56 protein-coding genes and 1 other RNA gene (2 of these 57 only partly in view) are annotated in these 56,852 nt (G+C 58.3%); 35 read left to right on the top strand and 22 right to left on the bottom strand.

The features are described 5' to 3' along the window. The 5 genes from M0G74_RS01540 to M0G74_RS01520 form a co-directional block, all read left to right on the top strand. Positions 1-311, top strand: partial view of a DUF6064 family protein gene (locus tag M0G74_RS01540; protein WP_248213629.1) — the end only. Its footprint begins 409 nt before the window's first position; only the last 311 of its 720 coding nucleotides appear in the window; its start codon lies beyond the left edge, outside the window; its stop codon occupies positions 309-311. Between the two features lie 129 nt (positions 312-440). Continuing rightward, positions 441-1,439 carry an LLM class flavin-dependent oxidoreductase gene (locus M0G74_RS01535; protein WP_248213628.1) on the top strand — a complete coding sequence of 333 codons (999 nt, stop codon included), beginning with the start codon at positions 441-443 and terminating at the stop codon, positions 1,437-1,439. Positions 1,440-1,468: 29 nt separating this feature from the next. After that, positions 1,469-1,957, top strand: a complete 489-nt coding sequence (locus tag M0G74_RS01530) for a GNAT family N-acetyltransferase (RefSeq protein WP_248215280.1) — start codon at positions 1,469-1,471, stop codon at positions 1,955-1,957. 172 nt (positions 1,958-2,129) lie between these two features. Next, the gene (locus M0G74_RS01525) at positions 2,130-3,113 is read left to right on the top strand and encodes a hypothetical protein (protein ID WP_248213627.1); all 984 of its coding nucleotides are present in this window, start codon (positions 2,130-2,132) and stop codon (positions 3,111-3,113) included. Positions 3,114-3,267: 154 nt separating this feature from the next. After that, positions 3,268-4,656, top strand: a complete 1,389-nt coding sequence (locus M0G74_RS01520; RefSeq protein ID WP_248213626.1) for a glutamine synthetase family protein — start codon at positions 3,268-3,270, stop codon at positions 4,654-4,656. A gap of 97 nt (positions 4,657-4,753) precedes the next feature. On the opposite strand, the gene M0G74_RS01515 is transcribed toward M0G74_RS01520, so the two are convergent. Then, entirely contained in the window at positions 4,754-6,022 is a 1,269-nt protein-coding gene (locus M0G74_RS01515) for a 6-phosphofructokinase (RefSeq protein ID WP_248213625.1), read from the bottom strand. Positions 6,023-6,369: 347 nt separating this feature from the next. On the opposite strand from M0G74_RS01515, the gene mpl reads away from it, so the two are divergent. The 5 genes from mpl (at position 6,370) to M0G74_RS01490 (ending at position 12,324) form a co-directional block, all read left to right on the top strand. After that, positions 6,370-7,752, top strand: coding sequence for a UDP-N-acetylmuramate:L-alanyl-gamma-D-glutamyl-meso-diaminopimelate ligase (mpl, locus tag M0G74_RS01510; RefSeq protein ID WP_248213624.1), 1,383 nt, complete (start codon positions 6,370-6,372; stop codon positions 7,750-7,752). Between the two features lie 67 nt (positions 7,753-7,819). Further along, positions 7,820-8,440: a flavin prenyltransferase UbiX gene (locus M0G74_RS01505; RefSeq protein WP_282449897.1), complete on the top strand. Its 621-nt coding sequence runs from the start codon at positions 7,820-7,822 to the stop codon at positions 8,438-8,440. 60 nt (positions 8,441-8,500) lie between these two features. Then, positions 8,501-8,782: a SelT/SelW/SelH family protein gene (locus tag M0G74_RS01500; protein WP_248213623.1), complete on the top strand. Its 282-nt coding sequence runs from the start codon at positions 8,501-8,503 to the stop codon at positions 8,780-8,782. Between the two features lie 94 nt (positions 8,783-8,876). Then, positions 8,877-11,564, top strand: a complete 2,688-nt coding sequence (locus M0G74_RS01495; RefSeq protein ID WP_248213622.1) for an MMPL family transporter — start codon at positions 8,877-8,879, stop codon at positions 11,562-11,564. 157 nt (positions 11,565-11,721) lie between these two features. Beyond that, positions 11,722-12,324, top strand: a complete 603-nt coding sequence (locus tag M0G74_RS01490; protein WP_248213621.1) for a lipase — start codon at positions 11,722-11,724, stop codon at positions 12,322-12,324. A gap of 31 nt (positions 12,325-12,355) precedes the next feature. Here the strand turns inward: M0G74_RS01490 and yjgA are convergent, their stop codons facing one another. The 12 genes from yjgA to M0G74_RS01430 all read right to left on the bottom strand — a co-directional run bounded on the left by yjgA (position 12,356) and on the right by M0G74_RS01430 (position 21,962). After that, positions 12,356-12,886, bottom strand: coding sequence for a ribosome biogenesis factor YjgA (yjgA, locus tag M0G74_RS01485; protein WP_248213620.1), 531 nt, complete (start codon positions 12,884-12,886; stop codon positions 12,356-12,358). 52 nt (positions 12,887-12,938) lie between these two features. Next, entirely contained in the window at positions 12,939-14,306 is a 1,368-nt protein-coding gene (gene mgtE / locus M0G74_RS01480) for a magnesium transporter (RefSeq protein ID WP_248213619.1), read from the bottom strand. Between the two features lie 65 nt (positions 14,307-14,371). Continuing rightward, positions 14,372-14,641: an HPr family phosphocarrier protein gene (locus tag M0G74_RS01475; RefSeq protein ID WP_160152789.1), complete on the bottom strand. Its 270-nt coding sequence runs from the start codon at positions 14,639-14,641 to the stop codon at positions 14,372-14,374. Between the two features lie 16 nt (positions 14,642-14,657). Beyond that, complete coding sequence (rapZ, locus tag M0G74_RS01470) at positions 14,658-15,521, bottom strand: RNase adapter RapZ (protein ID WP_248213618.1); 864 nt, start codon at positions 15,519-15,521, stop codon at positions 14,658-14,660. Positions 15,522-15,629: 108 nt separating this feature from the next. Next, a complete protein-coding gene (gene ptsN / locus M0G74_RS01465; protein ID WP_160152791.1) occupies positions 15,630-16,091 on the bottom strand; it encodes a PTS IIA-like nitrogen regulatory protein PtsN in 462 nt (153 codons plus the stop codon). 74 nt (positions 16,092-16,165) lie between these two features. Further along, complete coding sequence (gene raiA, locus M0G74_RS01460) at positions 16,166-16,459, bottom strand: ribosome-associated translation inhibitor RaiA (RefSeq protein ID WP_160152792.1); 294 nt, start codon at positions 16,457-16,459, stop codon at positions 16,166-16,168. Positions 16,460-16,626: 167 nt separating this feature from the next. Further along, a complete protein-coding gene (locus tag M0G74_RS01455; RefSeq protein WP_248213617.1) occupies positions 16,627-18,102 on the bottom strand; it encodes an RNA polymerase factor sigma-54 in 1,476 nt (491 codons plus the stop codon). 232 nt (positions 18,103-18,334) lie between these two features. Continuing rightward, positions 18,335-19,060, bottom strand: coding sequence for an LPS export ABC transporter ATP-binding protein (gene lptB, locus M0G74_RS01450; protein WP_160152794.1), 726 nt, complete (start codon positions 19,058-19,060; stop codon positions 18,335-18,337). A gap of 79 nt (positions 19,061-19,139) precedes the next feature. Further along, positions 19,140-19,697: a lipopolysaccharide transport periplasmic protein LptA gene (lptA, locus tag M0G74_RS01445; protein WP_248213616.1), complete on the bottom strand. Its 558-nt coding sequence runs from the start codon at positions 19,695-19,697 to the stop codon at positions 19,140-19,142. Next, positions 19,684-20,247: an LPS export ABC transporter periplasmic protein LptC gene (gene lptC, locus M0G74_RS01440; RefSeq protein ID WP_248213615.1), complete on the bottom strand. Its 564-nt coding sequence runs from the start codon at positions 20,245-20,247 to the stop codon at positions 19,684-19,686. The genes lptA and lptC overlap by 14 nt, the downstream gene beginning before the upstream one ends. Before the next feature lie 92 nt (positions 20,248-20,339). After that, positions 20,340-20,858: an HAD family hydrolase gene (locus M0G74_RS01435; protein ID WP_348983687.1), complete on the bottom strand. Its 519-nt coding sequence runs from the start codon at positions 20,856-20,858 to the stop codon at positions 20,340-20,342. Positions 20,859-20,990: 132 nt separating this feature from the next. Continuing rightward, positions 20,991-21,962 (bottom strand): KpsF/GutQ family sugar-phosphate isomerase, encoded by a 972-nt coding sequence (locus M0G74_RS01430; RefSeq protein ID WP_248213613.1) that lies wholly within the window; start codon positions 21,960-21,962, stop codon positions 20,991-20,993. A 649-nt stretch (positions 21,963-22,611) separates the two neighbouring features. Between M0G74_RS01430 and M0G74_RS01425 the strand changes: the two genes are divergently transcribed. The 5 genes from M0G74_RS01425 (at position 22,612) to hisD (ending at position 27,177) form a co-directional block, all read left to right on the top strand. Continuing rightward, complete coding sequence (locus tag M0G74_RS01425) at positions 22,612-23,268, top strand: ABC transporter substrate-binding protein (RefSeq protein ID WP_248213612.1); 657 nt, start codon at positions 22,612-22,614, stop codon at positions 23,266-23,268. Positions 23,269-23,435: 167 nt separating this feature from the next. Continuing rightward, complete coding sequence (locus M0G74_RS01420; RefSeq protein WP_160152799.1) at positions 23,436-23,669, top strand: BolA/IbaG family iron-sulfur metabolism protein; 234 nt, start codon at positions 23,436-23,438, stop codon at positions 23,667-23,669. 48 nt (positions 23,670-23,717) lie between these two features. Continuing rightward, positions 23,718-24,980 carry a UDP-N-acetylglucosamine 1-carboxyvinyltransferase gene (murA, locus tag M0G74_RS01415; protein WP_160152800.1) on the top strand — a complete coding sequence of 421 codons (1,263 nt, stop codon included), beginning with the start codon at positions 23,718-23,720 and terminating at the stop codon, positions 24,978-24,980. A gap of 113 nt (positions 24,981-25,093) precedes the next feature. Continuing rightward, positions 25,094-25,720: an ATP phosphoribosyltransferase gene (hisG, locus tag M0G74_RS01410; RefSeq protein ID WP_201276940.1), complete on the top strand. Its 627-nt coding sequence runs from the start codon at positions 25,094-25,096 to the stop codon at positions 25,718-25,720. Positions 25,721-25,857: 137 nt separating this feature from the next. Then, complete coding sequence (gene hisD / locus M0G74_RS01405) at positions 25,858-27,177, top strand: histidinol dehydrogenase (RefSeq protein ID WP_248213611.1); 1,320 nt, start codon at positions 25,858-25,860, stop codon at positions 27,175-27,177. Positions 27,178-27,234: 57 nt separating this feature from the next. On the opposite strand, the gene M0G74_RS01400 is transcribed toward hisD, so the two are convergent. Beyond that, positions 27,235-28,392: a trypsin-like peptidase domain-containing protein gene (locus M0G74_RS01400; protein WP_160152802.1), complete on the bottom strand. Its 1,158-nt coding sequence runs from the start codon at positions 28,390-28,392 to the stop codon at positions 27,235-27,237. Between the two features lie 197 nt (positions 28,393-28,589). On the opposite strand from M0G74_RS01400, the gene sat reads away from it, so the two are divergent. After that, positions 28,590-29,780, top strand: a complete 1,191-nt coding sequence (sat, locus tag M0G74_RS01395) for a sulfate adenylyltransferase (protein ID WP_248213610.1) — start codon at positions 28,590-28,592, stop codon at positions 29,778-29,780. Positions 29,781-29,891: 111 nt separating this feature from the next. On the opposite strand, the gene M0G74_RS01390 is transcribed toward sat, so the two are convergent. Further along, on the bottom strand, positions 29,892-30,359 hold the full coding sequence (locus tag M0G74_RS01390; RefSeq protein ID WP_248213609.1) for a DUF1043 family protein: 468 nt from the start codon (positions 30,357-30,359) through the stop codon (positions 29,892-29,894). A gap of 243 nt (positions 30,360-30,602) precedes the next feature. Here M0G74_RS01390 and zapE point away from each other — a divergent pair, with 243 nt between their 5' ends. From zapE to M0G74_RS01350, 8 genes are all read left to right on the top strand, one after another. After that, positions 30,603-31,733, top strand: a complete 1,131-nt coding sequence (gene zapE, locus M0G74_RS01385; protein ID WP_248213608.1) for a cell division protein ZapE — start codon at positions 30,603-30,605, stop codon at positions 31,731-31,733. Between the two features lie 178 nt (positions 31,734-31,911). Continuing rightward, positions 31,912-32,340, top strand: a complete 429-nt coding sequence (rplM, locus tag M0G74_RS01380; RefSeq protein ID WP_160152804.1) for a 50S ribosomal protein L13 — start codon at positions 31,912-31,914, stop codon at positions 32,338-32,340. A 13-nt stretch (positions 32,341-32,353) separates the two neighbouring features. Beyond that, positions 32,354-32,746 carry a 30S ribosomal protein S9 gene (gene rpsI, locus M0G74_RS01375; protein WP_160152805.1) on the top strand — a complete coding sequence of 131 codons (393 nt, stop codon included), beginning with the start codon at positions 32,354-32,356 and terminating at the stop codon, positions 32,744-32,746. Positions 32,747-33,259: 513 nt separating this feature from the next. Continuing rightward, the gene (gene petA, locus M0G74_RS01370) at positions 33,260-33,859 is read left to right on the top strand and encodes a ubiquinol-cytochrome c reductase iron-sulfur subunit (protein ID WP_160152806.1); all 600 of its coding nucleotides are present in this window, start codon (positions 33,260-33,262) and stop codon (positions 33,857-33,859) included. After that, complete coding sequence (locus M0G74_RS01365) at positions 33,856-36,057, top strand: ubiquinol-cytochrome c reductase (RefSeq protein ID WP_248213607.1); 2,202 nt, start codon at positions 33,856-33,858, stop codon at positions 36,055-36,057. The genes petA and M0G74_RS01365 overlap by 4 nt, the downstream gene beginning before the upstream one ends. A gap of 124 nt (positions 36,058-36,181) precedes the next feature. Continuing rightward, positions 36,182-36,811: a glutathione S-transferase N-terminal domain-containing protein gene (locus M0G74_RS01360; RefSeq protein WP_160152808.1), complete on the top strand. Its 630-nt coding sequence runs from the start codon at positions 36,182-36,184 to the stop codon at positions 36,809-36,811. A gap of 24 nt (positions 36,812-36,835) precedes the next feature. After that, a complete protein-coding gene (locus M0G74_RS01355; RefSeq protein ID WP_160154883.1) occupies positions 36,836-37,228 on the top strand; it encodes a ClpXP protease specificity-enhancing factor in 393 nt (130 codons plus the stop codon). A gap of 219 nt (positions 37,229-37,447) precedes the next feature. Then, a complete protein-coding gene (locus M0G74_RS01350; RefSeq protein ID WP_248213606.1) occupies positions 37,448-38,068 on the top strand; it encodes a Yip1 family protein in 621 nt (206 codons plus the stop codon). Between the two features lie 15 nt (positions 38,069-38,083). Here the strand turns inward: M0G74_RS01350 and M0G74_RS01345 are convergent, their stop codons facing one another. Both M0G74_RS01345 and M0G74_RS01340 read right to left on the bottom strand, forming a co-directional pair. Beyond that, positions 38,084-40,105 carry a M48 family metallopeptidase gene (locus tag M0G74_RS01345; RefSeq protein WP_248213605.1) on the bottom strand — a complete coding sequence of 674 codons (2,022 nt, stop codon included), beginning with the start codon at positions 40,103-40,105 and terminating at the stop codon, positions 38,084-38,086. 9 nt (positions 40,106-40,114) lie between these two features. Continuing rightward, positions 40,115-40,711: a LemA family protein gene (locus M0G74_RS01340; RefSeq protein ID WP_248213604.1), complete on the bottom strand. Its 597-nt coding sequence runs from the start codon at positions 40,709-40,711 to the stop codon at positions 40,115-40,117. Between the two features lie 325 nt (positions 40,712-41,036). Between M0G74_RS01340 and M0G74_RS01335 the strand changes: the two genes are divergently transcribed. Beyond that, a complete protein-coding gene (locus M0G74_RS01335; RefSeq protein ID WP_248213603.1) occupies positions 41,037-42,227 on the top strand; it encodes an acetyl-CoA C-acyltransferase in 1,191 nt (396 codons plus the stop codon). Between the two features lie 115 nt (positions 42,228-42,342). On the opposite strand, the gene M0G74_RS01330 is transcribed toward M0G74_RS01335, so the two are convergent. Genes M0G74_RS01330 through M0G74_RS01315 form a run of 4 tightly spaced genes read right to left on the bottom strand, consistent with a single transcriptional unit; the run spans position 42,343 to position 45,927 of the window. Next, positions 42,343-42,954 carry a BON domain-containing protein gene (locus M0G74_RS01330; protein WP_248213602.1) on the bottom strand — a complete coding sequence of 204 codons (612 nt, stop codon included), beginning with the start codon at positions 42,952-42,954 and terminating at the stop codon, positions 42,343-42,345. Between the two features lie 3 nt (positions 42,955-42,957). After that, positions 42,958-43,551: an SIS domain-containing protein gene (locus M0G74_RS01325; protein ID WP_160152814.1), complete on the bottom strand. Its 594-nt coding sequence runs from the start codon at positions 43,549-43,551 to the stop codon at positions 42,958-42,960. Between the two features lie 28 nt (positions 43,552-43,579). After that, positions 43,580-43,993 carry a YraN family protein gene (locus M0G74_RS01320; protein WP_248213601.1) on the bottom strand — a complete coding sequence of 138 codons (414 nt, stop codon included), beginning with the start codon at positions 43,991-43,993 and terminating at the stop codon, positions 43,580-43,582. Between the two features lie 29 nt (positions 43,994-44,022). Further along, positions 44,023-45,927 (bottom strand): penicillin-binding protein activator, encoded by a 1,905-nt coding sequence (locus M0G74_RS01315; protein ID WP_248213600.1) that lies wholly within the window; start codon positions 45,925-45,927, stop codon positions 44,023-44,025. A gap of 35 nt (positions 45,928-45,962) precedes the next feature. Here M0G74_RS01315 and rsmI point away from each other — a divergent pair, with 35 nt between their 5' ends. Continuing rightward, positions 45,963-46,805, top strand: coding sequence for a 16S rRNA (cytidine(1402)-2'-O)-methyltransferase (gene rsmI, locus M0G74_RS01310; RefSeq protein WP_248213599.1), 843 nt, complete (start codon positions 45,963-45,965; stop codon positions 46,803-46,805). Between the two features lie 48 nt (positions 46,806-46,853). Further along, an RNA gene (gene rnpB, locus M0G74_RS01305) (RNase P RNA component class A) lies at positions 46,854-47,231 on the top strand. A 68-nt stretch (positions 47,232-47,299) separates the two neighbouring features. On the opposite strand, the gene M0G74_RS01300 is transcribed toward rnpB, so the two are convergent. Beyond that, entirely contained in the window at positions 47,300-47,977 is a 678-nt protein-coding gene (locus M0G74_RS01300; RefSeq protein ID WP_160152818.1) for a phosphoadenosine phosphosulfate reductase family protein, read from the bottom strand. A gap of 583 nt (positions 47,978-48,560) precedes the next feature. On the opposite strand from M0G74_RS01300, the gene mraZ reads away from it, so the two are divergent. The 8 genes from mraZ to murD all read left to right on the top strand — a co-directional run. Next, the gene (gene mraZ / locus M0G74_RS01295) at positions 48,561-49,004 is read left to right on the top strand and encodes a division/cell wall cluster transcriptional repressor MraZ (protein ID WP_160152819.1); all 444 of its coding nucleotides are present in this window, start codon (positions 48,561-48,563) and stop codon (positions 49,002-49,004) included. Positions 49,005-49,084: 80 nt separating this feature from the next. Beyond that, positions 49,085-50,011, top strand: a complete 927-nt coding sequence (gene rsmH, locus M0G74_RS01290; RefSeq protein ID WP_248213598.1) for a 16S rRNA (cytosine(1402)-N(4))-methyltransferase RsmH — start codon at positions 49,085-49,087, stop codon at positions 50,009-50,011. 7 nt (positions 50,012-50,018) lie between these two features. Then, the gene (ftsL, locus tag M0G74_RS01285) at positions 50,019-50,294 is read left to right on the top strand and encodes a cell division protein FtsL (protein WP_160152821.1); all 276 of its coding nucleotides are present in this window, start codon (positions 50,019-50,021) and stop codon (positions 50,292-50,294) included. A 112-nt stretch (positions 50,295-50,406) separates the two neighbouring features. Further along, positions 50,407-52,167 (top strand): penicillin-binding transpeptidase domain-containing protein, encoded by a 1,761-nt coding sequence (locus tag M0G74_RS01280; protein WP_160152822.1) that lies wholly within the window; start codon positions 50,407-50,409, stop codon positions 52,165-52,167. Then, positions 52,164-53,747: a UDP-N-acetylmuramoyl-L-alanyl-D-glutamate--2,6-diaminopimelate ligase gene (locus tag M0G74_RS01275; RefSeq protein ID WP_248213596.1), complete on the top strand. Its 1,584-nt coding sequence runs from the start codon at positions 52,164-52,166 to the stop codon at positions 53,745-53,747. Before M0G74_RS01280 ends, M0G74_RS01275 begins: the two co-directional genes overlap by 4 nt. Then, positions 53,744-55,114, top strand: a complete 1,371-nt coding sequence (murF, locus tag M0G74_RS01270) for a UDP-N-acetylmuramoyl-tripeptide--D-alanyl-D-alanine ligase (RefSeq protein WP_248213595.1) — start codon at positions 53,744-53,746, stop codon at positions 55,112-55,114. Before M0G74_RS01275 ends, murF begins: the two co-directional genes overlap by 4 nt. Positions 55,115-55,126: 12 nt before the next feature. Next, the gene (gene mraY, locus M0G74_RS01265) at positions 55,127-56,212 is read left to right on the top strand and encodes a phospho-N-acetylmuramoyl-pentapeptide-transferase (RefSeq protein ID WP_248213593.1); all 1,086 of its coding nucleotides are present in this window, start codon (positions 55,127-55,129) and stop codon (positions 56,210-56,212) included. Between the two features lie 43 nt (positions 56,213-56,255). Next, positions 56,256-56,852: the 5' portion of a UDP-N-acetylmuramoyl-L-alanine--D-glutamate ligase gene (gene murD / locus M0G74_RS01260; protein ID WP_248213592.1), read on the top strand. It continues 798 nt past the right edge of the window; the window shows 597 of its 1,395 coding nt (coding positions 1-597); it begins with the start codon at positions 56,256-56,258; the stop codon falls past the right edge of the window.

Genomic DNA, 56,852 nt, shown 5'->3' with positions numbered 1-56,852 from the left:
GACTTCTCGTTTCAGGCTGTGGTTTGGTCGGATATCCGCTACTTGCGGTTGCTCTTGGCAGTGGCTGGTCGCAGGGGGAAGCCTTCGGTCTGCACCCGGATCCCACGGCGGTGGTGACGCTCGGTATATTGCTTATGGTCGCCAGAGGCCCCTGGCTGTGGGCTTTGACGCTGGTGCCGCTACTCTGGTTACTGGTTTCCGGGGTTACCCTGAAGGTGCTTGGCTCTCCATGGTATCCGGCGCTGTTTGCCATTATGGCGGTGGTATTCGCAGGACTGTTAAGCGGCCGGCATTCCCAGGTTGCCCGCTGAGCCTGCGTGTATATTGGACTTCATTGTGCTTTTTTCCCTCTTCCCCGTTGTATTCCGCCATAGGTAATTGTGCGCTGCTGCGCTAGGATTGGCTCAATTTCGTTGTCTGGAATTAGCCAAGGAGTCACTGTGCGCGCATTTTCACTACTGGACCTCTCTCCAATTACAGACACGGGCGATGCTCGGCAGGCGCTGATGAACTCCCGAGATCTTGCAAGGCACGCAGAGAGCCTGGGTTACAAGCGCTTCTGGATGGCTGAGCATCACAATATGACCGGGGTAGCCAGCGCCGCAACGGCGGTGGCGCTTGGCTATATTGCTGCCGGCACCGACAAAATTCGTGTGGCGGCCGGGGGCGTTATGTTGCCAAACCATGCACCACTGGTGATTGCCGAACAGTTCGGTACCCTCGCGGCCCTCTATCCTGACCGGGTTGACCTGGGTCTCGGCCGTGCGCCGGGCACCGACGGCGCCACTATGCAGGCGCTGCGGCGGGATCCCATGCACGCGGCGGATCACTTCTCGGAGGATGTGCAGGAGTTAATGCATTACTTCGCGCCGGAAAAGCCGGGCCAGCGGGTGCGTGCGGTGCCGGGTGTCGGGCTGGGTGTGCCTATCTGGTTGCTGGGTTCGAGTCTGTATTCCGCGCAGCTAGCGGCGGCCCTGGGGTTGCCGTTTGCGTTTGCCTCCCACTTCGCGCCGGCCATGCTGGATCAGGCGTTGCATCTGTACCGCACGAAATTTCAGCCCTCCGAGCATCTCGACAAACCCTATGCCGCAGCGGCGATCAATGTCTTCGCCGCAGATTCCGATCAAGAGGCGCGCAAGCTGATGACCTCCATTGAACAGCAGTTTGTGGCCCTGCGGCGAGGAACCCCCGGCCGCATCAAGCCGCCGGTGGATGACCCGGAATCCATTGCGTCACCGTTGGAACGGATGCAGGTGGCCCAGGCCTTGGCCGAAAGTGCGGTAGGCACGAGAGAAACCATTGCTCCCTGGATCGACCGTTTTCTCGAGCGCACCAAGGTGGATGAATTGATTGTTACCGGCGCCATTTATGATCACCTGGCGAGGCTGCACTCGTTTGCACTGGCGGCCGAGGTTCTGCAGTCACGCATCGATAGCTGATTATTGTTGAATGGAATTGAGGTTTGACAGTGACGATACGCGAGGCCAAGCCCGCAGACTTTGATGCAATCTGGCCAATTTTTTGTGCAGTGGCACGGGCCGGCGACACCTATGCCTACCCGCGGGATATTGCGCGGGAACAGGCGTTTGAACTGTGGATGAATAGCCCCAGGAAGACCCTGGTCTTTGAAGAGCAGGGAGAAGTTCTGGCCAGCTACTACCTCAAGACGAATCAGTCCGGGCCCGGCGCACACGTGTGTAACTGCGGCTATATGGTCGCGCCTGCAGCGCGTGGTCGCGGTATCGCCGCGGCCATGTGCGAGCACTCGCAGGATCTGGCGCGAGCGCTGGGTTACCGCGCCATGCAGTTCAACTTTGTGGCCTCTACCAATGAGGGCGCGGTGCGACTGTGGCTGAAGCTTGGGTTTGAAACGGTTGGGCGCCTGCCCAGGGCATTTGATCACCCCACTCAGGGCTATGTGGATGCTTTGGTGATGTACAAGTGGCTGGCAGATTAGTACGAAATTCCGCCCTTGTTTGCACGGCTACCGCTAGTAGCGTTTTGCGCGCGCGATGCATTCGCTGCCGCTCAGGAAAGAAACTGGTCTAAAGAAACCGGTCTAAAGAAGTGGGTCTAAAGAAGAAAGTCTGAGGGAATACAGACCGGTATAAAATAAGGATGTTTCGATAATGAAAATAGCAAGCCCGAGCGCTCAACGCTCAGCGCACACGCAAAAATCCGCTCGCTGCCTGGTATGCGACACGCCGTTAGGCCTGTCGGCCTCGTTAAATACTCCTCCAGAAGATTCCGCCGTTTGTCAGAATTTTGAGTGTCAGCGGTTTATCGAGCAGGGAAAATCGTTGCCGGAAAACGTATTCAAAGCGAGGCTGGTTTTTCAGCAAAGCCTGAATCGTGAGAAACAAGCCGAGCAAACCGAACGCGAACGCAATATTGAGGCGCGCATCCGGCAAGAAGAAGCGGAGAATCAGCGCCTGCTCCAATCGGCGTTAGCGGGGCGGTGTCCTTCGCTTGAGGGGGAAGCCTACATGATGGTTATCCCGGCAGGACGAACCCAAATTGCGCCCTTGAATGCAGCGCGGCTAGCGGCGTACCGGGCTCACCTGGAAAAAATCGTCGCCCAGGCGCAGAGCCCAGATGCGGGTCTGCTCGAGGCGCGGGACCAGAATCTTGTGCCGGCCCGGGAAATACAGTTGCGCGAGGCTCAGCAAAGGGAGGCGCCGGAGCTGGAAGCAATCGGCGATCATCTGTGTTCACTGTGCAAGGGAGCCTGTTGTTCTTCCGGCCAGGATCATGCCTACCTGTCACCGCTGAGTATACGCCGGGCGATGGACGCGAACCCGGATCTGGACGGGCAGGGGATAGTATCTCTGTATCTTGCCTGCCTGCCCGAGGAGAGCATCGAAAACGCCTGTATCAACCAGACGTCGACGGGATGCAGTCTGCCAAAGGCGCTGCGCTCGGATATTTGCAATGCCTATTTTTGCGATCCGATTCTGAAATACTATCGGGCAGCGAAAGACTCCCCCGAGATGAAACAGGTCTTTGCCATACAGCGGGAATATATTCACGCGGCAACCATGCATAAGGATGTCGACAATCCGGTGATGGCGAAAGCGTTCGTCAGCGTCGATGGTGTCGAGCTGGTTGAATAGTACTTTTTGCTGAACTTGTCTCCCTAGGAACTTCCCTCCCTAGATAGCACCCTTCACGGACACCTCTGAAAGTTCCTGCTTGCCGCCATCTGTTCAGATGGCTCCCGGTTCCATTACACTGGCTGCTTTATTTATCGATGTCTTCGGAGTCACTATGGATCAGCCTGATCCCCGTTCCTGGTTGGAAAAATTACCCGCAGCCTTCCACGCCTATCTCGATGGCCGCAGATTGGATGAGGTGGAATGTATTATTCCCGATCTGAATGGCATGTCCCGAGGTAAGGCGATGCCGCTGAACAAGTTCTCGCCGGAGACACCGATTTTTCTGCCTATCTCCATTTTCTACCAGACCATCACCGGTCAGGATGTGGAAATGGATATCGAGAACCAGTGGGCCGAGAGCGATATGGCGCTGGTGCCGGATATGTCTACGGCAATGGCGGTGCCCTGGGCCAAGCAGCCTGCACTGCAGATTATTCACGACCTGCAGGACCTTGACGGTAACCCCATTGCCTGTGCGCCCCGTAATGTGTTGAAGCGCGTGATGGCCATGTATGCGGACAAGGGCTGGAAGCCCATCGTGGCGCCGGAGCTGGAGTTCTACCTGACCAAACCGAATATCGACCCCAACGAGCCGATTGAGCCGCCGGTGGGGCGCAACGGCCGCTCCGGCACTTCACTGCAGTCCTATTCGATGACGGCCATCGACGAATATGGCCCGGTGATCGACACCATCTACGAATACGCAGAAGCCGCAGGCCTGCACATCGATTCCGTGATCCAGGAAGACGGCGCTGGTCAGGTAGAATTCAACCTGACCCACGGCGACCCGCTGTGGCTTGCAGACCAGGTGTTTTATTTCAAACGCATCATCAAGGAGGCGGCGCTCAAGAACAACATGTTCGCCACGTTTATGGCGAAACCCATGCGCGACCAGCCCGGCAGCGCCATGCATGTGCACCAGAGTGTGGTGGACATGCAAACCGGTAAGAATATTTTTTCTGACGAAAACGGGAGTGCCACGGACCTGTTCCGTTACTTTATCGGTGGCACGCAAAAACATTTGCGCGAAGTGATGCCGTTTATTGCACCGAATGTGAATTCCTACCGGCGTTTTGAATCCGAGGCGAATTCCAGTGCGCCAACGAATACCGGATGGGGTTACGATAATCGCGCTACCGGATTGCGCGTGCCCAACTCCGGCGCCCAGGACCGCCGCCTGGAAAACCGGGTCGTGGGTGTGGATGCCAATCCCTACCTTGCCATTGCCGCGAGCCTGGTGTGTGGCTATCTGGGGATGGTCAATGGTATTGGACCCAGCGCGCCGGCGGAATCGGAATTGGCGGAAGGGCAGGAAGCGAACTTTTTTATTCCCGCGACGTTTGATGAGGCACTGCGAATTTTTGACGACGCCGACGATGTGCGCCAGGCGCTGGGTGAGGATTTTTGTCAGTTATATGCGGCGGTCAAGTACGAGGAAATGCGCCTGTTTCACCGGGAAATCTCGCCCTGGGAGAGGCAGCATTTACTGTTGAACGTGTAATACAAGCTCGATTTCGCGCTATACAAATTCGCGCTATACAAAAAAGGCCCCGCTTCGATTGAGGCGGGGCCTTTTTTAATTGGGAAGGGGGTGAGTCTTAGACGTCAAACCCTTCGGCCAACTTTTTCTCTACCAGTACTTTTTTCAGGCGCGCATACTGCGGGATACCGTGTTTGTAGGGCGGATAGTCCTCGCCTTGAATCAGTGGCTCCAGGTAGTCACGTCCCGCCTGGGTGATGCCGAAACCATCTTCGGAAATGAATTCCTTGGGCATGAATTTCTCGACATTGGCCACTTCGCTCAGCGGTGCTTCGCCGATGCTCCAGCTGTAGTCGGCGGGGCCGGTGCCGTTGCGCTCGATGGTGGGCATGATGGCGTTCTTGCCGGCCACTGCGGCTTCTACGGCCGCCTTGCCCACGGCGTAGGCCTGCTCCACGTCGGTGGCGGAGGCGATGTGACGGGCGGCGCGCTGCAGGTAGTCGGCCAGGGCCCAGTGGTATTTCATGCCCAGTTCGTCCTTGACCATCTTGGCCAGGGTGGGGGCGACACCGCCCAGCTGTTTGTGTCCAAAGGCATCGACGCTACCGGCGTCGGCCAGGAAGGTGCCATCTTGATATTGGGCGCCCTCGGAGGCGACGATCACGCAGTAACCCTGTTCGTCTACGGTCTCCTGGACTTTCTTCAGGAATTTCTCTTTATCGAAGGCCACTTCCGGCAACAGGATGATATGTGGCGCATCGCCTTGCTGTTCCTGGGCGAGGGCACCGGCGGCGGCAATCCAGCCTGCGTGGCGGCCCATCACTTCGAGAATGAACACCTTGGTCGAGGTGGCGCACATGGAGGCGACGTCCAGAGCAGCCTCCTTGGTGGAAACCGCGACGTATTTGGCTACGGAGCCGAAGCCCGGGCAGTTGTCGGTAAACGGCAGGTCGTTGTCCACGGTTTTGGGGATGTGGATGGCCTGGATGGGGTAGCCCATCTTTTCCGACAGCTGGGAAATCTTGAGGCAGGTATCGGCGGAGTCACCGCCGCCGTTATAGAAGAAGTAGCCGATGTCGTGGGCTTTGAACACTTCGATCAGGCGCTCGTACTCGGCGCGGTTCTGCTCCAGGCTTTTCAGTTTGTAGCGGCAGGAGCCGAAGGCGCCGGAGGGGGTGTGGCGCAGGGCGGCGATGGTCTCGTCGCTCTCCTGGCTGACATCGATCAGCTCCTCTCTGAGGGCGCCGACAATGCCGTTCTTGCCGGCGTAGACGGTGCCGATCTTGTCGCTATGCTGGCGGGCAGTCTCGATGACTCCGCAGGCGGAGGCGTTGATAACGGCGGTAACGCCGCCGGATTGTGCATAAAAAGCGTTCTTCTTCGACATGTCTATCCTATGGGGTCGCGGTTTCTCGTCGTAAACCACCTCTGGCGATGGTTGGTGGTGGGTGGCTCTTGGCGGCTGCCTCACGCGGCGCGAAGTCTAATGTATTCATATGGCAATTGCATGGAAATGCGGACATTCGACACTTACTGCTGGAAATGGCCGTGATAAGCTTGCGCGGCATTGGATTTAAGGCTTCTGGCAGTGTTGGCTGTTTTTGCCATATTAAGTAGCAAGAACCGCGCCGGGACCGTTTTTACCGCCAAAGATCTGAGGATCGGGTGGGAGAAATTGCGTGAACACTCGGTCTGAACGCAATTGGTATTTTTTGAGAGAGCATTCGCACTGATATGCATATTCATATTTTAGGTATCTGTGGCACTTTTATGGGCAGCCTGGCCCAGCTGGCCGTGGCGGAAGGCCACAAGGTCACCGGGTCCGATGCCAACGTATACCCGCCCATGAGTACCCAACTGGAGCGCGCCGGCATTGTGCTGACCGAGGGCTACGACCCCGCCCAGCTGGAGCCTGCGCCGGACCTGGTGATCATCGGCAACGCCCTCTCGCGCGGTAACCCCGCGGTAGAAGCCGTGCTGGAAAAGGGGCTGCCCTATACCTCCGGGGCCCAGTGGCTGTGCGACCACTTTCTCGGTGGCCGCTGGGTGTTGGCGGTTGCCGGTACCCATGGCAAGACCACGACCGCCAGCATGCTGGCCTGGGTGCTGGAATACGCCGGTATGGAACCCGGATTCCTGATCGGCGGTGTGCCGCAGAACTTCGACGTTTCCGCGCGCCTCGGCAACACGCCTTTCTTTGTGGTGGAGGCGGATGAGTACGACACGGCGTTTTTCGACAAGCGCTCCAAGTTTGTCCACTACCGCCCGCGCACCCTGATCATCAACAACCTGGAATTCGACCACGCGGACATCTTCGACGACCTGGCGGCGATCCAGAAACAGTTCCACCATCTGGTGCGCACCGTACCGGGTTCCGGCCTGGTGGTAGCGGCGCAGGAAGACGCGGTGACCCAGGTGCTGGATCAGGGCTGCTGGAGCCAGGTGCAGCGGCTCGATGTCGAGAGTGCCGATGGCGTGCGCCTGGGAGACTGGTGTGCCACCAATGTGGCCGCCGATGGCAGCAGTTTTGAGGTGCTGCTGGAAGGCAAAGCCGTCGCCAGTGTGCAGTGGCAGCAGACCGGGCTGCACAATGTGAAGAATGGCCTCGCCGCCATGGCGGCAGCCCGCCACGTGGGCGTGGCGCCAGAGACGGCGGCGGAAGCCCTCGCGGCGTTTGGCGGCGTCAAGCGCCGTATGGAATGCCTGGGAGATGTCCAGGGCATCCGTATTTATGACGATTTTGCCCACCACCCCACCGCCATCGAGACCACCCTCAACGGCTTGCGCGCCAAAGTGGGCAGTGAAAAAGTTATCGCGCTGATTGAACCGCGCTCCAACACCATGCGTATGGGACATCACCAGGGGCAACTGGCACGGGCCTGCAGCGGCGCCGACCTGGTGCTCTGGTATCAACCGGAAGGGATGAACTGGTCCCTGGATGAGGTGGTGCACCACTCCACCGTGCCGGCGAAGGTTCTCCACAGCATCGACGCTGCGGTAGAATCCGTGCTTGAATTATCTGCGCCTGGCAGTCACGTTATTGTGATGAGCAATGGTGGCTTCGGCGGTGTACACCAGCGACTGCTGAGTGCCCTGCAGAAGAAATACGCCGGGTAGCATCAAGCCTGGCATTATTAAAGAGCCCCGGTCGGGGTGATACGGAACTGCTTTGCCCGAATCAACTTTGCCCGAAATAACATTTTCCAAGACCGTCACCCTCGCCATCACCGGTGCCTCCGGCGCCCAGTACGGCCTGCGCCTGCTGCAGTGTCTGCTGGCGGCGCGGGTGCGGGTGTGGCTGCTGCTTTCCGATGCCGCGCGCATCGTGATCGACACCGAAACCGAGGTAACCCTGCCGGAAGACGAGGGGCAGACCGAGGCATTCCTGCGTGACCTGTATGCCGCGGAGGAGGGACAGCTGACGTTGTTCGGACGTCGCGACTGGTTCTCGCCGGTGGCCTCCGGCACCGGTGCCGCCAGCAGCCTGGTGATCTGCCCGGCCAGCGGTGGCACCCTGTCGGCCATTGCTTGCGGTGCCTCGAACAATCTGATTGAACGGGCGGCGGATGTTGCACTCAAAGAACGCCGCCAGTTGATCCTGGTGCCGCGCGAGGCGCCTTATTCCGAGATCCACCTGGAGAATATGCTCAAGCTCACCCGCATGGGCGCCGTGGTACTGCCGGCCAGCCCGGGCTTCTATCAGAAGCCGCAGACGGTGGAGGATCTGGTGGACTTTGTGGTGGCGCGGATCATGAGCCAGCTCGACGTGGAGCAGTCACTGTTACCCCCCTGGGGCGATGGCTGAGGTCACGGCTGAACGGGATATTTATCGGTTTACTGCCTGTTTATTACTGGGAGGGACTTGATGGCGAATCTGGACCGAAGCGTCACCATTCATTTCTGCGTCCAGTGCAACTGGATGCTGCGAGCCACCTGGATGGCGCAGGAACTGCTCTACACCTTTGCCGAGGACCTGGAGCAGGTCGCCTTGAAGCCGGGTACTGGCGGTATCTTCGAGATACGGGTCGGTGACCAGCTGATCTGGGAGCGCAAGCGCGACGGGGGTTTCCCGGGGCCGAAAGAGCTCAAACAAAAGGTGCGTGACATATTGTTCCCGGAGCGGGATCTGGGTCATGTGGACAAGTAGCCGGGTCTGAACACCGGCGAACAAGAAAGCACGAATCAACATTGTCAGTGCGTGTAGATCGCACTTTCATCATTTCACGATAAGCGAACTCATTATGCTGTTGGGCTTAAAGACCTGGTATGAAAAGCTGGTGCTCGGGCACCCGAAAACGGTACTCGCACTGGTTGCATTGCTGACCATTGCCGCCGCAGCGGGGCTGCCGCGCTTCAAACTGGATGCATCGGCGGATTCCCTGACCCTGGAAACGGACGACTCGCTGGATTTTTTCCGCGAGATTTCCGAGCGCTACAACTCCGGCGACTTCCTCGTGGTCACCTACCGCTATAAGAATGGCGACCTCTTCAGCGACGAATCCCTCGCGACCATGCGTCGCTTGCAGGACGAACTGGCCATGGTGGGTGGCGTCACCGGGGTGCAGTCGGTACTCAATGTGCCGCTGTTGTACAGCCCCAAGCTCTCCATTAGCGATGTGGCCGAGGGGATCCGTACCCTGTCAGCTCCCGGGGTCGACCGCGACCTGGTGCGCCAGGAATTTCTTGCAAGCCCCATTTACAAGGACCTGATTCTGAGCCCCGATGGCGAGACCACCGCCATGATGCTCAACCTCGAGCTGGATAAAGCGGGCCTGGACCTGGTGCGCGAGCGCGATGCCCTGCGTCGCCAGCGCAACGAACAGGGCCTGAATGCGGAAGAAACCCGGCGCCTGGAAGCCGTTTCCGCCGAGTATCTGAAGCACCGCACCGCGCAGGAAGACGCCGCGCGGGATCGGGTGCAAGAGGTGCGCCAGATCCTGAGCCACTACGATGACAACGCGGAGCTGTTCCTAGGTGGTCTCACCATGATCACCTCTGACATGATCGCGTTTATCCAGAGCGACCTGATGGTGTTCGGCGCGGGCATTCTGGTCTTTATCGTGGTCACCCTGCTACTGATCTTCCGTCAGGCCCGCTGGGTGTTGCTGCCGCTGGTGACCTGTGTGACCACGGCGGTGATGATGCTGGGCCTGCTGAGCTGGCTCGACTGGCGTCTCACGGTGATCTCCGCCAACTTCGTCGCGCTGCTGCTGATCATCACCCTGGCGATTACCATTCACCTGGCGGTGCGTTACCGCGAGTATTTCGCCGAGCACCCCGAGTGGGATCGTTTCCAGCTGGCCTCGGCGACCGTGACCTTTATGGCCAAGCCGTGCCTGTACACCGGTTTGACCACCATGGTGGCGTTTATCTCACTGGTGGTCAGCGGTATCCGTCCGGTGATCGATTTTGGCTGGATGATGACCATGGGGGTCATCCTGGCGCTGCTTCTGTCTTTCCTGATTATTCCCGCCAGCCTGATGCTGCTCAGAAAGCGCGACGCCGGGCAGGGGGAAGATAACTCCCACGCCTTTACCCAGATCTTTTCCCGATTCGCGGAAAACCACAAAGGTGTGGTGCTGGGCGTGGCGGTGGTGGCGGCCATTATCAGCGCCGTGGGCATCACCCGCCTGAAAGTGGAAAACCGCTTTATCGACTACTTCGACGATTCCACCGAGATCTATCAGGGGATGCTGGTGATCGACCAGCGCCTGGGCGGCACCATTAACCTGGATGTGGTGCTGAACAAGCCGGAGCAGTCCGCGCCCGCTTTTGATGGGGAGGGTGAAGGCGAAGAAGATCCGTTTGGTGCTGAATTTGGCGGTGAAGAGATTGTCGGTGAAGAATACGGCAGTGAAGGAGCTGGCGACGGCGAAGAAATTGCCGAGAGCGCAGAAGAGGATGCTTTTGCTGCGGAAGACCCCTTCGCCGCGGAAGATCCTTTCGCGGCCGATGATCCTTTCGCCGGCGGTAGTGACAGTCAGTCGCCGGACGCCTACTGGTTTACTGTTGCCGGTTTGAACCAGATAGAAAAGCTGCACGACTTCCTTGAGGCGCAGCCGGAAATTGGCAAGGTGCAGTCCCTGGCGACCCTGTACAAGGTGGCCCAGGACCTGAACGATGGCGGGTTGAATGACTTCGAGCTGGCGATTGCCCGCCAGAGTCTGCCGGAGGAAATCAACCAGGTACTGGTACACCCCTACTGGTCGCCGGAGAACCAGCAGGCCCGGATTACCATGCGGGTGAAGGAGACGGACCCCAACCTGCGCCGGGATGAGCTGATCCAGCGTATTTACGCCTTTGCCGAGAGTGACTTGGGTATTGCCTCAGCGGATGTTCGCCAGACCGGTATGCTGGTGCTCTACAACAATATGCTGCAGAGCCTGTTCAAGTCCCAGATCCTTACTCTGGGTGCGGTATTTGCCGGCATTCTGCTGATGTTCCTGGTGCTCTTCCGCTCCCTGTGGCTGGCGGTAATCGCGCTGGTGCCGAATATGCTGGCGGCCTGTGTGGTACTGGGTGGTATGGGCTTGGCGAATATCCCGCTGGATATGATGACCATCACCATTGCGGCGATTACCGTGGGTATCGGTGTGGATCATGCCATCCACTACCTGTACCGCTTCCGCGAGGAATTTGCCAAAGATGGTGACTATGTGGCGACCATGCATCGCAGTCACGCCACCATCGGCCGGGCCATGTTCTACACCGCCATCACCATTATCGCGGGCTTCTCGATCCTGGCGCTGTCCAAGTTCGTGCCGTCGATCTATTTCGGGTTGCTGACGGCGCTGGCGATGACGGCAGCCCTGTTGGGCTCCCTGACCCTGCTGCCGCTGCTGCTGGTGCTGATCAAGCCGCTGCCTAAACCTGCCGAGGATACTCTGCCGGGAAAGCCGGTCGCGGCGGTGGAGGCCTGTCCTAGCTGATAGGTTGGCGCTGATACATTGGCAGCTTGCCAGTGATCGCCATCTCGGGCCCGCGGATTCTATCCCCGGGCCCGATTTGTTTTCCGCTTACGGCTGCGGCCTTCTAACCTTACTGGGCAGCTCTGTATAAATTTCCCGCTAACAAGGTGATGCAAAAATGCCAAAAAGCCGCGTTGCCATACTGATTCCCGGTATCTTCGACCGGGGAAAATCCATGCGCAGAATGGAAGGGGCCCTGGATCGGGCCGGTTTTGTCGCACACAGTATCAACCTGAAAACCAACAGTGGCTGGTACGGGATGGAGCCCATGGCCCAGCAATTGGGCGAGCTGGTGGAAGAGGTGACTGAAAAGGGGGATACCTGCGCGCTGGTAGGCTTCAGCATGGGCGGGATAGTCGCGCGCTACTACTTGCAAAGGCTCGGGGGTGCGGAAAAAGTACACAAGTTTATTGCCCTTTCCAGTCCCCACTTCGGTAGCTTGTGGGCGCATTTGCTGCCCTACAAGGGCGGCCGGCAGTTGCGTATCGGCAGCGAATTCCTCAGCGGCCTGAACCGGGATGCGGCGATGTTGGAGAGCGCCGCACCCGTATCCATCTGGACGCCCTACGATACCACCATCGTGCCCCACACCAGCTCCCGGTTGCCGCTGGGCAAGACCTATCAGGTACCGGTCAGCCTGCATCGCTGGGTACCCCAGAACCCTGCGGTTATCGATATTGTGTCCGCGGAACTGGCGGACGTCCTCAAAGCGAGCGACTAGCCGGCGGCAGCAACTAGCTCTGCTGCATGAACTAGCTCTGCTGCATAAAAAAATCCCGCAGATAGCGAAACAGTTTGCGCTGGTTGCTGGGAGGCTTGTTGTTGGCGATTTCCTTGTTGGACTCCCGGATCAGCGCGCGCAGCTGCTGGTGGTCGGCGCCGGGAAAACTATCGAAAAACGCACTCTGGGCTTCTTTGCCCTGTTCCAGTAGGCGCTGGCGCCATTCTTCTGCCATGCGGTCGAAACGCAGGTGCAGGTGATCCTGTTCCTTGTGTTTGTTCAGCACTGCCTCAATGGCTTCCACATCGGCCTTGCGCATCAGCTTGCCGATGTATTGCAGCTGTCGACGCTTGGCCTCGCGGGATTTGATCCGGTGCATGGTGGCGATGGCCTCGGCCAGGTCGGCATCAATGGGGACTTCCGCCAGCTTGTTGGCATTGAGCTCGGTCAGCTGCTTGCCCAGGTCCTGCAGCTGGTGCATTTCCTGTTTGACCTGGGTTTTGCTTTTGTAATTCTCGTCTTCAAACTCATCAAAAGCGTCGAAATCGTCGGAGTTGTGCATTGTGTATCTCTGAAACGGGATTTGGAAAAACGGGTCCTGAGTGCGGTCGGCGTCAGGCAAAAAACCAGGTGGCGAGACCGAGGAAAGACATAAAGCCCACCACATCGGTCACCGTGGTCAGGGCGACGCCGCCGGCCAGCGCCGGGTCTATGCGCATCGCCCGCAGGGCAACCGGCAATATGGCGCCGGCGAGAGCAGCGGTGATCAGGTTGATCAGCATAGCGGCAATGATAATCAGTGCAATGCGGTGATCCCCAAACCAGAGCGCAGCAATGGCGCCCATGACCGTGGACCAGAGCAGGGCGTTGAGGGCGCCGGAGCCCAGCTCCCGGGACAGTAGCCAGCTCAGGTTACTGCGCCCAATCTGTCCGAGGGCCATACCGCGGATCACTACGGTCAGGGTCTGGCTGCCGGCCACGCCGCCCATGCTGGCCACAATTGGCATCAGCACCGCCAGTGCCACCACTTTGTCGATGGTGTCCTGGAACAGGTTGATGACCCAGGAGGCGAGCAGCGCGGTCAGCAGGTTGATGCCGAGCCACACGGCGCGCCGCGGTGCGGTGCGCAGGACGGGGGCAAAGGTATCTTCTTCCTCGTCGAGGCCGGCGAGGCTCATCAACGAGTGGTCGGCGTCCTCGCGGATCACGTCCACCACATCATCGATGGTAATACGCCCCAGCAGGCGGTTGTGCTCATCCACCACCGGTGCGGTGATCCAGTCGTATTTTGCAAACAGCTGCGCGACCTCGTGGTCCGGCATATCCGCGGGAATCGGGTCGGCATCGGTGAGCATGACTTCGCGCACCGTCACCGATGGATCGGTGGTCAGCAGTTTGGTTAGCGGCAGCAGGCCGATGAACCTGTCCTGGCGGTTGACCACGAACAGGTTATCCGTCGACTCCGGCAGTTGCGCGTGGCGGCGCAGGTAGCGCAAGACCGCGTCGAGCGTCAGGTTAGGGCGCACGGATACGGTGTCCGTGTCCATTAGACCGCCGGCGGTTTCCTCGTCGTAGGCGAGTACACTTTCTACCCGCTGGCGGTCGCTCTCGCTCATGGCCGAGAGCACTTCTGCCATTACCCGGTCCGGCAGCTGCTGCAGTATGTCGGCAACATCGTCCGCATCCAGCCCTTCCATCACGGCCACCATTTCTTCGGTGTCCATGGTGGCGAGGATCTGGCTCTGTACCTCGTCGGTCAACTCCTGCAGTACTTCGCCTTCCACCTCGCGGTCGATCAGTTTCCACAGGACCTGGCGAATGCGGGGCGGCGAGCTCTCCAATAGCTGGGCGATGCTCTGGGGTGACAGGGAATGCAGCATCCGCTGCACTTCGCGCCCGGTGCCGCTGTCCAGTGCCGCAAACAGCTCGCCGAGCTGATTCTGGGCGCTGAACTTGATGTCGGCAGTGACGGGATTGGGCACAGAGATTCCTGCTGTCTGGCTGGCGTTAAAGTGCGGGCATTATAGCGGGCAGCGGTCGGGAGCGGTTATTCACCTTCCCCGAAGCGGTCATTGATCAGTGCGCAAATCGCCTCGTGCGCGGCATCCTCATCGCGACCGCACACTTCCAGTTCCAGTTCTATACCTTTGCCTGCGGCCAGCAACATCAGCGCCATCACACTTTTGCCATCCACCGCTTTGCCCTGGCAATGCACTTTTACTTCGGAAGAAAAGCGTGCGCTGGTCTGGGCAAACTTGCTGGCGGCACGGGCGTGCAGGCCCAGTTTGTTGATGATGGTGATTCGGCTTTTCTGCATGGGACTGTTCTGTTTGTCAGGCGTGTTTCTGCTGTTCGCGGTGGCGTATCTGGATGTTTTTGAATGTGCTGGCAAAGTGTTTGGCCAGCTGCTCCACCATGTACACGGAACGGTGGCGGCCACCGGTACAGCCGATAGAGACCGAGGTATAGCTGCGGTTACTCTGTTGGTAGGACGGCAGCCAGCGTTCGAGGAAGGCGGTGATGTCCCGCTGCATATCTTCAGTTTCCTGGTGTGAGCGCAGGAATTCTGCCACTTCCGGATCCATGCCGGTCTTGTTGCGCAGTTCGGCGACCCAGTAGGGATTGGGCAGACAGCGCAGGTCGAAGACCAGGTCCGCATCCACCGGTACCCCGTGCTTGAAGCCAAAGGACTGGAAGAGTATTGCCATACCCGGGGAGTCTTTGCCCACTACGCGGGATTTCACCTGGTCGCGCAGCTGGTGCAGGCTGAGGCTGCTGGTGTCGATCACCAGGTCGGCCATGGCCGACAGCGGCGCGAGCAGTTCTTTCTCGTGGTTCAGGGCTTCCAGCAGGTGGGTACGGCTGTCGCTGAGGGGGTGCTTGCGGCGGGTTTCACTGAAGCGCTGTACCAGTATCGGTGAGCGGGCGTCCAGGTAGATGACATCGCAATCGATGCCGCTTTCCCGCAGGTCTTCAATCACCTTGGGTGCCTGGCGCACATCGTGCCACAGGTTGCGGGCGTCGATACCGAGTGCCAGCTGGGTGTTTTCCTGGGGCTGTTCCGACACCCTGCGAACCAGCTCAGGGAGCAGACTGGCGGGGAGGTTGTCGATACAGTTGAAACCGACATCCTCCAGCAACTGCAGGGCGGAACTCTTTCCAGAGCCTGAGCGGCCGCTGATGATTACCAGTCGCATAGTACAAGCGCTCCTTGCTTTTGAATTCACTGCATGAGGCCGCGCGATGCGGCTGCCGGGGCAACGATGGTCGAATGCCAGGACCTTAGTCCGGGTCGAGTGGCGTTATTATGCCGCGGCAGCGCTGTTGATGGCCAGCGCGTAGAGGTCGTCGCTGGTGGTGGCCTCACGCAGTTTTTCGCGCACACGGCTATCGCTGAACAGGGCGGCGATCTCGGCCAGGGTGTCCAGGTGTTCCTGGTCGGAGTCTTCCGGTACCAGCAGTGCAAACAGCAGGTCTACGGGCTGGCGGTCGATAGCATCGAAGTCGACTGCTGGCGATGTGGTGCAGAGGACGCCAATCGGGCGCTCGCAGCCGGGCAGGCGACAGTGGGGAATGGCCACGCCTTCACCGATGCCGGTGGAGCCCAGGCGCTCCCGGGCAACCAACTGGTTGAAGACGGTGTCGGAATCCAGATCGGGGTATTCTTCTGAGATCGCCTGGGCGATATTGAGCAGCAGCTTTTTTTTGCTGCTCCCCGCCAGGTGGCAAAGGCTTAGGCGGGGAGAGAGTAATGCTTCCAGTGTCATAACTTACTAATGATCTGGCGCAACCTGCCGGGCGTGAGCCCGCAAGTTGCCAGTTGTCTAACGGCTAGTGAAAACTACCGGTGACTGCGTAACTTTTCTTTGTGTTTCAGCAGCTGTCGGTCGAGTTTGTCGGACAGCGAGTCGATCGCTGCGTACATGTCCTCAGATTCCGAATCCGCAAAAATATCCTTGTTGCCGTTCACGTGAACCCGCGCCTCGGCTTTCTGGATAAGTTTGTCGACGGACAGAGTGACCTGGGCGTTGGTGATCAGGTCATTGTGGCGGGAGAGCTTGTCCAGTTTGGTCAGGCAGTAATCGCGAATGGCCGGAGTAACATCTACATGGTGGCCACTGATATTGATCTGCATGGAAATCTCCTCAAAGGGTACAACACATCCGGTGGCACCCCCGCACAGGGCGGCAACCCTACTAGGAAGTGCGCCAGAATGGAAGGATACACTCAATGTCTGGCCATTGGTTGTCCAGAAACTGACCGGGAGAGGGGTGTGGCGCCACCAGTTAGTGACTGGTCTGGTTAGACCAGTCGCTTTCGCTCGCTAGAGGAGGGTATTCCCATGGACTCGCGGTATTTGGCCACGGTGCGGCGGGCCACCTTGATGCCCTGGGCATCCAGCTCCTGGGTGATCTTGTTGTCCGACAGTGGCTTGCGTGGCTGCTCCGCATCCACCAGCTTGCGAATCAGAGCGCGAATGGCGGTGGAGGAGGCGTCCTCACCGGAGTCGGTGCTCACATGGCTGGAGAAGAAGTATTTGAGCTCGAATACACCGCGCGGCGTAAGCATGTATTTTTGCGTGGTGACCCGGGAAATGGTGGATTCGTGCATGCCGATGGTTTCGGCGATATTTGCCAGTACCATGGGTTTCATGGCTTCCGGGCCCTGCTCGAAAAACCCCCGCTGTTTATCCACGATACAGCTGGCGACCTTCAGCAGGGTTTCATGGCGGCTCTGCAGGCTTTTCAGGAACCAGCGTGCCTCCTGCAGATTGTCCCGCAGGTAGTTATTTTCATTGGAGTTGTCCGCGCGCTTGATCAGCGCCGCGTATGTGTCGTTGATGCGCAGTTTGGGGGTGGTTTCCGGGTTCAGTTCCACCACCCAGCGCTGTTCCCGGCGGCTGACGATCACATCCGGCACCACGTATTGCGGCTCTTCGCCGCCGAAGGCTTCACCCGGGTAAGGCGTGAGTGTCTGGATCAGGCGCATCACCTCGCCCAGCTGTATCTCGCTGAGGCGGGTGCGGCGGCTGAGCTGGCGGAAGTCCCGCTTGCCCAGTAAGTCCAGGTGTTGGCCGACAATCGCCTGCGCTTGGGCCAGCCAGGGTGTCTGCTCGGGGAGCTGGCGCAGTTGCAGTAGCAGGCTCTCGCGCAGATCCCGGGCACCGCATCCGACCGGTTCCAGGTGCTGGATGGTTTTCAGTACTGCCAGAACTTCATCGGTTTCTACGTTCAGCGCTGCGGCCAGTTCATCCAGATCGGCATCCAGAAATCCGTTAGGGGCAATGGCGTCGATCAGGGCTTCGCCGATCAACTTGTCGCCTTCGGTCAGTGGGGTGAGGTTCAGTTGCCACAGCAGGTGATCCTGCAGGCTCTCCGAGACCGCATTGCGCTGCTCCAGCGCATACTCTTCCGCCTCGCCGCCACTGTAGCTGCTGTTGGTGTAGATATCGTCCCAGCGGGTGTCGACGGGCAGGTCGTCGGGAATTTCCCCGTTCCAGTCGCCGTCCACGCCGGCTTCGGCCTGCGCTTCGCGGACGCTGTCGGCGTTGGCAGCTTCGCGCTCCTGGCGCTCGGAGGTGGCGGGGGTGTTCTGTTCCTGGGGGGCTTCGCCAGTGTGTTCTTCGAAGTCGGATTCCAGCAGCGGATTGCTATCCAGGGCGGACTGGATTTCCTGTTGCAGGTCCAGCGTCGACAGTTGCAGCAAGCGAATAGCCTGTTGCAACTGTGGCGTCATGGTCAGCTGAGTGCCGAGTTTTAACTGGAGTGACTGCTTCATAGGGAGTTTGCCGGCAGAAAAATCTGGCGTTGGGCCGCTGCGACAAATTTGATGCTTGAAGCGGCGGCGGAAAGCTCATTTCCTGCAGACTACCCCGGGGCAAAACGGAACTCAAGAGGCACGTTAAGCAATAAGTGTGCCGAAAAATTTCGTCCCTTTGGTCACTCTTTACAAAATTGTGATGGGCATCAGCCGAAGAGTGAGAAAAGCTGATGAATACACGTGATGGTGCTCAGATGGTGAATTCGTGTCCCAGATAGACGTCTTTCACCTGCTTGTTTTCGGCCACGTCTTTGGGGTTGCCTGAGGCGATGATATGGCCCTCACTGACGATGTAGGCGGTTTCACAGATATCCAGGGTCTCGCGCACATTGTGGTCGGTGATGAGCACGCCGATTCCGCGATCCCGCAGGTGACGGATGATCTGTTTGATGTCATTGACGGAGATGGGGTCCACCCCGGCAAATGGTTCATCCAGCAGCACGAAGGCGGGGTTGGTGGCCAGGGCTCGGGCAATCTCAACCCGGCGGCGCTCACCGCCGGATAGCGCCATGCCGAGGCTCTCGCGGATGTGCGTGATATGGAACTCTTCGAGCAGGGATTCCAGGTGCTCTTTGCGCTGGCTGCGATTGAGGTCCTTGCGTGTTTCCAGGATGGCGAGAATGTTGTCCTGCACCGACAGGCGGCGGAATACGGAGGCTTCCTGGGGCAGGTAGCCAATACCTTTGCGGGCGCGGCCGTGCATGGACAGCCCGGTGATGTCTTCACTGTCGATCATCACCTGGCCGTCGTCTGCCTGCACCAGCCCGGCGATCATATAGAAACAGGTGGTTTTGCCGGCGCCATTGGGCCCCAGAAGGCCAACTACCTGGCCACTGGACACGCTCACGGAGACATCCTGGACGACTTTGCGTTTTTTGTACTGCTTGGCGAGATGTAACGCTTTGAGCGTCGGCATAGTGAATTCCGGTATCTGGGCGGATGCAACCGCCTCGTCTTGCTGATGTTTGCTGTCGCGGGGCTTGCTGGTTGTGGCGTTACTGGCTGTTGTCCGAAGTTTTACCTTCCGGTTTCCAGATCATTTCCACCCGTTTCTTCTCCGACTGGCCCTGGGCCTTCATCTGTTCGCTGTTGAGGTCGTAGTCGATGCGTTCGGCAGACAGGGTGTTGCCGTCGCGATCCACGAAGGCTTCGCCGGTGAGCTGCAGTGCATCGCTCCCAACCAGGAATTCGATCCGCTGGGCGCGGGCTTTTACCGGGGTGGTGCTTTCTTCTACTTGCTGCTGGAAGTGCGCCGGCTTGCCGGTGGCTACCACCTTGTTGATCTCCCCCTGGGCGTTACCGTGGACTTCCACACGGTCGGCGCGTATTTGTAGCGACCCCTGGGAGATGACCACATTGCCACTGTATACGGAGAGGTTTTTGCTGCGATTGGCTTCCAGGTTGTCAGCCGAGACCTTGACCGGTTGCTCGCGATCATTCGGCAGCGCCTGGGCATTGGCGGCGAGCAATAACACGGACGACAGTGCGGCTGTACACAGGCCGCGAAAGGCGCTGTGAAGCGGCAAAGTACGGGACAAATCAACGGGTTTCATAGCTGCTTTCCACATCAGACAGAATTTCTACCGTGTCTTGTTTGAGATCGGCACGCAGGCCTTTGCCGGTAGTGCGATTGGGGCCGTCGGTAATGGTAACAACTTTGTCCGTCTCGGCGAATTCTTCTCGCGGCTTTATCACGATCTTGGGGGTGCGCAGGGTGATGCCGGGCTGTGGCAGCTCTTTGATGGAAACGTCACCTTGGAGCACCACTTTCTGCCCGTTGTCAAAGGCGATACCAGCGCGGGACTCGGTACGCCATTTGGAATTTTCCCCTTGATAAAACATCATCCTGGGCTCCGTAAGATCCGCTCTGTCCCGGCGCGCAAACTGGAAAAAGGTGATGCGCTCCGCGTCTACTTCGTAAGCCAGAGTCCCCTCGACATTGAAGTGGCGGGTGCGGGCGTCGCGGATGATCAGGTCGGCCGCTTTGTTGTGGTCCTGCTGCGTCGGCCGTTTGCCGAGCAGCTGCTTGGGCGGGCTCTCTGCAAACCAAAGCCCCAGGGAAACAAGTGCGACCACTATGACCAGTGGTAACCAGGTGCGCATGAGCTATCGCTTTCCTTTCAATATTCTGCTGGCGGGTCTGACAGTTGCCCGCTGTTTTTGATGTCGATGCCTTTCGCTTCCGCCGGCCGGGTTCAATTGGCCAGGTAGGGTGCCAGGGCGGCGTCGAAAGTGCCCTGTGCCTGCATGATGCGGTCACAGACTTCCCTTACGGCGCCCGCACCACCGCTGCGCTGGGTGACAAACAGGGCCCTGTCCAGTACTGGCTGCGCGGCGTTGGGGACGGCGATGGGGCAGCCGACCCGCGTCATCAGTTGCAGGTCAGGGTAGTCGTCGCCTACGTAAGCGATCTGTTCCAGGTCGAAAGCCTCGTTGGCAAACAGCTCCTGAAAGGCGCTGAACTTGTCTTCGCGCCCTTGAATCAGCCGGGTAATTCCCAGGTCGTGAGCGCGCTTTTCCACCAGAGAACTGCGGCGCCCGGTAATGATGGCGACGGCGACACCAGATTGCTGCAGCATCTTAATACCGTGGCCATCCAGGGTGTGGAAGGTTTTCAGTTCGTTGCCGTGGTTGTCGAAATACAGGCGGCCATCGGTGAGTACGCCATCCACATCGAGAATCAGGTGGCGTACCCGGGAAAGCTTGTGGTGAATTTCTTCCTCGGTCGCGTACTGTGCAGCGGTTTGCTGTGTTTCGTTTTGCTGGTTCAAGGTTAAGCCTTTTGTCGCTCTATCAATCTGCCGGTCGTGTGCCCTTTATTTAGGCTGCGATGACAGGGCTGCGGGTCAGATAACGCCGGCGCGCAGTATATCGTGCATATGCAGCAGCCCAATCGGGTGGTGCTCAGGGTCTTCGACCACCAGCGCGGTAATCTTGTTGTCTTCCATAATGCGCAGGGCTTCCGCGGCCAGGGTCTGGGCGCTGACCGTCTTCGGGCGGCGGCTCATGACCTGTTCCATGGTGGCGCTATTCAATTCAAATTTCTGGTCGATTACCCGGCGCAGGTCGCCATCGGTGAATACGCCCAGCAGCTGGCCCTTGCCGTCCACCACGGTGGTCATACCAAAACCTTTGCTGGTCATTTCCAGCAGGGCCTGGGATAGGTGCGTTTCCGGTGCCACCTGGGGCAATTCATCGCCGGCGTGCATCACATCTTCGACCTTGAGCAGTAATTGCCGGCCGAGGGCGCCGCCCGGGTGTGAAAAGGCGAAATCCTCGGCGGTGAAGCCGCGGGCTTCCAAGAGTGCAACCGCCAGGGCATCCCCCATAACCAGGGTAACGGTGGTGGAGGATGTCGGCGCCAGGTTCAGCGGGCAGGCCTCTGTCTCTACTGCGATATCGAGGTTGACGTCTGCAGACTGGGCGAGCGGTGAGTCCGGCTTGCCGGTCATGCTGATCATGGGGATTCCCAGGCGCTTCAACAGCGGCAGCAAAGTGAGCACTTCTGCCGATGTACCTGAATTCGATATGGCGACGACCAGATCCTGTCGGGTAATCATTCCCAGGTCGCCGTGACTGGCCTCACCAGGGTGCACGAAGAAACTGGGGGTGCCGGTACTGGCGAGGGTGGCGGCAATTTTACGGCCGATGTGCCCGGATTTGCCCATGCCGGAGACGATCACACGCCCGCGACAGGCGAGCATTAGCTCGCAGGCCCTGTGGAAGTCCTCGCCGATACGTGCTTCCAGCGCTGCCACGGCGGCAGTTTCCATGGCTATGGTGCGGCGTCCAGCCTGAATGATCCGATCTTTTCCCATTACATCTCTCGCGTGGATTCTGCTGGGTGGTAGTTGCGGGCGGCTACCTGTGTCATCCCGTTCAGTGTAGAGAAGCCCTATTTCATGTGGCTGCCCTGCGGGTGTTGCCCAACGCTATATTGTGGTTTCCCTTTCCCGGGGCGCGGTCCCTTGTGAGGCGATCTGACGTGCTAACCTTTCACTAATAGCGGGCAGTATTTAGCCGGCAGTGTTCGCTGATGCCAGTTCGCCGCAGCGGCGGTCGGTCCATTTGGGCGGCTGCTGCGCAAGCGTTTTACGTCTATATATGTGTAGGCGCCCAGATTGCTAAACCCTGGTTGTTCAATGACGGACAGGGTTTCGGTCTATTGGTTCACTGAGCTGGGAGTTTGTCGCTGCCTCCCGGCGTTGTCGGGCGCCCGGTAGTCTCTTGCTTCCCCGATGATGCAGTCGTGCCGGGGCGCACTCGGTGGCAGTGGGAAAGTGACCCAGTGCCGCTTGTTAGATGCGGCGCAATGGTATAGTTTGCCGCCGCTATTGTCAGCTGCGGAGTCGGGCTGAGTGGACATTACGCCTCTCCATCGCCGCCAGCGTGATTTTTTGGCGTCGCCATGACACTTTTTGGTGTTGTGTGCATCCAAAGGGACGAATTGCCAATGGGAGATATTCTGTGAGTGCACTCACTATGACCATCCAAAATAGAATGGCGCGCAAGGCCAAAGTGCTGTTTTCCGCCATTCTGCTGTGCTGCTTGGCACCTTTTGCTGCCGCAGCTGAAAATCCATATACAACGATTGAGCGTGTCTCAGGCGAATTGCTCGGCGTCATTCGCGCAGAGGGGCAGCATGTCAACTCCAGCCCGCAGCGCTATTACGCGGCCATCGACCGAGTGCTTGCCCCGGTGGTGGACTTTGATTTCATCGCTCGCGGTGTCATGGGCAGCTATGCCAAGCAGGCAACGCCTGCGCAAAGAGCGAAGTTTTCCAGCACTTTCCGCCGTGACCTTGTTGCCACTTTTGCCCGTGGTGTGGCGACCTTTGGCACTATGGATGTAAAGGTTGTAAACCCGGGTACTGCGCCCAGCAGTAATCGTGTGAATGTGCTGCAGGAAGTCCGCAGCCAGGAAGGGTTGACCAAGGTCTCTTACACCCTGGTGCGCAATCGCAGTGGTCAGTGGAAGCTGATCAACGTCATCCTTAACGGGGTCAATCTCGGTAAGACGTTCCGCGGGCAGTTCTCCCAGGCGATGCAGGCCAATGGCGGTGACATCGATAAAGTGATTGCCAACTGGTCGGCGGCGGACAACGCCGCCGACGACGCGCGCTAAGCGCCCGTGTAAGTGCTCATGTAAGTACCCGCGATTGATGCGACACCGCAGGCCCGCGTGTCGCATCCGGTGTCTTGGCCGCGGCTGCCGTAGCGGCTCGGGCTGCGCGGGATGCCGTATTCCAGTACACTTGCGCGCTGTTTTAACTCCGATTCTAAGTCCCACCTATGCAACCAGATCAAATCAAGTCCCTGATTGAAGGGCAAATTCCCGATAGCCAGGTTGAGGTCGCCTTTGAAGGCAGTCACCTGCAGCTGACCGTGATCAGCGAAGCTTTCGCTGGCCTCAGTCGCTTGAAAAAGCAGCAGTTGGTCTATGGCGCACTGGCCGACAAGATTGCCGATGGCTCACTGCACGCCGTGCAGATGAAAACCCTGACACCAGAAGAGGCCGGTCAGTGATTCCTGTTTCATCGGGAGTTGCTGCTTCGCAAAGGGAACGCAGTTCGAATGGATAAGCTGATTATCGAAGGGGGAAGCCCCGTTTCCGGAACCCTGAAAATCTCCGGAGCCAAGAACTCGGCACTGCCAATCCTGGCGGCTGCACTGCTGGCAGACGGTCCAGTGCAGATTCAGAACCTGCCGCACCTCAACGATATCACCACCATGATCACTCTGTTGCGGTGCATGGGAGCCGATATCACCATCGACGAAAAGCTGGGCGTTGAGATAGACCCCCGGTCGGTGAATGAATTGACCGCCCCCTATGAGCTGGTGAAAACCATGCGCGCATCGATTCTGGTGCTGGGGCCGCTATTGGCTCGCCACGGGGTGGCCAATGTGTCCTTCCCCGGAGGCTGCGCCATCGGCAGTCGCCCGGTGGATATCCACCTCAAGGGCCTGGAGGCCATGGGGGCGGAGATCACCATCGATGAGGGCTTTATTCGCGCGCGCAGCAATGGTCGCCTCAAGGGTGCCAATATCGTGATGGAAAAGGTGACCGTAGGCGGCACTGAAAACCTGCTGATGGCTGCGGCGCTCGCCGATGGCACTTCCGTGCTGCACAACGCTGCGCGTGAACCGGAGATTGTGGACCTGGCCGATTTCCTGATCGCCATGGGCGCCCAGATCGAGGGTGCGGGCACCGACACCATCCGCGTGCACGGCGTGCCGCGCCTGTCTCCCTGTACCTACCCGGTGATGCCGGACCGTATTGAAACCGGCACCTTTCTGGCCGCGGCGGCTGCAGCCCGGGGCAAGGTCCGTTTGACCCATACCCGCGCGGATATCCTGGATGCGGTACTGGTGAAGTTCGAAGAGGCTGGTGCCCATATCGGGATAGGTCCCGACTGGATTGAGCTGGACATGAAGGGCAATCGCCCTAAAGCGGTGAGCTTCCGCACGGCCCCTTATCCGGCATTTCCGACGGATATGCAATCCCAGTTCATGGCGGTCAACGCGGTGGCCGAGGGCAAAAGTGCGGTGGTGGAAACGATATTCGAGAACCGCCTGATTCAGGCCCATGAGCTGAATCGCATGGGTGCGAATATTGTGCTCGAAGGGAATACCGCCATCGTCACCGGTGTGGAAAAGTTGAAAGGGGCGCCAGTGATGGCATCTGACCTGCGCGCCTCTGCTGGTCTGGTAATTGCGGGTATGGTGGCAGAGGGCACGACTATCGTGGATCGGATCTACCATATCGACCGTGGTTACGAGTGCATTGAGGAGAAGTTGCAGCAGCTGGGTGCGAATATTCGCCGTGTTCCCGGCTGATGGCCGCCGCTTTATAATCAGCGAATCCAAGGGGTGCCAGGTCCGGGGGATGAAGGGGCTGGCACTGCTTCCCTGCCCGCTGTAGGTGGGCCTTTCAGATAAATATAATCGCTATGCAGATCACTATTGCCCTGACCAAGGGGCGTATTCTCAAGGAAACGCTGCCGCTGCTGGCTGCTGCCGGTCTCGAGCCGCTGGAAGATATTACCCAGAGCCGCAAGCTTATTTTTGCAACCAATCAGGAAAATGTGCGCTTGCTGATCCTGCGTGGTTCGGACGTGCCCACCTACGTACAGCATGGGGCCGCCGATATGGGGGTGGCTGGCAAAGATAACCTGCTGGAGCATGATGACAGCAATATTTACGAGCCCCTGGATCTGAACATTGCCCGCTGTCAGCTGATGACTGCCGGTATTAAGGGGGCAGCCCTGCCTAGCGGCCGTATCAAGGTGGCCACAAAATTTGTGCAGTCGGCCAAACGCTATTACGCCGCTCAGGGGCGCCAGGCAGATATCATCAAGTTGTACGGCGCAATGGAGCTGGCACCGCTGATGGATCTCGCGGACGAGATCGTGGATATCGTGGATACCGGCAATACCCTCAAGGCAAACGGCCTCGAAGCTCGTGAGAAAATTGCCGATATCAGCAGCCGCCTGATCGTGAACAAGGCCTCCATGAAAATGAAATACGGCCCGATCAATGCGCTGATTGAGCAGCTGGCTCAGGCCGTAAAGGCGTAATCGCGTAAAGGTGTAAAGGCGGCGTAAAGGCGTAAGTCTTAAAGGTATAAAGCCGCGCTAGTCACGACTACAGGGCAGCTGCGACGAATGCCCCGGCTTCGTTGCAATTCGAACGACTACATTTCGAAATAAGTGTTATGAGTGATTTTTCCATCCGCCGGCTGGACGCCGGCAGCCCGGAGTTTTCCGAGAGCCTCGATCGTCTGCTGGCTTGGGAGTCGGTGGCGGATCATCAGGTCGAAACCGTGGTGGCAGAAATTCTGGCGCAGGTGAAGGCGCGGGGTGATGCGGCACTGGTCGAGTACACCAATCGCTTTGATCGTCGAAACCTGCAAGGGGCGGCGGAATTTTGCCTGCAGCAGTCAGACCTGCTGTCTGCGCTGGAGCGGATTCCTGCGGAAAAGCGGACGGCGCTGGAAATCGCGGCGAAGCGTGTGCGTGCGTATCACGAACATCAGCTGCAGTCGTCTTGGCAGTACCAGGAGGACGATGGCACCATCCTAGGACAGCAGATTACCCCGATGGAGCGTGTGGGTATCTACGTGCCTGGGGGGAAAGCCAGCTATCCGTCGTCCGTGCTGATGAATGCGATCCCGGCGAAAGTGGCCGGAGTGGATGAGGTTTTGATGGTGGTGCCGGCCCCGGATGGCCAGCTCAATGACCTGGTGCTGGCCGCCGCGGCTATTGCCGGTGTGGATCGGGTGTATACCGTTGGCGGCGCCCAGGCAGTCGCGGCTTTGGCGTATGGCACTGAGTCTATCGCCAGGGTCGACAAGATTGTCGGACCGGGAAATATTTTCGTTGCTTCGGCCAAGCGTGCGGTGTTTGGCCAGGTCGCCATTGACATGATTGCCGGGCCTTCCGAGATCCTGGTGATTTGCGATGGGAAAACCGATCCTGACTGGATTGCCATGGATCTGTTGTCCCAGGCGGAGCACGATGAGCAGGCGCAGTCGATCCTGTTGTGCCCGGATGCCGCTTTCCTGGATGCCGTAGAGGTGTCTCTGCAGAAACTGCTGCAGCAATTGCCCCGCAATGAAATTGCCAATCGCTCCATCGCCGACCGCGGAGCATTAGTCCTGGTCAGTGATATCGCCCAGGCCATAGAAATCGGCAACCGAATAGCCCCCGAGCACTTGGAAGTGTCGGTGGATGACCCGGAGCAATATCTACCCCAGATTCGTCATGCAGGTGCAATTTTCCTGGGACGTTACACCGCAGAAGCCCTCGGGGATTATTGTGCGGGCCCCAATCACGTGTTGCCCACGAGCGGCACCGCGCGCTTTTCGTCGCCTCTGGGTGTTTACGATTTCCAGAAGCGCAGCTCCATTATCTACTGTTCGCCGCAAGGGGCAGATACCCTCGGACGCGTTGCATCAACCCTGGCCAAAGGCGAAGGACTGGATGCGCACGCCCGGTCTGCGGAGTATCGGTTGGCTGAGGAAATACAAAGCTGATCAGGCTGATCAGTTAGGGGCGCCAGCGCACGCTTTGCGCCCTAGAGTCTTGGATTGTTAGCTGCGGCTGCGGGATTGAGGCCGCTCGGATACCGTCGCTTGCGTGGTGCGTATCTCACCGTTGCGCACATAGATGATGCTTACCACTTCTCCCGGTCTGAGCGTGGCCATCGCTGCAATACCATGCTTGCCGTCATTGATCGGGTCATCATTGATGTGGGTGATCACATCCCCTGGTTTCAAGCCGGCCTGATCGGCAGGCCCCTGATTGTAGATGGCGGTGATGATGACACCGTTGGTCGAGGCCAGGTTGAAGGAGCGGGCTAGCTGCGGAGACAGCGTCTGTGCCTCAATACCCAGCCAGCCGGGAACCACTCTTCCAAATTCGATGATGTCCTGCATGATTTTGAGGGCGATATTGGCGGGAATCGCAAAGCTGATACCGCCGACCGAGCCACTCTGGTTCAGGATTGAAGTATTTATCCCCAGTAATTTACCGCGCGCATCGACCAAGGCACCGCCAGAGTTACCTGGGTTAACGGCGGCATCGGTTTGCAGGAAGTTCAACAGATAGCTGCCGGTCCCCGTATTACTGAGGTCGCGGCCGGTAGCGCTGATGATTCCCTGGGTGACTGTTTGCCCGACACCGAAGGGGTTGCCGATCGCTAGTACTACATCCCCCACCTGTGTCTTGTCTGGTTCCCCAACAGCGATAGCGGTCAGATTGTCGAGGTCGATTTTCAGGACCGCGAGGTCGAAGTCTGAATCGGAGCCCACGATCCTGGCCTGGGCCTCGCGACCGTCCGACAGCACTATGGCAATTTCTTCCGCAGCGGCGATCACGTGGTAGTTAGTCAGTACATAGCCTTCTTCATTGACGATAACCCCGGATCCCAGATTGGCCGCCATGCGCTCCTGCTGAAGCTGGTTCATTTTGTCAAACCAGTGGCGGTACAGGGGGTGATTGGCCAGCGGGTGATTGGCGTATGGGGAACGCTGCTGGGAAACTTTTTTGCGAGTGAAAATGTTGACGACGGCAGGGCCCGCCAGATTGACAGCACTGGCGTAGGAGATCGGCCCCTGGGCGTCACCGGCTGCAGGAGCGGATTGATCCTGAGTGCGCAGGTGCGGGAAGGCGAGTAACAGTGCTGCGGCTACCAGCAGGCCAATGGCGGCCGGGATGGCCCAGTCTTGTAGAAATCGTTGTGGTGACACCGACAGCTCCTTGGTTTGTGGCCATTATACGCCTTTTTAAGTGCTTTTCGGTTCTAAAGTGCTCGCTAATCGTTCTATTCCGGTGGCCGGAGACACGCTCAGGCTACTTGGTGCCGGCGTGGTAATCCGTATAATGTGGCGCTCAAAAAATTTCGCCGATTTTGTTCATTTTTCACCCAGACATCCCAGGAGTGCCTATGTCTCTGGTTCGCCCGCACGGCAGTGTCGAGCTGCAGCCCCGCTTTGTTTACGACAGTGAGCGTCATCATCAGCTGATGCACGAGGCGGAGTCCCTGCCGTCCATCGTGGTCAGTTCCGCTGCGGCAGCCAATGCCGTGATGCTGGGGGCGGGTTACTTCAACCCTCTGCACGGCTACATGAGCCTGGCAGACACCCTGAGTGTTGCGGAAACCCTGCGCACCGCGGATGGCCTGTTCTGGCCGGTGCCGGTGGTAAACATGGTGGAAGACACTTCGGCAATCGCCGGAGTGAAACGCATTGCGCTGCGCGACCCCAATGTAGAGGGCAACCCGGTGCTGGCGATCATGGACGTGGATGCCATCGAGACGGTAACCGACGAGCAGATCAACACCATTGCCGAACACGTTTTCGGTACCCTGGATGACGCCCACCCGGGTGTGGCGACCTTTAAAGGCGCCGGTCGCCAGTTGATCTCTGGCTCTATTGAAGTGCTGAATTTCAGCTACTTCCAGTCTGATTTCCCGGATACGTTCCGTACCGCAGTGGAAATTCGCAATGAATTCGTTGAGCACGGCTGGAGCAAAGTGGTTGCTTTCCAGACCCGTAACCCGATGCACCGCGCCCACGAAGAGCTGTGCAAAATGGCGCTGGAAGCGGTGGATGCGGACGGTGTGCTGATTCACATGCTGCTGGGCAAGCTGAAGCCGGGTGATATCCCCGCACACGTACGCGATGCCTCCATCCGCAAAATGGTGGAAGATTACTTCCCGAAAAACACTGTGATGGTTACCGGTTATGGCTTTGACATGCTCTACGCCGGCCCACGTGAAGCGGTGCTGCATGCGGTGTTCCGTCAAAACTGTGGCTGTAGCCACCTGATTGTTGGCCGTGACCACGCCGGTGTGGGCGACTACTACGGCGCTTTCGATGCGCAGACCATCTTTGATGACAAGGTACCGGAAGGCGCGCTGGAGATTGAAATTTTCCGTGCGGACCACACTGCTTACTCGAAAAAGCTGAATCGTGTGGTGATGATGCGCGATGTGCCGGATCACACCAAAGACGACTTTATTCTGCTGTCGGGTACCAAGGTCCGTGAAATGCTGGGTAACGGCATTGCGCCGCCTCCGGAGTTCTCTCGCCCGGAAGTTGCCCAGATCTTGATGGACTATTACCAGAGCCTGTGAAGTACCAGGGTCTGTGAAGCTTTGAGCTTCGAATAGCCAAAAAAAAGGCGGGTATCACCCGCCTTTTTTTGTGCGCGCCCGAAAGCGCTGATGTTAGTTGCTCGGCAATATCTAACGGTTCACCACCTCTGCCGTCGGCGCGGGCGTTGGCGCTGTCTGCTCTTTGTCCAGGCCGAAATCTTCAGATAGGGTGCCTTTGGCGCCCGGCTCTTTAGGGGCCCAGTCTCTGGGGGGGAGCACTCGAAGGTTGTCGTCGTTGTCGCTCAATTGGCCGCTGCCGGCCTCCAGCATCTGGCGACCGATATCCTGGCTCGACAGTCGCATGGCGCTGTTGGCGAGGTACTCGTGCACGTCGCGATAGCTCTGGGTCAGGTTGTGAACCAATTGTGCAGTTTGGTCAAAATGCTCGTTGACCTGCAACTGGAAGTCTTCCAGTTTGGTATTGGCTTCCTTCAGGCGCAGTTCCAGCTCCTGGGTGCGGTCAATATTCTGGCGGCTGCGGGTAGCGAGGAAGGCCAGCAGGGCTCCCAGGGCGAGGCCGACGACGCCGACCAGAATTAAAATCGAAGTTGAGTGCACGTTACTTCCTCCTCATATAAAAAGTGGCACCGGCCATCCGTGACGGTGACCTTATTATACGCAAATCCAACCGCGGTGCTGTGCTGAGGTTTATGCCAAGTCGTGACGGATTTGGTAAAGTGCGCGCCACTTGCCGGCCGGTCGGCTTTCCGGTGTTTGCTTGACTGTGATGATGCGCGCCTCCGCTGCCGCCAATTTCGCAAGGTATTCTCAAGTTTAATGAATGGTTATGGATTGATGGTCATGGAACAGCGCCAGTCTGCGCCCCCTCGTATGACACCCATGCAGCGCTATGAGCGCGATTTGCAGCGCCCGGATTTTGTTGCTGACCCGGCGCAGAAGGCGGCCGTTGCCGAATTGCAGGATTTGTACGACCGCTTGTTGGCCGATCGGCGCAAGGGCGGTTTTGTGGGCAGTTTGCGGCGCATCTGGCGCAAACCGAGCGGGCCGGAGACAGGGCTGTATTTCTGGGGGGGCGTGGGGCGGGGCAAAACCTACCTGATGGATGCTTTTTTTGAAGCGCTGCCCCTCGAGCGCAAGCAGCGGACTCACTTTCACCGGTTTATGCGCGATGTGCATCGGCAATTGAAGGCGCTGGCCGGGGAAAAGAACCCGCTGGAAAAAGTCGCCGACCGGATTGCGGAGCGGGCGCGGGTGCTCTGCTTCGATGAGTTCTTTGTCTCCGATATCACCGATGCCATGATCCTGGCAAATTTGCTGCAAGCGCTGTTCGAGCGGGGCGTTACCCTGGTGGTAACATCCAATATTGTGCCTGAGGGGCTATATAAGGATGGCCTGCAGCGGGCGCGCTTCCTGCCCGCGATTGCCCTGCTGCAGGAGCACACCAAGGTAATCAATGTGGATAACGGAGTCGATTACCGGCTGCGCGCACTGGAGATGGCGGAGCTCTATCATTCTCCGCTGGACGCGGGGGCAGATGCCAGCCTGGAGCAGTCCTTCGGTAACCTGATGGTGGAAGGTTGCGAGGTGCGTGAGGTTGTAAAGCTGGATATCGAGGGGCGGCCGATTGTTGCCAACCGTGTGGCGGATGATGTGGCCTGGTTTGAATTTGCTGAGCTTTGCGACGGTCCCCGCTCGCAGAATGACTATATCGAGCTGGCGCGGGAGTTCCACACGGTATTGCTGGCGAATGTGCCGCGTTTTGATGAGCGCATGGAGAGTCAGGCGCGTCGCTTCATTAACCTGATTGATGAATTCTACGACCGCTGCGTCAAATTGGTTATTTCCGCGGCCGAACCGGTGGAGTCCCTGTATGGCGGGCGCCAATTGCGATTCGAGTTTGAGCGCACCGTAAGCCGCTTGCAGGAGATGCAATCCCGGGAGTATCTGGCGAGGCCGCACCGCCCAGAGTGATGCGTGCGGCCCTATGTTGCCAGGGCGTCGTAGGCCCTTCCGGGTGGTGAGATGGTGAGGTATAACTGGTCACAAGTTGGCCAACTTTCTGCTTGAAAAGCCCCGGGCGCTTATGTAGTATTCGCGCTCTTTTCGTGGGACGGCCCAATTCTAGGGCCATGTACAGGTGTTTTATAACATGAAGACTTACAGTGCCAAGCCGGAAGCGGTAACTCGCGACTGGTACATTGTTGACGCTGCCGACAAGACTCTTGGTCGTATTTCCGCCGAGATCGCTAGTCGTCTGCGCGGCAAGCACAAGCCTGAATACACCCCACACGTGGATACCGGTGATTACATCGTTGTGATCAATGCGGAAAAAGTTCGCGTGACGGGCAATAAGGCCAAAGCCAAGATCTACCACAGCCACTCCGGCTACCCTGGTGGTCTTAAATCCATTAGCTTTGAGAAGCTGATCGACAAGGCGCCTGAGCGCACTATTCAAAGTGCAGTAAAAGGCATGCTTCCGAAAGGTCCTCTGGGCCGCGCCATGTTCAAGAAACTGAAGGTGTATAAAGGTAGCGAACATCCTCATGCGGCCCAGCAGCCGATTGAACTGTCGATCTAAACGGAACATTCTCATGGCAACTACTCAATACTACGGTACCGGCCGCCGCAAAACCTCCACCGCTCGTGTATTCATTGCGCAGGGTGAAGGTCAAATCAGCGTTAACGGTCGCACTCTCGACGAATACTTCGGCCGTGAAGTGGCGCGCATGATCGTGCGTCAGCCGCTGGAACTGGTCGACATGGTCGAAAAATTTGACATCAACGTCACTGTAAAGGGCGGCGGTTCCTTCGGTCAGGCGGGCGCTATCCGTCACGGCCTGACTCGCGCTCTGATGCAATACGACGAGTCCCTGCGTCAGCCGCTGCGTGCAGCCGGCTTCGTAACTCGCGATGCACGTGCCGTTGAGCGTAAGAAAGTCGGTCTGCGCAAAGCGCGTAAGAAGCCGCAATTCTCCAAGCGTTAAGCGAGAATTTCAGTTTTTTCTGGCCCGGCAAATGCCGGGCTTTTTTTTGTCTGCACGTCGTCGTGAGGCGGTGTTTGCAGTTCCAGTCTGTCTAAAATGCCGCCAGTTCGCCGCGAGGTTCCCGAAGTTCCCCTCGGGTTTCGCCTTGTATCAATTTGGCATTTTCTTTAACATTGCGCGAATTTCTATCCGCTTGCACTTGGGGTTTGGCTACTTTGTTCTATGGTCAAGCGAGCGGGCCAGTTGTAGGGGAGTTTCTGTCTTAAGTCTCTGATTTTGCAGTAGTGAGCTACTTGCTGCTGTTCGGGTGCTCTGTTCTGTCTGGTCCTGAGTTGTCATCTCGGATCTTTGGGGCGAGCGCCACATTGCCATCTGCCGGCTCCCTGGAGTCGTTCTTGTATTGGCATTCGAGATTTTCTACAGAGATTTTCCAGTGTTTTTTTGGGTTTGGGCCAGTCAGTTTCGGGCTTGCTTTGGGTGAGTCACGGGACGCTGTGATGGGAGAACTACGTCATGAGTGATGACGGTGTAAATGTGGGGCGTCGTCGATTTCTGACCGCTGCTACCTCTGTTGTGGGTGGCGCAGGTGCGGTCGGAGTCGCAGTACCTTTTGTCGCCTCCTGGAATCCGAGTGCCAAGGCGAAAGCTGCCGGCGCGCCGGTCAAGTACAATATCGGCAAGTTGGAGGCGGGCCAGATGGTCACCGTAGAGTGGCGAGGCAAGCCGGTCTATGTTGTGCGCCGCACCCAGGAGACGCTGGACAATCTGGTCAAAGTGGATCCGCTGCTGCGTGATCCCAAGTCTGCTGAGTCCAATCAGCCTGCGTACGTCGATCCTGAAAACCGTGCCATCAAGGCTCAGACTCTGGTTCTCGTCGGCCTCTGTACCCACCTGGGTTGTGCTCCGATGTATCGCCCGGAAGTTGGCGCGACCGATCTCGGCGGCAGCGAGTGGATGGGTGGCTTCTTCTGTCCCTGTCACGGTTCCAAATATGACCTGGCCGGCCGCGTCTACAAAGGTGTTCCCGCGCCGACCAACCTGGATGTGCCGCCTTACTCCTATGAGAGTGACGACGTGATCGTAATTGGTGTAGATCAGGAGGGCGCCGCATGAACTGGTTAACCGCATTGGGGGACTGGGTCGATCAGCGCCTGCCAATTTATCGCGCGTGGGACACCCACATGGGCAAGTACTACGCGCCCAAGAACTTTAACCTCTGGTATTTCTTCGGTGTGCTCTCCATGCTGGTTCTGGTGAACCAGCTGTTGACCGGTATTTGGCTGGTGATGAGCTACAACCCTTCCGCAGAGGGCGCCTTCGCCTCCGTTGAATACATCATGCGTGATGTGGATATGGGGTGGATAATCCGCTACTTGCACTCCACCGGTGCCTCCGCCTTCTTCGTGGTGGTGTATCTGCACATGTTCCGCGGCTTGATGTACGGCTCTTACAAGCCGCCGCGGGAGCTGGTGTGGATTTTCGGTATGTGTATCTACCTGGTACTGATGGCAGAAGCCTTCATGGGCTACGTACTGCCCTGGGGTCAGATGTCTTACTGGGGGGCCCAGGTGATCGTATCCCTGTTCGGGGCCATTCCGGCGATCGGTGAAGACCTGGTGCAGTGGATTCGCGGTGACTACCTGATTTCCGGTATTACCCTCACGCGCTTCTTCTCTCTGCATGTCATCGCGTTGCCGCTGGTGCTGGTGCTGTTGGTGGTGCTGCACATTCTGGCGCTGCACGAGGTGGGTTCCAACAACCCGGACGGCATCGAGATCAAGAAAAACAAGGATGCGAACGGTGTGCCGCTGGACGGCGTGGCCTTCCACCCGTACTACACCGTGCACGACCTGGTGGGCGTAGCAGTATTCCTGTTTGCCTTCTGTGTGGTGGTGTTCTTCTTCCCGGAAATGGGTGGTTTCTTCCTCGAGTACGCCAACTTCGAAGAGGCGAACCCGCTGAAGACTCCGGAGCACATTGCGCCGGTCTGGTACTTCACCCCGTTTTATGCAGTTCTGCGTGCGGTGACCATTGATATCGGCCCGCTGACGGCGAAGTTCCTCGGCCTGGTGGCCATGGGCGCCGCAATTGCTGTCCTGTTTGTACTGCCCTGGCTCGACAAGAGTCCGGTGAAGTCCATTCGCTACAAGGGCGCGCTGCCGAAGGTGCTGTTGCTGGTGTTCGCTGCCATCTTCATCATCCTGGGTTACCTGGGTGTGAAGTCTCCGACTCCGGGACGTAACTTCCTGGCACAGGTAGCGACCCTGTTCTATTTCGCCTTCTTCGTGACCATGCCGATCTGGACCAATCCGACGACTCGCAAGACCATGGCTTCCTGGATTGTGAGTGGCGTATTCGGCGTGCTGTTCCTGTGGATGGCACTGGTGAACTGGAAAGCGAGCCTGTTTGTGTGCGTGCTTTCGCTGGTCTTCGCCGCCTTCTTTGCGGCGCTGCCCTGGTTGACCAACCGCGACGTGGTGCACCCGGAACCGGCCCGCGTAACCAGCCCCTCTGGCAGCAAGTCTTTCATTGTGCTGGTGGGCGGTATTATCGCGGTGCTGTTGATGACCTTCGTGCCGATCAAGGCGGTAGGTGCGGAAAGCTCCGTAGAGCTGGATTACATCAACATTGACCTGAACGACAAGCCGTCGCTCCAGCGTGGTGCCAAGTACTTCGTCAACTACTGCATGGGTTGCCACAGTGCCAACTTCTCCCGCTGGGAGCGGGTTGCCACGGATCTGGGTATCCCGAATGAGTTGATGACCGAGCACCTGGTGTTGGGCGACGACAAGATCGGTGACCTGATGGAAATCGCGATGAAGCCAGACGACTCTAAAGTCTGGTTTGGTGCCACCCCGCCGGATTTGACGCTGGTGGCCCGCGCGCGCTCTCCGGAATGGCTTTACACTTATCTGCGCAGCTTCTATAAGGATGACGGTCGCCCCACCGGCGTGAACAACAAAATCTTCCCGAATGTGGGTATGCCCCATGTTCTGATGGAGTTGCAGGGCCTTCCTGAGTGCGCCCCTGGCCCCAAGCGTGATCACGGTAAAGTGGTGCGCGATGAGCTGGGCAACCCGATCATGGACGCCGACTGCGGCAGCCTGAAAGTGGACAAGGTGAAGGGCTCAATGAGCGGCGAGGAGTATGATCAGGCGGTCTACGATCTGGTCAACTTCATGGAATACATTGCTGAACCCATGGCTGAAACCCGTAAACGCATCGGTTTCTACGTGTTGGCGTTCATCCTGGTATTCTTCATTTTTGCCTGGCTGCTGAATCGCGAATACTGGAAAGATATCCATCATTAAGCGATAGCCAGTGTGATTTTCCGGGTGGTGGGCCGCCGATATTCCGGTTGTGGCCCAACCGCCCGTTTTCCGTTTTTGAATGTGCGTCGGATTAATGCCGGCCAGTAATCGAGGTAGTTCCACAATGGGTGTGCCGACTAACAAGCGCTCCTCTATGACCTTCTTTTCCGATGGTCGTTGTCACTTCAGTCACCGGGTACGTATCGTATTGGCGGAAAAAGGTGTTTCCGTCGACATCATCGATGTCGACCCCGATGACAAGCCCGCAGAACTGGCTGATCTGAACCCCTACAACTCCCTGCCGACCCTGGTAGATCGCGATCTGGTGCTGTTTGAAACCAAGGTCATGATGGAGTATCTGGACGAACGTTTCCCGCATCCGCCACTGCTGCCGGTGTACCCGGTTGCCCGCGCCCAGAGCCGTCAAATCATGCACCGTATCGAGCGCGACTGGTGTCCGCTGGTCGACAAGATCCTGGCGGGCGGTAAAGATGTTGCGGCAGCGCGCAAAGAGCTGCGTGACAGCCTGGCGGGTATCGCACCGATGTTCACCGATCTGCCTTACTTCTTTAACGAGGAGTTCTCACTGGTGGATTGCTGCATGGCCCCGCTGTTGTGGCGCCTCGATCAGCTGGAAATTGCTCTGCCAAAGACCAAGCAGATCAAACCTCTGCAGGACTACATGGATCGCCTGTTTGCCCGCGAAGCCTTCCAGCAGAGCCTGACCGAGTACGAGCGCGAAATGCGCGCCTGAGGTGCCTGATTGAACAAGCCGCCGATGACCTCCAATCGCCCGTATCTGTTGCGGGCGTTTTATGAGTGGATTACCGACAACAAGTGTACGCCCTACCTGTTGGTGGATACTCATCTGAACGGTGTGCTGGTACCGCAACAGCATGTCAATGAAGATGGCCAGATAGTCCTGAATGTGTCGGAGTCCGCAGTAGCGGGGCTGACCATGGATAACTATGCCATTCGCTTCAATGCCCGCTTTGGTGGTGTGCCCACGGATATCCAGGTGCCTGTGGGTGCTGTAGTGGGTATCTACGCCCGTGAAAATGGGCAGGGGATGGTGTTTGAACCGGAAGAAACCCCGGAGCCGCCAGAACCAACGCCGCCCACAACCCTCAAAAAGCCGGCCAAGAAGCCCTCTTTGCGGGTCGTCAAATAGACGGCAATTGACACGCAGTCAGTACCGCTGGGGCCCTGTAATTGCAGGGCCCTAGTCCTTTTTCTTTCCCGCCTATCTTTCACAAAACTCCTCGTCCCTCTCCCTGGCGTTAAAACTGACTCTGGCGTAAAAACTGACGCCTGAATCCTGTTATTGATTGGTGAATTGTCAGCACCCTTCCGATACTGCAAACAAGCTGTGTGCAGGAGAGGGATCCGCGTGAAATTATTGAGCCATACCATCGGTATATTTACCAACCCGGACAAAGAGTGGCGGGCCATTCGGGCCGACAAGCATTCGTTTGTGCAGGTCTTCCTCAGTCATGTGCCGATACTGGCATTGATTCCCTGTATTGCCGGATATATCGGTGTTACGCATTTCGGGTTCGAACTGGGCGGCCATGTTGCCAAACTCACGCCGAAAAGCGCGGGCTATCTCGCGGTAGTCACTTATATCGCGCTTCTGGTGGGGATTTATCTGGTTGGGGAATTCATCAACTGGATGGCGAAAGCCTACGGTGTCGAGGGCGATGAACCGACGCGGCACTACGAAGGTACCGCGCTGGCGGTGTTTATCACTACCCCGGTGTTGCTGGCCGGCATCGTTATGTTGTACCCGCATTTGTGGCTGGTCGTGACGGTGATGGGGCTGGCCGGGCTCTACTCGGTTTACCTGCTCTATGAAGGTATCCCTATCTTGATGAACATGAGCAAGGAGCGCGCATTTCTGTACGCGAGTGCCGTACTGACGGTGGGATTGGTCATGATGGTGACCGTCATGATTTGCTCCGTCATCATCTGGACCATGGGTGTAGGCCCGGTCTATCAACACGACTACTAGCCATTGTTTGCGGGTTTAACAGCTATCGGCAGCGGGCTGCGTAAACGGCACTTGTGGACTACTGTCGTCAGCTGTTGAGAGCGGCGGCATGGGGCAATCCAGACAGTCCGCCAGTGCGCGTAACAATTCAATTTCCCGGGCCTGAATGACGTTGTCATGGGTCAGGGTGGTCGCCAGGGCTTTTAGCAGCGCCGGCTTTTTCAGTGGCGCTGTGGCGCAGGCGATTATCAGCGCCTTGTCGAGTCGTTGCAGTGTAATATCTGAGGAAGTCGGCAGCGGCGTTATCGAGAGATTCAGTGCCGTCATTCCCGCTTCGTAGGCACGTTTTGCCGGTAAATAGTCGGGGCTACCCGTGTGTGCCATGGTTGCCAGCAAAAAGCGCTGGGCATCTCCCAGTGCTTTAGCGTGGTTGTGTTTACCCGAAGTGGTACGTTGCCGGTCCGGGTTCCTTTCCAGAGCGTGCACCAAAACCCGATACAGGGCCCATTCCCGGATTTCCAGTTCGCCGTCCGCGCGGATCAATTTAATCAGATTGCGTTTAAAGATCTGGTATTGCTGAGGTGCCAGGGCTTTCAGTGCCGGGATGCTCAGGTCCAGCAGGGGGAGCCGGAAGTGGGGCGGGAGTTCCGCCAGCACAGGTTGCAGTTGTTTGAATTCCCTGACCACCGCCGGGTGCGCAATGTTTTCTAGCAGCAATTGCTGCTCCTGGCGATGCGCCACTTCCTTTTCATTGCCTGCTGATGCATCTGTGGTGCCAGCGGCCATTAGCAGTCCGTATACCAGGGCACGGGCGGCAAATGGGTCCTGAGCGGCCTGGTGCAGCGGTGAAGGAACTGATGCCAGCAGCTTGCGCCCATATTCCATCTGCTGTCCGTCGGGGCTTCCGATGCGATTTTCCACGGCGTCGATTAGCTGCTCGAATGGTACAGCCGGGGCTATTCCCATCATCTGTATTTTCTGCGACCGGTGCATTTGCCTTTCCGCAGCCTCACTGGTGAGCGTGTGACCGGGTGTCTGACTGGCTGAGAGGTAATAGCCATTCCACTGCGGGTCCAGTCGCAGGATCCGATCTGGAAGTGGTGGGTGGGTAGCAAGTAGACCGCTAAAAACGCGTCTCAAAGCCCCCTGCTGAGCACAGGCAAAGTACATGTGGCTGAACTCGTTGGCATTGGCGATCGCCAGGCTGGCCCCCTGTGACTGGTGGCCAATTTTCTTCAGCGCGCCGGCGATCCCTTGATGGTTACGGGTGAACTGCACCGCAGAGGCATCCGCAAGATATTCCCGCTGCCGGTTCATGGCCGATTTGATCAGTGTGCCGAAAAAGGTCCCGGTATAACCGATTAGGATGAGCCCGGCGCCGATGCCGAATAACAGTGGCTGTCCGCGCTTGCGACGGTTTCCCCAGACCGAACCTCGCAGTAACCAGGTGCCCAGAAGGCCGATAAACAGGATGCCATGGAGCAGCCCCACGATACGGAGGTTGAGGCGGGTATCACCGTTGAAGATATGGCTGAATTCGTGGGCAACCACGCCCTGTAACTCGTCCCTGCTGAGTTGCTCGATGCAGCCCCGGGTCAGGCCGATCACTGCGTCAGAGGGCTTGTAACCGGCAGCGAATGCGTTGATGGCCGGGTCATCGAGGATGTACACATCGGGCACGGGCGTGCCCGATGCCAGTGCCATTTCTTCCACCACATTGAGTGCGCGCCGCTCGGCCTGATTTCGGGGGGTGATATTGATCTGGCGCCCGCCGAGGGATTCGGCCACGGCCCGGCCTCCGGCGGCGAGTTGGTGCAGGCGGTACAGACTGGCAAGGGTGATAATTGCCACAATGGTCGCGGCAATGCCGGCGACGGTTTCCCGGTCAAGAGCGGTCATCAGTGCAGCGGGAGAGAGGGGCTGCATCTGCGAGAAATTGCTCACAAAGGCAACAAACAGCGTGGTAATCATGATCAGCCCGAGGACGGCGGAAAGAAACAGGGCGATCAGTAGCAGCGTATTGCGGCGCGCTTTGTCCTGGTGTTCAAAGAAATTCATTGGGGTTGGTCAGAACTCTACTCTGGGCGCTGCCTGGAAGGTTTCGGTGTCCGCGAATTCCAGGAGCTTGCCGTTCTGGCGGTGGCCGAAAAAACCGGCGAAGAACACCGGTGGGAAGCTCTGCCGGAATATGTTGTAGCTGGTGACACTGTCGTTGAAGGCCTGGCGCGCGAAAGAGACCTTGTTTTCGGTACTGGTCAGCTCTTCCATCACTTGTTGAATAGTCTGGTTGGCTTTGAGGTCCGGATAAGCCTCCATCACCACGTTCAGGCGTCCCAGGGCATTGGTCAACAGGCCTTCCGCTTTACCCAGGTCGGTGATGGCTGCTGCTGAGCCGGGATTACTGGTGGCCGCTTTGAGTCCGGCGAGCGCTGAGTTACGGGCGCTGATGACGGCTTCCAGGGTCTCCCGCTCGTGCTTGAGGTAGCGTTTGGCGGATTCCACCAGGTTTGGGATCAGGTCGTATCGCCGCTTGAGCTGCACTTCGATTTGCGCAAAGGCGTTTTCATAGCGGTGTTTGAGAGAGACCAGCTTGTTGTAAATACTGGTGATGTAAAACGCCAGGGCGGCCAATGCCACCAGCCAGATGATGGTTGAGGTTTCCATGGATTTCCCCCTGGTTGCCCGATGTATTCTTTATCGCTGTGTCGGCGGCGACTGGCAGTTGCCAGCCCGAGTTCAGGCTGTTGTTACGAGTTCAGACTGTTGTGAAAAGTCAGTGAACTTGGCCGGAATCGGGTTATCCCGATATTGCGCCAAATACTACCATGCGAAATGGCCTCGGATTTGGCCGTTTCGCCACCGGTTACAACGAAAGGTGGATAGCCACCGGGCAGGGCTGCTGGGGTATAATTCGCCGCGAAATGACGAAACACCGAAATACTGGTCAGCCCATAGGGGTGGTTACCGTTAAATCTGGAGTAAGTACAGCATGAGCGATCAAGTCACTGACCAAGTGGTCATAGTTGGTATTTCCCGTACGCCCATGGGGGCAATGCAGGGTGCACTCTCTGGCCTCAGCGCACCGGAACTGGGTGCGGTTGCCATTCGTGGTGCCCTGGCGGATGCTGGCGTGAGTGCGAAGGATGTCGACGAAGTGCTGTTCGGCTGTGTGCTGCCTGCAGGCCTCGGCCAGGCGCCTGCGCGCCAGGCGGCGCTGGGCGCAGGTATTCCGGAGGCGACCCCGACGACCACGGTCAACAAGGTGTGTGGTTCCGGCATGAAAACCGTAATGATGGCACGCAATGCGTTGCTGTCGGGAGACGCCAAAGTGGTGGTGGCCGGCGGTATGGAAAGCATGAGCAATGCGCCTTACCTGCTGTCGAAGGCCCGTGGTGGAATGCGCCTCGGTCACGGTGAAGTTCTGGACCATATGTTTACCGACGGCCTGGAGAACGCCTACGACGGCCAATTGATGGGTAATTTTGCCGAGTGCACCGCCGACAAGTATGGCTTTACCCGGGAAGAGCAGGATGCCTTCGCGCTGGAGTCCCTGGCGCGGGCCAATGCCGCCATTGAATCCGGTGCTTTCGAGCGGGAGATTTCCCCGGTAACCGTGTCTACCCGCAAGGGCGAAATCCAGGTCTCCGTCGACGAAGGGCCCGGCAGCGCGCGTCCGGACAAGATTCCGCAATTGCGCCCGGCCTTCCGCAAGGATGGCACTGTGACTGCCGCCAACGCCAGTTCCATTTCCGATGGCGCGGCGGCTCTGGTACTGATGCGCGAGAGCGAAGCCAAAGCCCGCGGTCTCAACGTACTGGCGGTGCTGCGCGGCCAGAGTCAGTTTGCCCACGAACCGGAATGGTTTACCACGGCGCCGGTGTCGGCTATGTCCAACCTGCTGAAAAATGTTGGCTGGAACGCGGGTGATGTGGACCTGTTTGAGGTCAATGAAGCCTTTGCGGTCGTGACCATGGCGGCGATGCGCGATCTGGAGCTGCCGCACAGCAAGGTTAACGTCAATGGCGGCGCCTGTGCGCTGGGCCATCCGCTGGGCGCCAGTGGCGCTCGCGTAATTGTTACGCTGCTTGCCGCACTGGAAAATCGCGACCTGAAGAAAGGTGTGGCGAGCCTGTGTATCGGCGGTGGCGAAGCCACGGCAATCGCGATCGAGCGCCCCTAGTCGAGTATCCCTAGCCGAGCACTTCTTGTAAAAGTAAGGTCGCGAGGCTACTTGAGCCGAAACAAAAAACGGAGGCATTTGCCTTCGTTTTTTTATGCCAGAAAATGGGGCTTGTTCAGTCGATGTATTCCACGGCTTTCACCACTTTCTGTACACCGCCGACGGTGCGTGCCACTTCCGCGGCATTCTCCGCTTCCTGGCGAGTAAGCAGTCCCATCAGGTAAACGACACCGTTCTCGGTAACGATCTTGATACGGCCACTGTCAATTTCCTTGTCTGCCAGCAGTACGCCTTTGACCTTGGACGTCAGCCAGGTATCACTGGTGCGGGCAAGGAAAGAGGTAGTGCCGCGCACCTGAATTTCATTGTAAACCTGGCGCACAGAGTGCACCTGCTGCGCGGTGCGTCCGGCCAGGTTGCGCAGGTCGTTATCGGGCACCTGACCGGTGAGCAGGATGACACCATTGAAGGCGACGACATCGATATTGGCATTTTTAAGGCCGGCGTGGGCTTTGCCAATATTCACCTTGGTAATCGTTTCCAGCTGTTGGTCATCAATAAAAGTACCAAAGCTGCGCTCGCCCGGGTCGGGCTGGATGGGGCCGTCGTGGGTGGCGTCCAGTACTGTGGCACAACCGCCGATCACTACGATTGCGCAGGCGGCAGCGGTCAATTTGCATAGATGCATGAGGGAGGTGTGACGTCTTGTCAGGTGTTTTGTTTGCATGAATTAGTCCTCGTATCCGCCAAACAGGCTGCTGTCGATCAGGTCGCACAGGCAGAACAGGGTTAACAGGTGAACCTGGTGTACTTCTGAGGCTACCAGTGACGGCACGCATAGCTCGATATCGTGCACGTCCAGCAGGGCGGTGCAGTCGCCGTCGCCTTCGCCACCGGTAAGGGCGAGTACACCCATATCTCGATCGTGGGCAGCGCGAACCGCCTGTACCAGGTTGGAGTCGCGGCCATCGGTACTGATGATTACCAGCAAGTCGCCGGGCTGGCCCAAAGCGCGTACCTGGCGAGCGAAGGACTCAGCGCGGCCGTGATTACGCGATACCGTACTGGTAGTGATGGCGTCGCCGTTCAGTGCCAGTGCGGGCAATCCCGGGCGCTCCCGCTCAAAACCGCCCATCAATTGCGCGGAAAAACTTTGGGCCAGCGCACCGCTGAGCCCATTGCCACAGATCAGGAGCTTATTTTCGGCCAGCAGCGTATGCACGATCATTTCGCTGGCTTCGGCAATCAAAGGAGCCAAAAGTTCACCGGCATTCATGGTTGCTTCAATGCTGTGGTGAAACAGGGTTACAACTCTTTGTTCCATTTACTCTGTGGTTTCCGTTTGGGTGAGCCTATTGCCCGAAGGCGTTTTGTATCCAGTCTACGCTCAGTGTTTTACTATTTGGCGCCGGTTCGATGGTGATCACATCAAACCGGCAGGGGCAATCTATTTTGCGATACTGCAGGTAACCGTTGGCCGTTGCCAGCAATTTGCGCTGCTTGCGAAAGTCCACCGATGTACCGGCACCACCAAACTGGTGATAGCGACGATAGCGCACCTCGATAAATATCAACGTGGCCCCGTCACGGGCAATCAGGTCTATCTCGCCAAAACGCCCACGAAAATTACGCTCCACAATACGCAGGCCGGCACGAACCAAATGGCGTTCCGCCAGCGCTTCCATTTCGCTACCGACGCTAGTGGTTTTGCGCCCGTTTTTGTGTGCAGCTTTGTGTGTGTCGTTCTCGATATTTTTCGTATCCATAAAATTCCCTTTCTATGGATGGTTCTGGATTAGTCCACCTGTACGCGATCGTCCGACAGCGGTGTGCTGTTTTCCGCTGACGTAATCGGTACCGGGGCGCCCTTGTCGATTTTTGCCCAGATCTGTTCGCGCACGATGCGGCCATCCGCGCTCAGACTGAGAGCGCCAGTCAGGCCGTAGACCTGCTGGTCGGGGAATTGGCGCAGCATTGGCAGGCGAGGGTAGAGGCGGAATGCATCGGCGCCCAGCGCGTAAAGGCGTGCAAAGGCCGGCGCAGGGGCAGCCTGTTTGACGATGTTCTGCTTGGTCTGATTGTCGTCTTCAAACAGCCACGGCAGTGCGGTAAAGCGCACACCGTTGATGTCGCGGTCCCGCTGGCGATCGATGCTGCCGGCAAAAATTTGCGAGGTGGAATACACCGGCAGTTCGCCCGCGTAAAAGAAGGACAGCATGGGTTTGATCTGGCGCGCTTGCTGGGGTTGGGCCAGTACAAACAGCATGTCGACATCGCCCCGTCGACGCGGGGTAAATTTGAGCGGAGAAGCGAGCTTGCTACGCAATTCCTGCTCACGACTTTTGCTGTCGGGAATCAGAAGGGCGTCGCTCACCAGCTGAGAAAAATTGGTGTTGTCCCGGTAATTGCGGCTCACGCTGACGCTGCCGCCAAGGTTGTTCCACTCCGCGGTGAAGGCTTCCAGTCCGCGCTGCCCCCAACTGGATTCCGGGGCCAGGATCATGGCCTGACGGTGACCTTGGCGATAGGCCTGGCGGGCGACCTGGCGAGCTTCGTCTTCGATGGCGAGGCCAAATTGCACCAGGTCATCGGTCAGGCGACCTTCGTCACCATAATTCAGTGCCAGTGTGGGTACCGGCAGTTTTTCTGTGGCCAGCAGGTTGGCTACCTTGCTCTTGTCCAGCGGGCCGACAATGGCCTGAGCGCCGTTGTTGATGGCGGTCTGGTAAATCTCGTCAAATGGCTGGTTGCTGCCGGTGTCGTAGACCTGCACCTGCGGAGTGGGTGCGCCGGCATCGAGCGCGCTGTAGTAAGCGGCCATAAAGCCATCGCGGATGGCTCGCCCGGCAGACCCCAGGGAGCCGGAAAGTGGTAGCAGCAGGGCGACATTCTGCGCGCGTTGGGAGGCGAGGCGTTCCAGTAATTGCAGTGCTTGCGGTGGGTGCGAGACGGCAGTGTGGCTGGGCCACTGCTGGCGCCAGCGACTGAGAGAGGTCAGCTGGCTGCTGATATCCGCCTGGGTGTCGCGGCCGAGCAGCGCCAGTTGATACCAGGCGCGCATTTTAGAGTCCAGGCTCTCGTCCGCGCGCTGGCGCAGCTCACTGGACGGCAACTGGGTCAGCAATTGCCACAGGCCGTCGTTATTGGCGTAGATGGCGGCATCATCCTGGGCGATGGCGGAAATGCGCTGGCGCTCGGCGATGCCACTGTCGATATCGCCCATCAGGCTCCACAGGTCCGCCCGCAGATTGCGCAGGGGGAGCGCCGTCGCTGCCGGAATCTGGTACCAGGCCTGCTCCAGGCGCGGTGCGCTCACCAGGTCGAGGGCCAGGAAGAAGTCGTCATCGGCGGCCAGGGCGCCACCGTAAACCTGGGCGTACTTGGCGTACTCGATATCGGTCAATTGCGCGGCATCGATGTTGCTGGCGGCTTGGCGAGCCGTCGCGTTCTCGCCCAGAGTGTATAGAATGGCGGCCGCTTGCAGTTGCGCCTGGTCTCTTTCCGGCGACTGCAGTTGTTTGGCAGTGTTCAGCAGGCGGATGGCACTCTGCCGGTCCGCGGTGGCTACATTGCTGGTATCGGCTGGTATCTGGGCGCCGGGCTCAGAGCTCGGTGTCTGACAGCCGGCCAAGGTCACCGCCAGCAGGCTGGCAGCGAGACCGTTGATCATGAAGGGGATGCGCCGGTTCAGGGCGGACATATTCTTCTCCCACAAAACTTATTCTGGAGTGAACTATGGGGCTGGATACAGCAGTGCTATATATCGTCGCGACGCCCATTGGCAATTTGGCGGATATGGTACCGCGAGCGGTCGAAGTTCTACAATCCGTGGATCTGGTGGCGGCGGAAGACACCCGTCACAGTCAGCGACTTTTTTCCCACTTTTCCATCGATACCCCTCTGGTGGCTTACCACGACCACTCCGATGACCAGCGAACCAGCAAAATCCTGGAGCGACTGGAATCTGGACAAAATGTGGCGCTGATCTCCGATGCGGGCACCCCTCTGATCTCCGATCCCGGATACCGGTTGGTACGCGAGGCCCGCGAACGGGGCTTTGCGGTGGTCCCCATCCCCGGCCCCTGTGCCTTTGTGGCGGCACTTTCCGCCGCGGGTCTGCCCAGTGACCGTTTTACGTTTGAGGGTTTCCTGCCCGCCAAGCCGCTGGCGCGGGAAAAGGCGCTACAGGCGCTCGCCGGTGAGTCTCGCACCATGGTCTTTTACGAGGCGCCTCACCGGGTACTGGATACCCTGACAGCCATGCGCGACTGTTTCGGTGGTGAGCGCGAGGCGGTGATCGCGCGGGAGATCAGCAAAGCGTTTGAAACCATACACCTGCTGCCTCTGACCGAGCTGGTGGATTGGGTCGCTGCCGACAGCAATCAGCAGCGCGGGGAGATTGTGCTGCTGGTGCGGGGCGCAACCGAGGGGCGCGCTTCGGAGCTGGATGCCGAGTCAGAAAGAGTGATGACATTGCTGCTGGCCGAATTGCCGCCAAAGCGAGCGGCGGCAGTCGCCGCGGAAATTACCGGGGTAAACAAAAAGCTCCTTTACAACTGGTCGCTGGCGCAAAAGTAACCGCCTTTTGTCCTTGCAATAGGCGGGGGGCCTCATTACTCTTCGCGCCGAGTCAGCCAGGCAATCGCTGTTTCGTCGCTTTCGGGCGGTGAGGTGGAGGAAAGTCCGGGCTCCATAGGGTGGGACGCCAGGTAACGCCTGGGGGGCGCGAGCCTACGGAAAGTGCAGCAGAGAGTAGACCGCCGATGGCTTCCTCGGAAGCACAGGTAAGGGTGAAAGGGTGCGGTAAGAGCGCACCGCGCGACTGGTAACGGTTCGTGGCACGGTAAACCCCGTTCGGAGCAAGACCAAATAGGCCCCCGATAGCGAAAGCTTGTAGGTGTGACCCGCACTGGGGGCGGGTAGGTCGCTTGAGGTGTCTGGTGACAGGCATCCCAGATGAATGATTGTCCGCGACAGAACCCGGCTTATCGGCTGACTCACCTAATTCCGTATGATATCAATCGCGGCGCTTGCGCCGCTGATTGATTGCCTTCCCTGCGCGTGCTGATGGGTTACTTTTGTAGCAGCAGCCCGCACTCCCGGTGTTCCTCGCCCTTGGTTGGGTCGAAATACACATCATTGTCCGGCAGATCGTTTTCGTACACATATTCTTCCACGTCAATTTCCTTGAGGTGGAACATGGGCGCCACGCGGATGGTGCCGTGATTGCCCTTGGTGAAAATGTCGAGCCCCTTGCGGTGTGCATTCTGGTCGTGACGGATGCCGTTCAGCCATACGTCCGGCTTCAGTTCCTGCATGGCGCGATTGAATGGCTCCAGCTTGACGGTGCGGGAGAAGAAGTCGTGTTCCGGTGTGTCCAGGGGTGGAATGCCGCCGTATACCGCGTTGAAGTGGGCGGCAGACATCTTGGGTGAGAAGGTGTGCAGGTTCAGATCCAGCAGCTTGATCACATTCTCGATGTGGCGATAAGTCTCCGGGGTGTTGTAACCGTGATCTACCCAGATAACGGGGATGTCCGGCTTGGCGCGGGTCACCAGGTGCAAAAAGGCGATCGCCAGTGGGCGAAAGTTGGTGAAGACCACCGGGTTTTCCGCTTCTGCGATGGTGAACTGCATGATTTCACTGGGTTTGCAGCCTTTGAAGCGCTGGTTGAGCGCGTCCAGGTCGGCACCGTGATGAAAGGTGCGGCTGGCCGCGGTCTGCTTGCTCTGTGCTGCTGAAAGGCCCATGGTGGATTCCTGCTCGTTTACGGATAGGGCAAAGCTACAGCGACTTGTTGCCCATTAAAAATAATAAAAGCTGATTTTTATATATCCTCAGGTTCTAAGTTGTTGCTGTCATAGCCTTCCAGGGGAGCGGCGATCATCGGCTTGACGTCGTGCCGCTGCTGGCTTGCGGCGGTATTGCTGCCGGCTTTGTTAGCGCCCGCTCACTCTTTTCCTTTTCGTTTCCCGTCAGGGGGCTCCCTTTCAAACTTAATGTAACTTGTCAGCATGCATGAGTAAGTGCTTGCTTTGGTGCGAAATTGATCACCTGTCGCTTTGCCTGAAATGTGAACACTTCGCCTGTAGGCCGCGAAATTACTGGGCTTTTTCTCTTTTCCTTCGGTGGATTTCCTTGACTTTAGCCGGTCCAGATTTATAGTGTCGTAGGTGGAGAAAAGTGGATATTTGTGGGTCTTGGTGGAATCAAAGTGGTTGTGAGTGGTTGTGAGTGGTTGATCACGCACTTTTGACGGAGACCGGATGTGAATCGAACAAATTTTCACCTTCCTTGAAGCATTTGAACCAACCGGACCGCAGAAACTGATCCATGTATCTGGGTAGTCACGCAATCAATATGGACGCCAAGGGGCGTCTGGCCATTCCGGCAAGAGTCCGCGACTCGCTGCTGGAAGATTGTGGTGGCCGGTTGGTCGTGACTGCGCATACGGAAGAGCGCTGCCTGCTCGTCTATCCAGAGGCGCAGTGGCGTGAAATTCTCCCTAAGATTGAGGCGCTGTCCAGCTTCAACAAGGTGGCCCGGCGGGCGCAGCGCCTGCTGATTGGTTATGCCTGTGAGCTGCAGGTGGATACCAACGGCCGCGTGCTGATTCCGCCGACTCTGCGGGAGTACGCGGGCCTGGAGAAAAAGCTGATGCTGGTGGGGCAGGGCAAAAAGCTGGAGCTCTGGAGTGAAGAGCGCTGGATGGACTGGCTGGACGACAGTGAAGGCGATGGCGAGATGCCTGAAGAGATGGCATCTCTGTCCCTGTAACGTCGGCTGACTGATTTACGGCTGGACTAGGGCCGGCTTAAACGAATTGAACGATAGTTGAGCTATCGCAGGAGAAGCGGGTGTCCCAAGATCTGCATCGCAGTGTGTTGTTGCGCGAAGCTGTGGACGCCCTGGTGGTGGATCCTGAGGGTTTCTACATAGATGGCACCTTTGGTCGCGGCGGGCACAGTGCACTGGTGCTGGAGCGATTGGGGGCATCGGGCCACCTGCTGGCGGTGGACAAGGATCCGCAGGCGATCGCGTTCGCGAATAGCCGTTTTGCCGGCGAAAAGCGTTTTGAGATCTGGCATGGCTCTTTTGCGGATATGGATCAGGCCGCCGGAGAAATGGCGGGCAAGGTGACCGGCATTTTGTTGGACCTGGGTGTTTCCTCGCCGCAGTTGGATCAGCCGGAGCGCGGTTTCAGCTTTATGCAGGATGGGCCGCTGGACATGCGCATGGATACCAGTCGCGGCGTCAGTGCGGCGGACTGGGTCAACACTGAGTCGGAAGCGGAGCTGGTGCGGGTGTTTAAAGAATACGGTGAGGAGCGTTTTGCCCGCCGTATGGCTGGCGCGATCATCCGTCGCCGCACCGAGCGACCCTTCGAGCGGACTCTGGATCTGGCGGAGGTGGTCAAGGCGGCGAATCCGGCCTGGGAAAAAGGCAAGCACCCCGCCACCCGTGTGTTTCAGGCGATCCGGATTCATGTGAATGGTGAGCTGGATGATTTGCACCAGGTGCTGGATAAATCGCTGAAGCTGCTGAAGCCCGGTGGCCGTCTGGTAGTTATCAGCTTCCACTCGCTGGAAGACCGGATTGTGAAGCGGTTTATCCGCGAGCAGGAAAAGGGGCCGCAGTTGCCCCGGGGGCTGCCGGTGATGGACAGTCAGATCCGCAAAACCTTGCGCTCCGTGGGTAAGGCGGTCAAGGCGGAGGCGCAGGAAGTGGGTGACAACGTGCGTTCGCGCAGTGCCGTGATGCGCGTCGCTGAGCGCCTGGGTTGAGTGCGCAGTGGCGGGTAATAAATGGTTGCTGGCAGGGCTCTGGGGGTTGTTGATGGTCTCGGCCCTGGGAGTTGTGCACACCACGCAACAGAGTCGGGCACTGACGGCAAAGCTGGAGCAGGCGCAACGTCATAGAGATGAGCTGCGCTACGAGCAGGAGCGTCTGCTGTTGGAGCGCGGCGCCTGGTCTGCCTACAGCCGAATTGAACAGATGGCAAAAGAAAAGCTGGATATGCGCGCACCGACGCCGGCCGAGCGGATTCTGGTGCCGGCGGGCCGCTAAACCTGAAAATGGCCGTTTGGGAGCAGATTGGAATAACGAAAACCGTCCCGGAGTAGGGGCGCCAATATAAAAGAAGGAAGAGGCGCGGGAGAGCGCCGGGGAAAATTCAAGCATGGGTGCAGTGAAAAAACAGCAACAACAGCCGGGTATTGCCCGCTGGCGCTTTGCGCTGGTGGCCGGTTTGCTGTGTCTGCTCGCCGTGGCTTTGGTGGTGCACCTGGCCGGTCTGCAAGTGCTGCCAGAACAGGATAAAGGTTACCGGTTCCTGCAGGATCAGGGCCGCGCCCGCACCATTCGTACCGAAGAAATCGCCGCTTACCGGGGTTCCATTGTTGATCGCAATGGCGAACTGCTGGCGGTAAGCACGCCAGTGCAGACCATCTGGGCCAATCCGCAATTACTCAAAGAAGCCAGTGCCGATGAGTTGCGCGCATTGGCGGCCGCTCTGGAAACACCGCCTGCCCGGCTCGCCAAGCGCCTGGAAAAGTACCGCAATAAAGGTTTTATGTATCTGCGTCGGCATATGATGCCGGAAGGCGCGCAAAAGGTGCTGAGCCTGGACCTGGCCGGGGTTTACAGTAAGAAAGAATACCGTCGTTTTTATCCTGCCGGCGAAGTGACTGCCCAGTTGCTGGGCTTTACTAATATTGACGACCTTGGTCAGGAAGGGCTCGAGCTGGCCTACGAGCAATCCCTTGCCGGAGAGCCTGGCAAGCGCCAGGTGGTGAAGGACCTGAAAGGGCGCACTGTGCAGGACCTGGCGGTCAAGCAGGAAGCGCGCCCTGGTCGGGACCTGCAGCTCACCATCGACATGCGCCTGCAGTATCTGGCCTACCGGGAGCTCAAGAAAGCAGTGGCGGAAAATGGCGCTGCTTCCGGTTTTATGGTGATTCTGGATACCCGCAGTGGCGATGTGCTGGCGATGGCCAATCAGCCTTCCTTTAACCCGAACAATCGTCAGGGTGTGAAGGCGGCGGCCATGCGCAACCGCGCCCTGATCGATCAGTTTGAGCCCGGCTCCACCATCAAGCCACTTACCGCGCTGGCGGCGATGGAAACCGGGCGTTTCCAGCCTCACACGCCGATCAATACCAGCCCCGGATACATTCGTTTGCCGGGCAAGACCCTGGTAGACCCGGTGAACTACGGCCAGCTGGATCTCACCAGTGTGATCACCAAGTCAAGCCAGGTGGGTATCACCAAGGTGGCGATGGAGCTGGAGCCGGAAACCCTGCGTGAACTTTTTTACCGGATGGGGCTCGGAGAAGCGGTTGGCAGCGGATTCCCCGGCGAAGTCCCGGGAATCCTGCCCTCCCGGGAACGATGGCACCCCATTGAGCTGGCCAACTTTGCATTCGGCTACGGTTTAACAGTCAATGCGGTGCAATTGGCTCAGGCCTACAGTGTGGTCGCCAACGCCGGGCTCAAGCGCCCGGTTTCGCTGATTCTGGAGCAGGGTAAAAAAGACGCTGACCCAGAGCGGGTGGTGGCGGCTGATCTGGCGCACAAGGTTACTGCCATGCTGGAAACCGTTATCGGTCCGCGCGGTACCGGTACCCTCGCCGCGGTTGAGGGATATCGAGTGGCTGGCAAGACCGGCACAGTGCACAAGATCGGCAGCGCGGGCTATGCCGACAGCCACTATCGTTCTGTGTTTGCCGGCTTTGTCCCGGCCGAAAATCCGCGTCTGGCGGCGGTTGTCGTGATCGATGATCCCGGCCAGGACACTTACTCCGGCGGCAAGGTGGCGGCGCCGGTGTTTGGCAAAGTAATGACCGGTGCCATGCGCCTGCTACAGGTGCCGCCGGAAGAAATCGCGCCCGCTGATCAACAGTTGGCGACGCAGCTGGACGAGAGAGGTACCACATCGTGACCCAGCGCAATGAATTAAAGGCTCGCAACGCCTCCCTGGTTACCCTGGTGCCGGGGTATGCCGGTATTCCCGCTATCGATGTCACCGGTGTGGCGCTGGACAGTCGCCAGGTTAAACCCGGCGATGTGTTTATGGCGCTGCGCGGAACCCAGGTAGACGGGCGCGAATACATCGATATGGCAATTGCCGAGGGTGCCGCCGTGGTATTGGCCGACGGCGAGGTACTTGGCAGCGAAGAGCGCAACGGCGTTCAAGTAGTGACCGTGCCGGGCCTGGCGGCCCGGGTCGGTGAGATTGCTGCACGGTTTTACGGGCATCCGTCCGAGTCCATGTATCTGGTGGGTGTCACCGGTACCAATGGCAAATCCACCTGCGCTTACCTGACCTCCCAATTGCTGGCGCAACACTTTGGCCGTGCGGCGGTGATGGGCACCATCGGCAATGGGGTCTGGAAAGACGGCGCTATCACCCTGGTGGAAACCGGTCTGACGACCCCCGACCCTGTGCGACTGCAGGCGGATTACGCCGAATTTGTGGCTGAGGGCGCGAAGGCGGCGGCGATGGAAGTGTCTTCCCACTCGCTTTCTCAGGGGCGGGTGCACGGCCTGGTGTTCGATACCGCGGTGTTTACCAACTTGACCCGGGACCACCTGGACTACCACGGCAACATGGCGGCCTACGGCGCGGCCAAAGAAAAACTGTTCGGCCTGCCAAAACTGAAGCGTGGCGTGATCAATATCGATGATCCCTTTGGCGCGCAGATGGTCGAGCGCTGCAAGTTGCGTGGATTGAAACTGCTGACCTATGGCCTCCAGGCGGGTGATCTGCAGGTGCGCAACCTCAAGCGATTGGACAGCGGATTCTCCGTGGACCTGATCACCCCCTGGGGTGAGGGTGAATTGCGGGCGCCGTTGATCGGGGATTTCAATATTCACAATGCGTTGGCAGTGGTTGCTGCTGCGGGCGCTGCGGGTATGCCACTGGCAGATATTCTGGCGGCCTTCCCGCATATTCAACCGGTGCCTGGACGTATGGAGCGGGTTTCCGTCGCGGCCAGTACAAATGCAGCGGCAGAAGATATCAGCGTGCTGGTGGATTACGCACACACCCCGGACGCATTGCGCGCGGCGCTGGAAGCGGCGAGACCTTATTGCCGCGGCAAGCTCTGGTGTGTGTTTGGCTGCGGCGGCGACCGCGACTCAGGCAAGCGTGCACCCATGGGGCGCATTGCCGCCGAGCTGGCCGATTACGCCATCGTTACCAGTGACAACCCCCGCGGCGAAGATCCGCAGGTGATTGTGCGGGATATTTTAGAAGGTATTGATCTTGAAGGTATTGATCTCGAAGGTATTGATGGCGGTGCCGACGGCCAGCGCTGCGTGGTGAAGGTTGATCGCGCCGATGCGATTCGTTACGCCATCACCCAGGCGGCCGCGGGCGATACCGTGTTGATCGCCGGAAAGGGACACGAAGATTACCAGTTGATCGCGGGTGAGAAGTTGCACTTCTGCGATCGGGAGCAGGCATCCCAGGCGCTGGCACTGCGCGAGACTGGAAATCTGGAGGGCCACACCCAATGATCGCCCCCATTTCCCTGCAGCAGTTGCAACAGCGCTTCGGTGGTGAGCTGATTAACGGTTCCGTTGAATTCGATACTGTCTGTACCGACACCCGCAAGCTGGACGCCGAGGCGCTGTTTGTTGCCCTGCGTGGAGAGAACTTTGATGCCCACGAGTTTCTTGCTGAAGTAGACGGCAAGGTGCTGGGGGTGGTGACTGAAAAAGAGGTTCCGGGATCGACAATACCTCAGTGGCTGGTGTCTGACACCACCGTTGCACTGGGGCAGATCGGCCGTCTCTGTCGCGATCAGTTCACTGGCCCGGTGATCGGGATTACCGGTTCCTGTGGCAAAACCACCGTAAAGGAAATGCTCGCCGGCATTTTTGCGCAGCGCCACAAGGTCTGTGTTACCCGCGGCAATCTGAACAACCACTTCGGTGTGCCCATGACCCTGTTTTCCCTGGCACCGGAGCACGAGGTGCTGATCGTGGAGATGGGGGCCAGTGGGCCCGATGAGATTGGTTACCTGTGCACTATTGCCGAGCCGGGGATCACCGCGGTCAACAATGTCATGCCAGCGCATGTGGAAGGGTTTGGTTCCGTCGATGGCATTGCCACTGCCAAGGGGCAGATATACACCAGCCTGAAGCCCGGTGGTATCGCGGTAGTGAATGCCGATGACAATTACGCGGATTACTGGCGCGGTCAGATGCCGGAAGGCGTGCGCACACTGGAAGTCGGGTTTGGCCACAACTGCGCGATACACCCGGACAATATTGTGCTCGACGCACGCGGCTGTCCGGCGTTCGACCTGGTGATCGAAGGTGTGTCGCACCCGGTGCAGTTGCAGTTACTCGGCGAGCACAATGTACACAACGCGCTGGTCGCTGCCGGTTGTGCCTATGCCGCGGGCATCCCCGTTGTGGAAATCGCCTCTGGCTTGAGTGCCCTCGCGGGTGTTGGTGGCCGTATGCAATCGCTGGTAGGCGACAACAATGCGGCGGTGATTGATGACAGCTACAACGCCAATCCGGGTTCTGTTACCGCGGCCATCGAATTGTTGGCACAGCGGGATGGAAAGAAAATTCTGGTACTGGGCGACATGGCCGAGCTTGGCCCGGAAGCGGATAAGGCCCACCGGGAAATGGGACAGCTGGCGCGGGAGCGCGGTATCGATCTGCTGTTCACGCTCGGCACTTTGAGTGCAGCGGCAAGTATCGAGTTTGCCGCTGGCCGCCAACATGTACAGAGAAATTTCTCCGATCGCGAGTCCCTGGTTCGGGCGCTGGCATCGGAGCTGGATGAAAACACCACCGTGCTGGTGAAAGGTTCCCGCAGTGCGCGTATGGAACTGGTCGTGCAGGCACTGACCACCGGGAATCAATAAAAGGTTACAACGATGCTGTTATGGCTGGCTGAATATTTACAACAGTTCTGGAAAGGCTTTTCGGTCTTCAATTACCTGACCGTACGCGCGATCCTGGGCTCCCTGACCGCACTGGGAATTTCCCTGATTGTGGGGCCGCGCATGATTACCTGGCTGAACCGGCTGCAGGTAGGGCAGGCGGTACGCGACGATGGCCCCCAGTCCCACCTGAGTAAATCCGGAACCCCTACCATGGGTGGCACCCTGATTCTCGCGGCAATTTTTTCCGCATCTTTGCTGTGGTCCGACCTCAGCAATCGCTATGTCTGGGTTACTTTGCTGGTGACCTTCGTGTTTGGCGCGGTGGGTTTTGTGGATGACTACAAAAAGGTCGTTGAGAAAAATTCCCGCGGCCTGATTGCCCGCTGGAAATATTTCTGGCAATCGGTGGCGGGGCTCGGCGCGGCAATTTACCTCTTTATGAGCGCGACGACGCCCGCTGAAACCCAGTTGTTCGTACCGTTTTTTAAAGATGTCGCCATTAACCTTGGCCCCATCACTTTCATTCTGTTGACCTATTTCGTTGTAGTCGGCTCCAGCAATGCGGTGAACCTGACGGACGGCCTTGATGGCCTGGCGATCATGCCTTCGGTGATGGTCGGCGGTGCACTGGGAATGATTGCCTACCTCGTGGGGCACGTGGAATTTGCCAGTTACCTGCACATTCCATCTATCCCCGGTGCTGGTGAGCTGGCCGTTTTCTGTGCCGCGTTGGGCGGCGCCGGGCTTGGCTTTTTGTGGTTTAACACCTATCCCGCACAGGTTTTCATGGGCGATGTAGGAGCACTGGCCCTGGGGGCCGCTCTGGGCATTATCGCCGTGATTACCCGGCACGAAATCGTACTGTTCATCATGGGTGGTGTTTTCGTGATGGAAACGGTATCGGTGATTCTACAGGTGGCCTCGTTCAAGCTGACCGGAAAGCGTATTTTCCGTATGGCTCCGCTACATCACCATTTTGAGCTGAAGGGGTGGCCGGAGCCTCGGGTGATTGTGCGCTTTTGGATTATTACCGTGGTGCTGGTTCTGGCCGGGCTGGCGACGCTGAAGCTGCGCTAGCAACAACACATGTAAATAACGCATCGAGACTGATAACAAAGCAATGAGCTTGATCGCAACATCAGAGAAAAAAGTGGTTATCGGATTGGGCGCTACCGGGCAATCGGTGGTGCGCTTTCTGCTGCGCCAGGGTTTTTCTCCCATTGTTGTGGATAGTCGCGAAGCGCCAGCGGCATTGGACGGCTTTACCGCTCAGTTTCCCGGTGTACCGGTGGAATGTGGCCCTCTGAATCCTGAAACCTTGCTGGCTGCCAGTGAAATTATTGCCAGCCCGGGTATTGGCCTGGCGGAGCCGGCGATTGCCGCAGCGGTAGCCGCAGGTATTCCGGTGGTTGGCGATATCGAACTGTTTGCCCGCGAGCTGGCAAAGTCCAAGCCTGAGCCCCGGGTGATCGCCATCACTGGCTCCAACGGCAAAAGTACCGTTACAACCCTGCTGGGTTTGATGGTGGAAGCGGCCGGTATCCGTGGAAAAGTGGGTGGCAATATCGGTGTGCCGGTACTGGACCTGCTGGAACAGCCACTGCCGGAAATATTTGTACTGGAATTGTCCAGCTTCCAACTGGAAACCACTTATTCGCTGGCTCCAGAAGTGGCGACGATTCTGAATATCAGCGCGGATCACATGGACCGCTATCCC

Source organism: Microbulbifer sp. CAU 1566, assembly GCF_023156515.1.
GTDB lineage: Bacteria > Pseudomonadota > Gammaproteobacteria > Pseudomonadales > Cellvibrionaceae > Microbulbifer.
Note: the sequence above shows the minus strand (reverse complement) of the source record. Positions and strands in the feature narration are given on the sequence as shown.

Excerpts from the sequence above, each read along its gene's own strand:
- murF (WP_248213595.1), top strand. The coding sequence starts at position 53,744 with ATGATCGCCCCCATTTCCCTGCAGCAGTTGCAACAGCGCTTCGGTGGT.
- yjgA (WP_248213620.1), bottom strand. The coding sequence starts at position 12,886 with ATGCACAACTCCGACGATTTCGACGCTTTTGATGAGTTTGAAGACGAG.
- sat (WP_248213610.1), top strand. The coding sequence starts at position 28,590 with ATGTCTCTGGTTCGCCCGCACGGCAGTGTCGAGCTGCAGCCCCGCTTT.
- mraY (WP_248213593.1), top strand. The coding sequence starts at position 55,127 with ATGCTGTTATGGCTGGCTGAATATTTACAACAGTTCTGGAAAGGCTTT.
- lptB (WP_160152794.1), bottom strand. The coding sequence starts at position 19,060 with ATGCCGACGCTCAAAGCGTTACATCTCGCCAAGCAGTACAAAAAACGC.
- M0G74_RS01325 (WP_160152814.1), bottom strand. The coding sequence starts at position 43,551 with ATGGAACAAAGAGTTGTAACCCTGTTTCACCACAGCATTGAAGCAACC.
- M0G74_RS01320 (WP_248213601.1), bottom strand. The coding sequence starts at position 43,993 with ATGGATACGAAAAATATCGAGAACGACACACACAAAGCTGCACACAAA.
- hisG (WP_201276940.1), top strand. The coding sequence starts at position 25,094 with ATGCAGATCACTATTGCCCTGACCAAGGGGCGTATTCTCAAGGAAACG.
- lptC (WP_248213615.1), bottom strand. The coding sequence starts at position 20,247 with ATGCGCACCTGGTTACCACTGGTCATAGTGGTCGCACTTGTTTCCCTG.
- M0G74_RS01490 (WP_248213621.1), top strand. The coding sequence starts at position 11,722 with ATGCCAAAAAGCCGCGTTGCCATACTGATTCCCGGTATCTTCGACCGG.
- M0G74_RS01300 (WP_160152818.1), bottom strand. The coding sequence starts at position 47,977 with ATGGGCCTTTCAGCAGCACAGAGCAAGCAGACCGCGGCCAGCCGCACC.
- M0G74_RS01495 (WP_248213622.1), top strand. The coding sequence starts at position 8,877 with ATGCTGTTGGGCTTAAAGACCTGGTATGAAAAGCTGGTGCTCGGGCAC.
- hisD (WP_248213611.1), top strand. The coding sequence starts at position 25,858 with ATGAGTGATTTTTCCATCCGCCGGCTGGACGCCGGCAGCCCGGAGTTT.
- M0G74_RS01365 (WP_248213607.1), top strand. The coding sequence starts at position 33,856 with ATGAACTGGTTAACCGCATTGGGGGACTGGGTCGATCAGCGCCTGCCA.
- petA (WP_160152806.1), top strand. The coding sequence starts at position 33,260 with ATGAGTGATGACGGTGTAAATGTGGGGCGTCGTCGATTTCTGACCGCT.
- M0G74_RS01525 (WP_248213627.1), top strand. The coding sequence starts at position 2,130 with ATGAAAATAGCAAGCCCGAGCGCTCAACGCTCAGCGCACACGCAAAAA.
- M0G74_RS01330 (WP_248213602.1), bottom strand. The coding sequence starts at position 42,954 with ATGCAAACAAAACACCTGACAAGACGTCACACCTCCCTCATGCATCTA.
- M0G74_RS01420 (WP_160152799.1), top strand. The coding sequence starts at position 23,436 with ATGCAACCAGATCAAATCAAGTCCCTGATTGAAGGGCAAATTCCCGAT.
- rapZ (WP_248213618.1), bottom strand. The coding sequence starts at position 15,521 with ATGCGACTGGTAATCATCAGCGGCCGCTCAGGCTCTGGAAAGAGTTCC.
- rpsI (WP_160152805.1), top strand. The coding sequence starts at position 32,354 with ATGGCAACTACTCAATACTACGGTACCGGCCGCCGCAAAACCTCCACC.
- raiA (WP_160152792.1), bottom strand. The coding sequence starts at position 16,459 with ATGCAGATCAATATCAGTGGCCACCATGTAGATGTTACTCCGGCCATT.
- murA (WP_160152800.1), top strand. The coding sequence starts at position 23,718 with ATGGATAAGCTGATTATCGAAGGGGGAAGCCCCGTTTCCGGAACCCTG.
- mpl (WP_248213624.1), top strand. The coding sequence starts at position 6,370 with ATGCATATTCATATTTTAGGTATCTGTGGCACTTTTATGGGCAGCCTG.
- mraZ (WP_160152819.1), top strand. The coding sequence starts at position 48,561 with ATGTATCTGGGTAGTCACGCAATCAATATGGACGCCAAGGGGCGTCTG.
- M0G74_RS01475 (WP_160152789.1), bottom strand. The coding sequence starts at position 14,641 with ATGCAGAAAAGCCGAATCACCATCATCAACAAACTGGGCCTGCACGCC.
- M0G74_RS01430 (WP_248213613.1), bottom strand. The coding sequence starts at position 21,962 with ATGGGAAAAGATCGGATCATTCAGGCTGGACGCCGCACCATAGCCATG.
- ptsN (WP_160152791.1), bottom strand. The coding sequence starts at position 16,091 with ATGACACTGGAAGCATTACTCTCTCCCCGCCTAAGCCTTTGCCACCTG.
- M0G74_RS01515 (WP_248213625.1), bottom strand. The coding sequence starts at position 6,022 with ATGTCGAAGAAGAACGCTTTTTATGCACAATCCGGCGGCGTTACCGCC.
- M0G74_RS01340 (WP_248213604.1), bottom strand. The coding sequence starts at position 40,711 with ATGGAAACCTCAACCATCATCTGGCTGGTGGCATTGGCCGCCCTGGCG.
- rplM (WP_160152804.1), top strand. The coding sequence starts at position 31,912 with ATGAAGACTTACAGTGCCAAGCCGGAAGCGGTAACTCGCGACTGGTAC.
- rsmI (WP_248213599.1), top strand. The coding sequence starts at position 45,963 with ATGGGGCTGGATACAGCAGTGCTATATATCGTCGCGACGCCCATTGGC.
- M0G74_RS01355 (WP_160154883.1), top strand. The coding sequence starts at position 36,836 with ATGACCTCCAATCGCCCGTATCTGTTGCGGGCGTTTTATGAGTGGATT.
- M0G74_RS01345 (WP_248213605.1), bottom strand. The coding sequence starts at position 40,105 with ATGAATTTCTTTGAACACCAGGACAAAGCGCGCCGCAATACGCTGCTA.
- M0G74_RS01455 (WP_248213617.1), bottom strand. The coding sequence starts at position 18,102 with ATGAAGCAGTCACTCCAGTTAAAACTCGGCACTCAGCTGACCATGACG.
- zapE (WP_248213608.1), top strand. The coding sequence starts at position 30,603 with ATGGAACAGCGCCAGTCTGCGCCCCCTCGTATGACACCCATGCAGCGC.
- M0G74_RS01520 (WP_248213626.1), top strand. The coding sequence starts at position 3,268 with ATGGATCAGCCTGATCCCCGTTCCTGGTTGGAAAAATTACCCGCAGCC.
- M0G74_RS01315 (WP_248213600.1), bottom strand. The coding sequence starts at position 45,927 with ATGTCCGCCCTGAACCGGCGCATCCCCTTCATGATCAACGGTCTCGCT.
- M0G74_RS01335 (WP_248213603.1), top strand. The coding sequence starts at position 41,037 with ATGAGCGATCAAGTCACTGACCAAGTGGTCATAGTTGGTATTTCCCGT.
- M0G74_RS01280 (WP_160152822.1), top strand. The coding sequence starts at position 50,407 with ATGGGTGCAGTGAAAAAACAGCAACAACAGCCGGGTATTGCCCGCTGG.
- M0G74_RS01500 (WP_248213623.1), top strand. The coding sequence starts at position 8,501 with ATGGCGAATCTGGACCGAAGCGTCACCATTCATTTCTGCGTCCAGTGC.
- M0G74_RS01360 (WP_160152808.1), top strand. The coding sequence starts at position 36,182 with ATGGGTGTGCCGACTAACAAGCGCTCCTCTATGACCTTCTTTTCCGAT.
- lptA (WP_248213616.1), bottom strand. The coding sequence starts at position 19,697 with ATGAAACCCGTTGATTTGTCCCGTACTTTGCCGCTTCACAGCGCCTTT.